Raw genomic sequence first — 56198 nt, 5'->3', positions numbered from 1 at the left:
AGCAGGTCGCCACTGCTGAATTTGGCCTTCACCCAGGTGGCGAAGGCGTCGCCATGGAGCTTGCGCGCCAGGTCTTCCAGATCCAGCAGGGTGTAATAGTCGACGGCGTTGGGATCGTTCTCCGGGGCGACGCCCAGTTCGCGATAGAGGGCGGCTTCACGGCGCCGCACCAGCTTTTTCAGCTCGGTCTTGTAGCCGTCGCTTTCGTCCATCAGGGCGAACAGGGCGAACAGCACCATCTGCACCTGCTGCGGCGTGGAGAGCCCGGCCGTGTGGTTGAGCGCCACGGTGCGGCTGTCGGCGACGAGCCGATCGAGGAATTTGAGGCCGCGCACGTCCGGCAGCAGGCTGCCATAGCGGCGATCCAGGGAGGCCTTGGTCGCCTCGGGCAGTTCGGCCAGGGCCTGGTCGAAGATGCTGTCCTTGTGCGCGCCTATCACCCCCAGGCGCCAGCCGGTGGCACCGAAATACTTGGAGAAGGAATACACCAGCAGGGTGTTGCGCGGGCAGGTGGCGAACAGCGAACGGAAGTCGTCGGCGAAGGTGCCGTAGACATCGTCGGTGAGGATGAAGAGGTCTGGACGCGCCTCGGCGACGAGGCGGGCGACGGTGGCCAGGCTGCGGTCATCCATCTTCACCGAGGCCGGATTGCTGGGGTTGATGCAGAAGAAGATCTTGATCGTCGGATCGCGCAGCTTGTCGAGTTCGCTGTCCGGATACTGCCAGTTCGCCTGGGGATCGGCGTGGATGTGCACCTGCTCCAGCCCGAATTCTTCCAGCTCCGGGATCTCGATGTAGGGGGTGAAGGCCGGCATGCCGATGGCCACCTTGTCGCCCCGCTTGACCAGGCCGTTCTGCTGCAGCGAATGGAAGATGTAGGTCATGGCGGCCGTGCCACCCTCCACGGCGAAGAGGTCGACCGAGCCGGCGGGCACGTAGCCGCCGATCATCTCCTTGACGATGTAGTGGCTGACCACCTGCTCGGAGATCTTGAGCATGCGCGGCGGCACCGGGTAGTTGGCGCCGAGGATGCCTTCCACCATCTCGTGGAGAAAGGCCGAGGCCGACAGGCCCAGCTGGTCGCGCACATAGCTCAGGCTCTTGGCCAGGAACAGCACGCCGGGCTGGTCGCGGTGTTCGGCGGTATAGCGCTCGAAGCGCGCCTCGATGCCATCGATCTGCGGCAGGCCGCCGACCCCGTGAGGCATGTAGGAATAGGACAGTTCCGCCTCGCTGGTGGCGAACAGGCCGAGGCGAAAGAAGGCCCGCCGCGGCAGGGTGGCCAGGAAGTTGGGATTGCCGCGACCGGCGTTGAGCATCAGGCGGTTCTCGCTGCCCGAGGCGAGCTTGATCAGTTCGTCCTTGAGTTCGAACGGACTCAGTTTGGCGTACTGGGCGTAATCGTCTTGAACTTCGCTCATGACTTGTTTCCTTCGGTTAGGCGAAGGCCACGACCAGTGGCCCGAGCAGGGTGAGAAACACGTTGGCCAGGGCGTAGGTGACCGCGAAGGGCACCGTGGGGATCGAGTTGCCGGCCTTGTCCAGCACCTCGCCGAAGGCGGGGTTGGCACTGCGCGCTCCGGCGACGGCCCCAGCGAACAGCGCCAGGTTGCGGTAGCGCAGCACATAGCGACCGACCAGGATGGTGATGACGATGGGCACCACGCAGACCATCACCCCGATGAGGAAGATGGAGAGGCCCTGGGTGGCGATGGTCTCCACCGCCTGGCGTCCGGACTGCAGTCCCACCACCGCCACGAAGCCGGCCAGGCCAAGGTCGCGCAACAGGGTCGAGGCCGGCAACGGCAGGTTGCCGCGGGTCAGGTGGCGACTGCGATACCAGCCAAAGACCAGGCCGGCGATCAGCGCCCCGCCGCCGCTGCCCAGGGTCAGGGGGATGGCGCCCAGGCGGATCACGACCAGGCCGATGAGCAGCCCGACGGCCAGACCGAAGCCATGGAAGACGAAGTCGGTCTTGTCGCTGGGAACGATGATGGAGCCGACCTGCTGGGCGACTCTCTGGATGTCGTCCGGGGTGCCATAGAGGGTGACCAGGTCGCCTGCCTCGATGACGGTATCGGGCTCCAGCGCCAGGGGCCGCCCGGCGCGTTTCACGCCAACCACGTAGACGCCGTGGCGCAGGGCCTGGCTGGCGGCCTGGCGGATCTCGGCCACGCGGCGACCGACGAAGGTCGGGTTGTCGAGGCTGACATCGCGCTGCACCACCACCACGTCCATGTCGGGCGAGGACTGCAACTCGGCGCCCAGGCGCCCGGCGATGGCCACCACCCCGGCGCGCCGCCCCACCACCAGCACCACGTCGCCAGCTTCCAGCACCGTCGTCGGGGTCACCCCGACCAGGGCGCCGCCGCGCTTGATGCGCTCGATGGTGAGGGCCGCCTGGGGATCGCTCTGGTCGCTGACCTCCAGCTGTGCCACGGTCTGGCCGGCCGCCTGGTCGATGCGATAGAGCCGTCCCACCAGCGGCGGGATGGCGGGCAATTCCCCCGGGCCATAGACCTTGGCCCCGGCCAGCAACTCGGCCTCGGCCTGGGTCGCATCGTCGCGGATGCTGCGCCGCATGAACCAGGGCAGCACATTGACGCAGAGGATGATGGCGCCAAAGGAGCCGAAGATGTAGGTCACCGCATAGCCCACGGCGACGTTGCCCTGCAGTGTCTGGATCTGCTCCAGCGGCAAGTCGAGCTTGGCGATGGCGGCGCTGGCGGTGCCGATGATGGCGGACTGGGTCATGGAGCCGGCGGCGATCCCCGCGGCGATGCCCTTGTCGAGGCCGAACAGGCGGGCGCAGGCGATTACGGTCAGCAGGCCGCTGAGCGCCATCACCGCGGCCAGGACGATCTCGCGCAACGATTGCCGACCCAGGGAGCGAAAGAACTGCGGTCCGCTCTCGAAGCCTACGGCGTAGATGAAGAGCGCGAAGAGCACCGACTTGATGCCGTTGTCGATGCTGATGCCGATCTGGCTGATGACCACCGCCACCAGCAGCGAGCCGGCGACCCCACCCAGCTGGAACTTGCCGAACTGGATGCTGCCGACCCAGTAACCGATGGCCAGGGACAGGAACAGGGCCAGTTCCGGTGCCTGATTCAAGATCTGCCGCAGGTATTCCATGGGAGCCGCCTTCGACCAGGGATTCGAGAGCGGAACGAAGTGAAGGGGGTCCGGGCTGGCCTTCGAACGGCCCGGCGAGCCACGGCTCCACCTGCTACGCCACCTTGCCCTGCAGGAAACTCCTGACAGCGAGGGCGCCCCGCCGAAGTTAGTCTGGTCATATGAAGACCTATGTCGGCATGGCCCAAAGAACCCAAGCACAGCATTCTAGAGCTGTCAAAAGCGCAGCCACCGCGAATCGGCGCCGCGAAGACAGACTTCGCGGGCGTGAAATCCGCTCCCCATGGCGGGGCTCGGCAGGCCACCGGCAGCCCGCCGACACTGGCCTGGCAGGAAGGTCGAGCGCGCCAGCGCCTGGCGTTCTTCGGGTGGAATTCACCTGGCACCCGTACCTGCCATTCATCGGGTACTTCGGCGCGGTTCGTCCGGGTTTCGGCTGATCCTTTCGCCTCCGGCCGCGCCCCTTGGCCGCGTCACCGGCTAGAGCTTCATGCCCACCGCGAGCCGGTTGAAGGCGTTCATCAGCGCCACGGCAAAGGTCAGGTCGGCGATTTCCGCGTCGCTGAACTGCGCCTTGAGCGGTTCGTAAGCCACATCGGGCGCGCCCTTCTCGGCGACGGCGGTCAGGGTTTCGGCCCATTCCAAGGCCGCGCGCTCGCGGGCGTCGAACAGCTCGCTGATGCGCCAGCCGGCCAGGCGATCCAGCTTGGCCTGGCTGACGCCCTGCCCACGCAGGGTCTCGGCGTGCTTGCCCAGGCAGAAGGCGCAGCCGTTGATCTGGGAGATGCGCAGGTAGATCAGCTCCACCAGCTTTAGGCCGAGGGCGCTCTGCGCCAGGGCCTGGCCTGTGGCGATCAGACCCTGATAGGCGGCGGGCGAGAGGGTGGAAAACGGCAGTCGTAGTTGGCTCATGGCTTACTCCAGGGTCGTGGTCACAGGGTGGGCGAGATGGCGGAAGGGCACCTCGCGGGAGAGTTGTTCACGGGCGCTAGCCAGGGTGTCGGCCACCTCAGCCGGGTCGCCGACCAGGCCCTCCAGATAGCTGAAGTGCAGGTCGAACAGCCCGAGCGTGCCCAGGGCATGGCGCACGTAGGAGGTCAGGAAATCCGGCTGCCGTGCGCGTGGCCCGCGGTGATGACCGCCCGAACTGACCAGCAGATAGACCGGCCGGTCGGCCAGCAGCCCGCGCTTGCCCTCGGCGGTGGACTCGAAGGTGCGGCCGATGCGCAGCACGAAGTCCAGCCACAGCTTGAGCGCCGCCGGCAGGGTGAAGTTGTGCAACGGCGTATTGATCAGCAGCAGGTCACTGGCCTCCAGCTCGCCGATGAGGGCTTCGGACAGGGCGAATACCGGCGCCTCCGGGGGCGTACGCCGGGTCAGGGCCTCGGCATAGTCGGCGCTCAGCGGTGGCGGCGGCGCGGTAGCCAGATCCCGCTCCAGTACCTGCAGGCGGGGATAGCCCTGGCGCAGGGCAGCCAGGAGTTCGCCGGCCAGCCGATGCCCTTGGGAGGCGGCCGGGCGCGGACTGGCGTTGAGGTAGAGGACGGTCTTCATGCCGGCACCTCTCCGCTCAGGCGCTCGGCGAAATGCAGGCCACGGGCGAGCAGGCCCTGACGGAAATAGAAGCGCTGGGCCAGGGGCATATGCAGCCCGGTATCCAGGATCAGATGGGAGCAGCCGCGCTCCAGGGCCTCGCTACGGACCGCTGCCAGCAGGCGGGCCCCCAGGCCATCGCGCTGGCGAGCCGGCGCCACCACCAGATCGTCCACATAGAGGAAACGACCGTAGAGCAGATTTTCCAGCTCGCGGTAACCGGCGAGGCCGACCACCTCGCCCTCCGCCAGGGCGGCCAGCAGCCGATAACCCTGGGCCGCCTGGCGCTGAAGTTGCGCCTGGTAGCGCTCGGCGTCGGCGAGATGGGGGCGCAGAACCTGCATCAGCGGCAGACTGGCCTGGCACAGGGGATGATCGGGCGGCAGTGGCTGGAAGGTCAGGGCCATGGTGAGGGTCTCCACGAAAGATGCCGCCACTCTAGGCCGCCAATGGCCTAGGCTATAGAGCCAAGAAAGCTACAAACGACCAGGCCATGACCCTGAACGGCGCCCTCGACAGCCGCCTTGCCCTGCCGCTCTATCGCCAGCTCTACCAGCGCTTTCGCCAGGCGCTGGACGAGGGCCGGCTGCGGCCCGGTGACCGGGTCCCGGCGGTGCGCGCCCTGGCGGCGGAGTTGAACGTGGCCCGAGGCACGGTGGAAATGGCCTACCAGCAGCTGATCGCCGAAGGCTTTCTACTGCCGCGCGGTCCGGCCGGGACCATCGTCTCGCCGCAGTGGAGTCGCCCGACCGCTCCACCAGCGGCCGTACCCTCCGTGCCGACCGCCTCGGCAACCCATGCCGGCGGCGCGCCGTTGCCGCTGCAGCTGGGTCTGCCGGCGCTGGACGCCTTCCCGCGCAAGCTCTGGACGCGCCTGGCCGCGCGGCAACTGCGCAGCCAGGGACTGGAGGGTCTGGTCTATCCCGATGCCCGGGGTCACGCCGGTTTGCGCGCCGCCCTCGCCACCTACCTCGGCCTGTCCCGCGGGATCGCCTGTCGTCCGGAGCAGGTGTTCGTCTGCGCGGGCTATCGCGCCTGCCTGGATCTGATCGTGCAGACGCTGCTGGCGCCGGGTGCTGCCTGCTGGTTCGAGGAGCCCGGCTATTTCATCGCCCGCCGGGCATTGCAGGACGCCGGCCTGGAACTGGTGCCGGTTCCGGTGGACGCGGCGGGACTGGATGTCGCCGCTGGCCTCGCCCGGGCACCGACCGCCCGTTGCGCCCTGGTCACCCCCAGTCACCAGAGCCCGCTGGGCGTGTCTCTCGCCCTGCCCCGGCGGCTGGCACTGCTGGACTGGGCGGGGCGGCAGAACGCCTGGATCATCGAGGACGACTACGACAGCGAATACCGCTATCAGGGCAAGCCGCTGCCCGCGCTCAAGAGTCTGGATGATGGGGGACGGGTGCTCTACACCGGTACCTTCAGCAAGGTGCTGTTTCCCGGCCTGCGCCTCGCCTACCTGGTGGTGCCGCCCGCCCAGGTCGCCGCCTTCAGTCGCAGCGCCGATCGGTTGCACAACCACGCTCCCCTGCTGCTGCAGGGCACGGTGGCGAGCTTTCTCGAAGAAGGGCATTTCGCCCGCCATCTCAATCGCATGCGCAGCCTCTATCGGCAGCGCCGCCTGTGGCTGGCCGAGGCGCTGACGAGCGCGCTGGGCGACGCGATGCGGATCGACCTGCAGGCCGGCGGCCTGCACCTGCTGGCACGCCTGACCCAGGGCGACGATCGCCGCTGGGCGGAGGCCGCCCAGGCCGACGGCCTGGCGGTCCAGGCCCTGTCTCGCTGGTATCTGGAGACGCCCAGTGCCCAGGGCCTGCTGCTGGGCTTCACCAATGTCGCCAGCGCGGCGGAAGCCGTAGCCCTGGCCCGGCGGCTGGCTCAGCTGGCGCCCTGACCGCTCGCTGTTCGTCTCGGCCCTTCGCCCGTCCCGTCATCAGGGGCTGCCCCGAAGCGCAAAAATGTTTATTGCGTCACATAAAACTTTTTCAGGTGTGACCGCTCAAAGACCAGGCTCGGAGGCTCTAGCCTGCCACTCTTGATCGGAAATCCAGCCTTTTTTGGCACCCGTTCCGCAAGGAGCGGCACGAGCGGAGTCACCCGCGATACCTGCACTACCAGGAGCCACGCTTCCCTGCCGTCCACGCAAGACACGGATCAGTCGCGTTTCCCTCCGCTCGTTCGCTGTACTCCCAAAACGTTGCCCCCTGGGCGTGAGTCGACAACCTGGCGCGTGAGGCCTTCCCATGCTGCAACAGCTGACCATCGCGAACAAACTCAGACTCGGCTTCGGTGCCATTCTGGTCATCATCCTGGCGCTGATCCTGGCGGCCCGGCAGGGCTTCAACCAGGTCAATCTGGCGGTTCAGCAGAACATTCATTCCTACCACGTCCTGCAGGATTCGGACGCGGCCCTGCTGGCGCTGGTCAACATGGAAACCGGCATGCGCGGTTTCGCCCTGACCGGCAAGGAAGAGTTTCTCGAACCCCTGAACAGGGGTGAGCAGCGCTTCGCCGAGCAGTTGCAGGAGCTGACTCAGCTCACTCGCGACAACCCCGCCCAGCAGGCCGACCTGGCCCAGCTGGGCCAGGCCAAGCAGCAGTGGAATAGCGAGTCCGTCCAGCAGATCCTGGCGTTGCGCCGGCAGGTCAATGCCGGTACCCAGCCGCTGGATGCCCTGACCGCCCGCATCGCCACCGCCCAGGACAAGGGCAGGATGGATGGCATGCGCGAGTTGCTGGCGCAGATCAAGACCCGTGAGAACGCCTTGCTGGACAGCCGGACCCAGTCGATGGCCGACGCCAAGCAGCAGGCCATGGCGATCCTCATCAGTGGTGGCATCCTCGCCGCCCTGCTGGCGCTGGGCATCGCCTGGTCGCTGACCCGTACCATCGTTGGGCGGCTCAACCAGACCGTCGCCATCGCCCGCACCATCGCCGCCGGCCAGCTGGATTCGCCGATTCCCACTGGCGGACGCGACGAACTGGGCCAGCTGCTGACCGCCTTCGGCCAGATGCAGGACAAGCTGCGCGGCATGATCCAGGGGATCAAGCAGGGCACCGACCAGTTGGTGGCCGCCTCCCACAGCATCTCGGCCAATTCCCAGCAGCTGTCCGCCGCTGCCCAGGAACAGTCCAGCGCCGCCTCCAGCATGGCGGCTACCGTGGAAGAGCTGACCGTGAGCATCAACCACGTTTCCGACAACGCCGGGGAAGCCCACGACCTCTCCAGCCAGTCGGGCCGACTGGCCCAGGACGGTGGCCAGACCATCCAGGCCTCGGTGGACAGCATGAGATCCATCGCCGGCACGGTGCAGTCCTCGGCCGCCCGCATCGGCGAACTGGGCGAGCATTCCGAGCGGGTCTCCTCCATCGTCAGCGTGATCAAGGGCATCGCCGACCAGACCAACCTGCTGGCGCTGAATGCCGCCATCGAGGCGGCGCGGGCCGGCGAACAGGGACGCGGTTTCGCCGTGGTGGCCGACGAGGTGCGCCAGCTGGCGCAACGCACCACCAATTCCACCCAGGAGATCGCCGCCATGATCGAGAAGATCCAGGCGGCGACCCAGGCCGCCATGAGCGACATGGAAGTGGGCGTGCGCCAGGTCAACGGCGGGGTCGACCTGGCCAACCAGGCGGGTGAGGCGGTGGTCAGTATCAACACCGCCTCGGACAAGGTGGTGCGGGTGGTCAACCAGATCTCCCTGGCCCTGCGCGAGCAGACCGCCGCCAGCCACGACGTCGCCCGTACCGTGGAGCGCCTGGCGCAGATGGCCCAGCAGAACAGCGAAGCCATCGGCGAGACGGTGCAGACCGCAGTGTCCCTCGACGCCCTGGCCAACGACCTGAATCGCCAGATCGGGCAGTTCCGCTGCTAGCGCCAGAGGCGGGGCGTTCGCGCGAGAACCTTGAGCAGCCTCCCCCGGCGTCTGGCCGGGAGAGGCCCACCGAAACACCCTGCAACATTTGCCAGGCGCAACGGTCACAAAGGCGTCTCCCTCAAGGCCTGCGCCCTGCATGAAAACCCCGCGTCCCGTCGATCGTCTGCCCCGCCTCAACCAGCTGCGCAATCTGAAAATGGCTCGCTCCGCCCACGCCTACGTCCGCGGCAGCACGGTGCAGTTCTACGAGTGGCTGCACAGCCAGCCCGGCCGCAACCTGCCCAATGGGCCGGCGGTATGGATCTGTGGCGACTGCCATGCCGGCAACCTGGGCCCCACCGGCGATCTGCACGGCTCCACCGACGTCAACATCCGCGACCTGGATCAGACCGTGGTCGGCAATCCGGCCCATGACCTGGTGCGCCTGGCGCTGTCGCTGGCCACGGCGGCGCGCGGCTCCGACCTGCCGGGGGTGACCACGGCGCGGATGCTCGAAGAGATGATGCGCGGCTACGAGGTGGCCTTCGAAGACGATCTCGAGCGCGAGGTCCCGCGCCCCGCTCAGGTCAAGGCCGGGATGCGCAGCGCGGTGCAGCGTACCTGGAAGCACCTGGCCAGGGAGCGCATGGAAAACACCCGCCCCAAGCTGCCGCTGGGCAAGCACTTCTGGCAGCTGAGCAAGGACGAGCGCAAGGCCATCGCCGAGTTGTGCGAGACGCCCGGGATCCATGCCCTGGTGACCTCGCTCAAGGGCCGCAGCCACGACAGCCGCGTCGAACTGCTCGACAGCGCCTACTGGGTCAAGGGCTGCAGCTCCCTGGGGCTGCGGCGCTACGCCGTGCTGCTGGGCGTGGACGACGGCGACGACCAGGACTACTGCCTGATCGACGTCAAGCAGGCGGTGGCCGCCGCCGCTCCGCGCGTGGCCCATGCCACCATGCCCCGCGACAACGGCAAGCGCGTGGTGGAAGGCGCCCGCCAGCTCTCCCCGGCCCTGGGCAATCGCATGCTGGCGGTGCGCATGCTCGACCACTCCTTCTTCATCCGCGAATTGCTGCCCCAGGATCTCAAGCTGGAGCTGGACGAACTCAGTGCCCGCGAAGCCATGAGCGCCGCCGCCTACCTGGCCCGCGTGGTCGGACGCGCCCACGCCCGGCAGATGGACCTGGCCACCCGCGTCGAGTGGATGAGCGACCTGCAACGCAACCGCACCCGCACCCTGGATGCCCCCTCCTGGCTATGGAGCAGCGTGGTGCAACTGGTAGGCGCCCACGAAATGGGTTACCTCGCCCACTGCCGCGCCTATGCGCTGGAGCATGCGCAGGACTGATCAGGTAGGGGCCAAATCTCCAGACTGGCACGTCACGTGGCCACTTGCGGAGCACGACTTGCGGTCCTTGTACCGTAAGCGATCCAAGAGAGTGGTAGTGAGACCTCTGGCAATCGCTACCACTCTTCCCCTCCTTTTGCCCGTCCTGCCAGTTTCTACGGCAGACAATGTCATGCCGCACTTAAACTTCCATTTTTTACAAGGAGGTTTCAGTGAAAAGGACGGTCATTCTCTTCGCTGCTTTGCTTAGCGGCTGCAGCATAAAACAGCAGGTGGCTCCGGCCGAGCTGTCCGGGGCGAGCTCTTCTGAGATCTGTACTATCCCTGCGGCAGGGCTAAGATCGGGCTTCAATACGACCTATGTCGATGCCCTGGAACGGAAAGGATTCAAGGTCAGGCCACTACCTGCTGGTTCGAACCCCGCCGAGTGCGACCTTTCCACCACCTATACCGGAACGTGGGGTTGGGATCTGGCGCTGTACATGAAGTTCGCGGATATCCGCGTGTTTCAGAATGGACGTCAAATTGGCCAGGCTATATACGACTCACGCTGGGGCTCGGGTCGACCGGACAAGTTCATCAACGCCGAAAACAAAATCAACCAGCTTGCAAACGAGTTGTTTCCCCGCGGTGCCGGCGAGCTCGTCCGCAAGTACCAGGCACCCGCTTCCATATCGGCGCCTAGCCTCTCGTCCAAGGAGGCCCGGATCCAGGCTCTTCAAGGTCAAGGGTTGTCTTATGAGGAATACTCGAGACGTTATCGGGAAATCATGGCCCAGTGATACTTCGTACTTTGTCATTGCTCATTCAGAAGGGCACCTTGAGTAGATGTCGGGCGGGCCGAAGGTAGTAACCATGAAACGCTGCTTTCGCTCGCCCATTCCCGCGCTCTTCGATGTCGCACGTTATCTGGACGCTGCGGTATCCGCACACCACGCGGGCTATGCAATGGACGCAGCAAGATTGTTCACGCTCGCTGACTGTCAGCTTTCGCGGCAATGGCTGGAGTCCATCTGGGGCCGAGCCAGCCCCTACGTGACGGTGACCAAGTTGCCGCCCTTACCTATCACGATGCCTGTCAAAGCCAGGATGCCCACCAACGCCCAGATCCGCAGCCTTCATGCGCGCGACGGCTTTCATTGCCGTTTCTGTGGACTACCCGTGATTCGCGCGGAAATTCGGAAGAAGGCGGTCGCGCTGTATCCCGAGGCCGTCAGCTGGGGCAGGACCAATGCCTCCCAGCATGCGGGCTTCCAGGCGTTATGGGCTCAGTACGATCATGTCGTGCCCCATTCCGCAGGCGGTACCAACGAGCTGGATAACCTAATCGTGACCTGTGCCGCCTGCAACTTCGGCAAGATGTCCTATCGTCTGGAGGAAATTGGCCTGCTGGACCCCAGAGAGTTTCCCATCGTGGTCAGCCATTGGGACGGACTGGAGCGATTCGAGGCTTTCCCGGACCATAAATTCGAGCTGAACGGAGACTCTTACTAACTCGCAAGGTCCGATTCTGCACGTTCCTGAACAAGGCTGTACTTCGCCCATGCCCTCCTCCCCCCGTCCCGGTTTCGTCTCCGTCCGCGGTGCCCGCGAGCACAATCTGAAGAACGTCGACGTGGACATCCCTCGCGATGCCTTGGTGGTCTTTACCGGGGTGTCCGGCTCGGGCAAGTCGTCGCTGGCCTTCGGCACCCTCTACGCCGAGGCCCAGCGCCGCTACTTCGAATCCGTGGCGCCCTATGCGCGGCGACTGATCGACCAGGTCGGGGTACCCCAGGTGGAAGCCATCGAGGGTCTGCCGCCGGCGGTGGCCCTGCAGCAGCAGCGCGGCCAGCCCAGCAGTCGCTCGTCCATGGGCAGCGTGACCGGACTGTCCAGTCTGGTGCGGATGCTCTACTCCCGCGCCGGGCGCTATCCCGCCGACCAGCCGATGCTCTATGCCGAGGACTTCTCGCCCAACACGCCCCAGGGCGCCTGCCCCAAGTGTCACGGCCTGGGCCGGGTCTACGAGGTGACCGAGGCCTCCATGGTGCCGGACCCCGCGCTGACCATCCGCCAGCGCGCCATCGCCGCCTGGCCCACCGCCTGGGGCGGGCAGAATCTGAGGGATATCCTGGTCACCCTGGGCTATGACGTCGACATCCCCTGGCGCGACCTGCCGCAGAAGCAGCGCGACTGGATCCTCTTCACCGAGGAACAACCCACGGTGCCGGTCTATGCCGGCCTCACCCCCGAGCAGACCCGCGCCGCGCTCAAGCGCAAGGCCGAGCCCAGCTACCAGGGCACCTATACCGGTGCACGGCGCCATGTGCTGCACACCTTCGCCAATTCCCAGAGTGCCAAGATGAAGCAGCGCGCGGCGCGCTTCATGATCGGCCAGACCTGCCCGCTGTGCCATGGCAAGCGGCTGACCCGGGCGGCGCTCTCGGTGACCTTTGCCGGCCTGGACATCGGCGAGCTGTCGCGGCTGCCGCTGGACGATCTCACCGTACTGCTGCGCCGGGTCGCGGCCGGCGATTTCGACGAGGCCAAGGATGCCCGCGTGCTGGACACCAAGACCGGCCAGCAGGATCGCGCCCGGCGCAAGGCCGCCGGTGGCAGCGACCACGCCGGCGCGCCGGACGTGCGCCGCACCCCCGATCTGTCCCCGGAGAAACGCCTGGCCGCCCAGCGCATGGCCAGCGAATTGCTGGAGCGCTTGCAGACCCTGACCCGCCTGGGCCTCGGCTACCTGGCGCTGGAGCGCAGCACCACCACCCTCTCTTCCGGCGAGTTGCAGCGGCTGCGCCTGGCGACCCAGCTGGTGTCCCAGCTGTTCGGCGTGGTCTATGTGCTGGACGAACCCTCCGCCGGTCTGCATCCGGCCGATGGCGAATCCCTGCTGGAAGCCCTCGACGGCCTCAAGGCCCAGGGCAACTCGCTGTTCGTGGTGGAGCACGACCTGGCCACCATGAAGCGTGCCGACTGGTTGGTGGATGTCGGACCAGCGGCTGGCGAAGGCGGTGGCCGGGTGCTCTACAGCGGTCCGCCCGCCGGTCTCGCCGAGATCGAGGAATCGGTGACGGCGCGCTATCTGTTCGCCGCGCCGCAACGCGAGACCCGGCCACCGCGCGAGCCCCAGGGCTGGCTGCGGCTGGCCGGGGTCACCCGCAACAATCTGCAGAGCCTGGACGCTGCCTTTCCGCTGGGCTGCCTGACCGCAGTGACCGGTGTCTCCGGTTCGGGCAAATCCAGCCTGGTCAGCCAGGCGCTGCTGGAACTGGTGGGCGCCGAGCTGGGCCAGCGCGCCGCCGAGGACAGTGACGAGGCAACGGAGCTGGAGGGCGATGCCCTGCCCGCCACCACCGGCCAGGTGGTCGAGGGTCTCGGCGGCATCCGCCGGCTGGTGCCGGTGGACCAGAAGCCCATCGGCCGCACCCCGCGCTCCAACCTGGCCACCTACACCGGCCTGTTCGACGGGGTGCGCAAGCTGTTCGCCGCCACCCCTGAGGCCCGGGAAAGAGGCTTCGACGCCGGACGCTTCTCCTTCAACGTCGCCAAGGGCCGCTGCCCCACCTGCGAGGGCGAAGGCTTCGTCAGCGTCGAGCTGCTGTTCATGCCCAGCGTCTATGCCGCCTGCCCCACCTGCCAGGGCGCCCGCTACAACCCCGAGACCCTGGAGGTGCGCTGGCAGGGCAAGACCATCGCCGAGGTGCTGGGCCTGACGGTGGACGAGGCCCTGGCCTTCTTTGCCGAGGAAGCCCCGGTGGCGCGAGCGCTGCGGGTACTGGCCGACATCGGCCTGGGCTATCTGCGCCTGGGCCAGCCGGCCACCGAACTCTCCGGCGGCGAGGCCCAGCGCATCAAGCTGGCCACGGAGTTGCAGCGCACCAGCCGTGGCACCACCCTCTATGTGCTGGACGAACCCACCACCGGCCTGCACCCGGCCGACGTGGAGCGCCTGATGCGCCAGCTGCACGGCCTGGTCGACGAAGGCAATACCGTGGTGCTGGTGGAGCACAACCTGCAGGTGGTGGCCGGCAGCGACTGGCTGATCGACATCGGCCCCGGCGCCGGCACGGCCGGTGGTCGCATCGTCGCCAGCGGCACGCCCCGCGCGGTGGCGGACGATCCCGCCAGCCCCACGGCGCCCTATCTGCGCCCCCTGTTCGACTAGCTGGCCAGCGGTGCCAGGCTGCGGCGACAGGCCGCCAGCACCAGCAGGGAAGCCACCGCCGCCAGGGCACCGAACTGGAAGGTGGCGGCGGAACCGAGGAAGTGCCAGAGCGCGCCGGCGATGCTGCTGGCCAGCAACAGGGCGATGCCACTGACCAGGTTGAACAGGCCGAAGGCGGTGCCGCGCAACTCGGCCGGGGCGGTGCGGGCGACCATGGCGGCAAGCAGCCCCTGGGTCATGCCCATGTGCAGGCCCCAGAGCACGATGCCCAGCGCCAGACCGGTCCAGCCGCTGCTGAAGGCCAAGGCCAGGTCCGCCAGGATCAGCAGCATCAGCCCCCAGGCCAGCAGCGCGCGGTGGCTGACCCGGTCGGACAACGCCCCAAGCGGATAGGCCGACAGCGAGAACACTAGGTGCATGCCCACCATCACCAGCGGCACCAGCGCCAGGGGTACGCCCACCTGCTCAGCCTTGAGCACCAGGAAGGCTTCGCTGAAACGCGCCAGGGTGAAGACGCCGCCGAGCAGCGCCACCTGCCAGAAGGCCGCCGACAGCTTGCGCAGCTGGCTGCGCGTCAGCGGATTGGTGCGCGCCTGGACGATGGCCGCCCTGGGTTCGTCCAGGCCGAAAACCAGCAGGGCCACGGCGATGAAGGCCGGGATCACCGCCACCCAGAACACCGCGCGGAAATCGTTGGTCCAGAGCAGCATCAGCCCCACCGCCAGCAGCGGGCCGAGAAAGGCGCCGAAGGTGTCCAGCGACTGGCGCAGGCCATAGGCGGCGCCACCGATCTCCGGCGGCGTCACATCGGCCACCAGGGCGTCGCGCGGCGCGCCGCGGATACCCTTGCCGATGCGATCCATGAAGCGCGCGCCGAATACCAGGCCGGCCCCGCTGGCCAGGGCGAACAGTGGCTTGCTCAGGGCGCCCAGGCCATAGCCCAGCACCGCCAGGTCCTTGCGCTTGCCCAGGTAGTCGCTGAGTACGCCGGAAAAGATCTTGGTGATGAGCGCGGTCGCCTCGGCCACCCCTTCGAGAATGCCGATATAGAGCACGCTCAGGCCCAGGCCGGTGGCCAGGAACAGCGGCAGCAGGCTGTGGATCATCTCCGAAGAGATGTCCATGAACATGCTCACTCCACCCAGAATCCAGACCCCTGGGGTATCCGTCGCCAGCTCGCCGTCATCGTCACGCCCCTGTCCCCCTCGATCCCGTCCATCCCTGCCTGGCGGCAGGCAAACCGGTCGAAACTAGCATGACGATTGCCTGAGGCTCTACGGACGTGACATCCCCCGTTACACTGGGCGCCGCTCCTTTCCTCGAGGCCACCCCATGAAAACCCTGCTAGTCATCGGCATCGGCGCCGGCGACCCCGACTACCTCACCCTCCAGGCCATCGCCGCCCTCAATCGCGCCAGTACCTTCTTCCTGTTCGACAAGGGCACGGAAAAGGACAGCCTGATCCACCTGCGCGAAACCATCTGCGCCCGCCACATCCGTCAGGCGGACTATCGCTTCGTCACCGCGCCCATCCCCGAGCGTCGCCGCGAAGGCGACTACCGCCAGGCGGTGGACGACCTCAACGCCGCCAAGCAGGCGCTGATGGTGGAGATGATCGAGCAGGAACTGGCGGACGATGAATGCGGCGCCTTTCTGGTCTGGGGCGATCCGGCGCTGTACGACAGCACCCTGCGCATCCTGGCGGCGATCAAGCGCGAAGGCCGGCTGGACTTCGACTACGAGGTGATCCCCGGCATCTCCAGCGTCCAGGCCCTGGCCGCGCGCCACCGGGTGCCGCTCAATCGCATCGGCCAGGCCCTGGAGATCACCCCGGGCCGGCGCCTGGAGCGCTTCCCCGCGCACCTGGACAGCCTGGTGGTGATGCTCGATTCCCACGAAGCCTATCGCCGCCTGGACGAACCCGGCCTGTATATCTACTGGGGTGCCTATGTGGGTACGGCGGACGAGCTCCTCATCGCCGGTCCGCTGCAGGAGGTGGCCGAGGAGATCCACCGGGTGCGCAGCGCCGCGCGTGAAGAGCACGGCTGGATCATGGACACCTATCTGCTCTGTCGGGGGCCGGCGGACGCCTGAGAGTTGTCCAGGCGTCGATCCAGGTGAAGGGTCTGCCAGGGCAAGACCGTCTCCCGCGCGACGACCTGAAACCCCTGGTCGAGCCAGAAGGCCTCGGCCCCGGGCAGAAAGGGATGGGTGTGCAGGTAGAGGCGCTCGACCGCGTCGCGCCGTGCCTGGGCCAGTAGCGCCGCGAACAACCGCCGCGCCAGGCCCTGGCGCCGCTGCCGGGGCACCACGAACAGTCGTACCACTTCGACCACCCTTTCACCGGGATAGGCCAGCTGGGGAAAGCGTCGGTCGTAGGGTCGATAGGCGATGCTGCCGATCGGCTCTCCGGCGGCGCCCCGGGCGAGCAGCAGGCAGCCACGATCCGCACCATAGTGGTCGGCGAAGCGCTGTAGATCCCGCGGTACGGCGTTCGCCTCGACTCGGCTACCGAACAACTCGCGATAGCTCGCCAGCAGAAAGCCCAGCGTCTCGTCATCCGCCACGGTGAGCCGTTCGAGGGTGATGGGTGGCGCTTCGCTCATGGTCCTGTTCGTCTCTCCAGCAGCGGCAGGGCCGCGACATTTCGGCGCAGGTTCGCGCCGGCCGGGCTGTGCGTGGCCCGCGACGATGATACAGTCCCCCGCCATGATAACCGTCCGTTCCCCGCGCGCCTCGCTCGCCTGGATGCTGCTCGCCTGCATCCTGCTGAACGGACTCGTCTGCGCCCTGGGCCATGGCCAGATGCTGGCGCGACTTACCTTGCCGGTCTCGCCTCCGCTGGCCCAGGGGCACGAGCATCACCACGGCCTGCACGCCCAGACCGCCCAGGACGACATGGCCGGCATGCATGCGGGCCTGCCGGGCGGCAGCGTGACCACCCTTTCCCCCACGGGTGACTGCGTCTTCGCCGCCACCCTCTTCCTCGCCACGCTGGCCGCCGTCGTGCTGCAGTGGCTGCTGCGTCCCGGCGATCCTCATCGTCCTCGCTATCAGAGCGCCCTGCCGCCGCCACCGCGCGCACGGCGCTCCACGCTGCATCCCCAGGCGCCCTGACACCCCGGCGACGAAAGACGGCTGTCCTACTCTCTCGTAATCCTGCGCGTGGTCCCTTGCTGGCCGCGCGTCGCTTCGTGGTGAACGCTATGACTTCGCACCCCTCCACTCCGGCCACCAAGACGCCGGGGCCGCTGCTGCAGCTATTGGCGCGGCTGCATTTCCTTATCGGCCTGTTCGTCGGTCCCTTCCTGCTGGTGGCCGCCGCCAGCGGCCTGATCTATGCCCTCACGCCGCAACTCGAGGCCCACCTCTATGCCGAGGCCCTGCACACCCCCAGCCGCGGCAAGCCCCTGCCGTTGGCCGAACAGATCCATATCGCCCAGGCCGCGGTAGGCCCCACCCTGACCCTGGGCGCGGTGCGCCCGGCGCCGGCCGAGGGCGACACCACCCGGGTGATGTTCAACGATCCGGCGCTGGGCGAGTCCACCCACCGGGCGCTGTTCATCGATCCGGTCACCGGCGCCATCCGCGGCGATCTGGCGGTCTATGGCACCAGCGGCATCCTGCCGCTGCGCACCACCATCGACCAGTTCCACCGCAGCCTGCTGCTGGGCGAACCCGGTCGCCTCTACAGCGAACTGGCCGCCTCCTGGCTCTGGGTCGCGGCCCTCGGCGGCCTGACCCTGTGGCTGGTGCGCCGCCACCAGCGCCGCCCGGCCCGCGGCCTGCGCGGCCTGCATGCCAGCACCGGGGTCTGGCTGCTGGGTGGCCTGCTGTTCCTCTCCGCCACCGGTCTGACCTGGTCGCGCTTCGCCGGCGACAACATCGGCGTGCTGCGCGCCCACTACGGCTGGTCCACGCCGGGCGTGAAAACCGCCCTGGGCACCGCACCCGCGCCGGCCATGGCCCATGACGAGCACGCCGATCACCATGGCGCCATGCACATGGCCAAGGCACCGGCTCTGGATCCGGCCACCTTCGACGGGGTGCTGGCCAGCGCCCGCGCCGCCGGCATCGACGCCGGCAAGCTGGAGATCCGTCCGGGGCGCAGCGCCGACAAGGCCTGGACGGTGAGCGAGATCGACCGCCGCTGGCCGACCCAGGTGGACGCCGTCGCCGTCGACCCGACCAGCTTCAAGGTGGTCGATCAGGTGCGTTTCGCCCAGTACTCGCTGCCGGCCAAGCTGACCCGCTGGGGCATCGATGCCCACATGGGCGTGCTGTTCGGCCTGGCCAACCAGCTGGTGCTGGCGGTCGTCGCCCTGGGCCTGCTGGTGATGACCGTCTGGGGCTATCTGCTCTGGTGGCGCCGCCGCCCCAGCCGCGATCCGGCGCAACCCGGCCTGATCGCCCTCTGGCGCCAGCTGTCGCCCCTGTCGCGTCTGCTGGTCCCGGCGACGGCCCTGCTGCTCGGCCTGTGCCTGCCGGTGCTGGGCGGCAGCCTGCTGCTGTTCCTGGTGGTGGACGCCCTGCTGGGCCTGCGCGGCCCGGCGCTGCGCACGGAGGCCGGTTCGGCCTGAGGTGGGGATGGGTGGTTGTTGGCCTTCGCCCTGACCCAGCCGTAGCGTGGAAAACCGCGCAGCGTTTTCCACCTGTGCCCACCCCGAACGCGTGGACAAGGCTGCGCCGTTGTCCACCCTACCCGCACGTAGCCACCCGCCCACACCAAACCACCCCCTCTCCCTACGGGAGAGGGCTGGGGTGAGGGCCCGCCCTACACCCATCGTCACGCCAGGAACCGCCTCACAGACCATCCATCGGCACACCCTATCCGACGCTGGCGCACCCCAGCGAGACGCTTATAGTTATCGCAATCCCCATCCTCCAAGGATCTGCCATGCCTCGCCTGTTGCACGTGATAGGTTCGCCCCGCCAGGATCGCTCCGCCTCGCTGGAAGTCGCCACTGCCTTCATCCAGGCCTGGCAAGGCAAACACCCCGATGCCGAGGTCGATACCCTCGACGTCTGGCAGTGCGACCTGCCGGAATTCGACGGTCCCATCCTCGACGCCAAGTACGCCGGCATCCAGGGCGAGTCCCTCAGCAGCGAGCAGGAGCATGCCTGGAAGGTGGCCAAGGCACTGGCACAGCGCTTCAAGGCCGCCGATGTACTGGTATTCGGCGTGCCCTGCTGGAATTTCGGCATCCCCTACAAGCTCAAGCAGCTGTTCGACGTGGTCAGCCAGAAGGACCTGCTGTTCACCTTCGACGACCGCGGCCTCAACGGCCTGCTCGGCGGTCGCCAGGCGCTGGTGATCGCGGCCCGCGGCGCGGCCCTGGATCGTCAGGAGCACCAGGAATCCTATCTGCGCACCTGGTGCGAGATGGTCGGCATTGATCGGATGCACACCGTGGTGGTGGAAAAGACCCTGTTCGGGCCGGAAGTCGACCAGGCGTCGCGCGACCAGGCCAAACAGGACGCCGTGGCCCTGGTGAGCAAGCTCTAATCCCTGACTGCAGGGGCCACCCTCACCCCAACCCTCTCCCCAAGGGAGAGGGGGCAGAGCGGCGCGGGCGAACAGTCGCGTAGGTTGGGTTGAACGCCGCGAAGCCCAACAGCGATGCCGCTCCTCTCACCCCCACCCCTCTCCCCAAGGGAGAGGGGGCAGAGCGACGCGGGCGAACAGTCGCGTAGGTTGGGTTGAGCGCCGCGAAGCCCTACCCCCCTCCCCGCGCCAGGTCCCTCAGCGATGCCGGGTGGTCGAGCTCAGCTTGTACCTGTCGCCCGGATGCAGCAACCGCACATAGCTGACCAGGTGCTCGTCCGACCAGGTGCGGCGGATCATCGACAGGCAGGCCGCGCCCTCGGCGATGTCCAGCCAGCGTGCGGTCTGGGCGGTGGCCAGCACCGCCTCGACGATATGTTCCACATCGCTGATCGGACAGCTGGCCACCAGCACCTCGTTGGGCGTCTGGCGGCTGAAGTCGCTTTCCAGGTAATGCGGCACCCAGCGCGGATTGACGTAACGATCCTCCAGCTGGATGGGCAGGCCGTTCTCGCGGTGCACCAGGATGCTGTGAAACACCTGGCTGCCGATCCGCAGGCCCAGACGCAGGGCCACCTCGTCGTCGGCGGCGATGGCCTCGCTGCGCAGCACCTCGTTGGAATAGACATGCCCGCGGGCGCGCACCTCGGCGGCGATATTCATCACCTCGTGCAGCGAGGACTCGGCCTTGCGCTCGATGACAAAGGTCCCGAGCCCCGCCTGGCGCGTCAGGTAGCCCTGCTGCACCAGGCGGGTAATGGCCTTGTTGGCGGTCATGCGGCTGACCGCGAAATCCCGCGCCAGCTGCTCCTCGGTGGGAATCTGGTGATGCACCGGGTAGGCACCACCCTGGATGCGTTCGAGCAGAAAGTCCTCGATCACCTTGTAGCGCGGGGGTGTCGTGCTGCTCACGCGAACTCCAGGTCGGAAAATGGACAGCCGATGATAACGCGCGGTCCGGCGTTCTGGCTGCCGGACCGCGTCCGCCTCAGAGACTGGGCAGCAGCCGCGGCGTGACCAGCCCGTTCAGGCAACCGCTGGCCAGTAGCGCGCTGGCCGCCTCGATGTCCGGGGCGAAGAAGCGGTCTTCCTGGTAGTAGGGCACCCTCTCGCGCAAGAGGCTGCGCGCCCTTTCCAGGCGTTCCGAACTCTTCAGGCCATGCCGGAAGTCCAGGCCCTGGCAGGCACCCAGCCACTCGATGGCGAGGATGCCGCGCACGTTCTCGGCCATGGCCCACAGTCGCTTGCCGGCATTGGGCGCCATGGACACATGGTCTTCCTGGTTGGCCGAGGTGGGCAGGCTGTCGACGCTGGCCGGATGGGCCAGGGCCTTGTTGTCGCTGGCCAGGGCCGCGGCGGTGACCTGGGCGATCATGAAGCCGGAATTGACCCCGCCGTTCTCCACCAGGAAGGGCGGCAGCTGGGACATGTGCCGATCCATCATCAGCGAGATGCGCCGCTCCGACAGGGCGCCGATCTCGGCCAGGGCCAGGGCCAGGTTGTCAGCGGCCATGGCCACCGGCTCGGCGTGGAAGTTGCCGCCGGAGATGACGTCGCCCTCTTCCGCGAACACCAGCGGGTTGTCGGACACGGCGTTGGCTTCCACCTCCAGCACCTCGGCGGCCTGGCGCAACTGGGTCAGGCAGGCGCCCATCACCTGGGGCTGGCAGCGCAGCGAATAGGGATCCTGGACCTTGTCGCAATTGGCATGGGAGCGGGACACCTCGCTGCTGTCAGTGAGCAGCTCGCGATAGGCCGCGGCCACGTCGATCTGGCCACGCTGGCCCCGCGCGGCATGGATACGCGCATCGAAGGGCGCCCGAGAACCGAGCATGGCCTCGACGCTCAGGCCGCCGCAGACCGTGGCCGCGGCGAACAGGTCTTCACCCTCGAACAGCCCGCGCAAGGCGTAGGCGGTGGACACCTGGGTGCCATTGAGCAGCGCCAGGCCCTCCTTGGCCGCCAGGGTCATGGGTTCGAGGCCCGCGACCGCCAGCGCCTCGCGGGCCGGCAGCCACTGGCCCTGGTAGCGCGCCTTGCTCTCGCCGATCAGCACCAGCGACATGTGCGCCAGCGGCGCCAGGTCACCCGAGGCCCCCACAGAGCCCTTGAGCGGGATGTGCGGATAGACCTCGGCATTGATCAGGGCGATCAGCGCCTCGATGACCTGGCGGCGAATGGCGGAGAAACCGCGAGCCAGGCTGTTGACCTTGAGCAGCATGATCAGCCGCACCAGGTCATCATCCAGCGCCTCGCCCACGCCGGCGGCGTGGGACAGCACCAGGGAGCGCTGCAGCTTTTCCAGATCCGCCGGCGCGATCCGCGTCGAGGCCAGCAGGCCGAAGCCGGTGTTGATGCCATAGGCGGTCCGGCCTTCGGCCAGGATGCTTTCCACGCAGGCCACGCTGGCGTCGATGGCGGCATAAGCGGCGGGATCCAGCTCCATGCGTAGCGGCTGCAGATAGGCCTGGCGCAGCTGGGCCAGATCGAGGGTGCCGGGTTTCAGGATAAGGGTGTGCATCGATCAGACTCCTTTGCCGATCATGGGCAGATTCAGGCCCTGCTCGCGGGCGCAGTCGATGGCGATGTCATAGCCGGCGTCGGCGTGGCGCATCACCCCGGTGGCCGGGTCATTGTGCAGCACTCGGGCGATACGGGCGGCGGCGGCGTCGGTGCCGTCGCAGACGATGACCATCCCGGAATGCTGGGAGAAGCCCATCCCTACCCCGCCGCCGTGGTGCAGCGAGACCCAGGTGGCGCCGCTGGCGGTGTTGAGCAGGGCGTTCAGCAGTGGCCAGTCGGAGACGGCATCGGAGCCGTCCTGCATGGCCTCGGTCTCGCGGTTGGGGCTGGATACCGAGCCGCTGTCCAGGTGATCACGCCCGATGACGATGGGCGCCTTGAGTTCGCCGCTGCGCACCATCTCGTTGAAGGCCAGCCCCAGCTTGGCACGCAAGCCCAGGCCGACCCAGCAGATGCGCGCCGGCAAGCCCTGGAAGGCGATGCGCTCGCGGGCCATGTCCAGCCAGCGGTGCAGGTGGGCGTCATCGGGGATCAGTTCCTTGACCTTGGCGTCGGTGCGATGGATGTCCTCGGCATCGCCCGACAGCGCGGCCCAGCGGAACGGACCGATGCCGCGGCAGAACAGCGGACGGATATAGGCCGGCACGAAACCCGGGAAGGCGAAGGCATCGGCGACGCCGGCTTCCTGGGCCATCTGGCGGATGTTGTTGCCGTAGTCGAAGGTGGGGACGCCCATCTGCTGGAAGTCGAGCATGGCCTGGACGTGCACTGCCATCGACTGCTTGGCCGCGGCGACCACGGCAGCCGGATCGGTCTGGGCGCGATCACGATACTGCTCCCAGCTCCAACCGGCCGGCAGGTAGCCATTGAGCGGATCGTGGGCGCTGGTCTGGTCGGTGACCATATCCGGGCGCACGCCGCGGCGGACCAGTTCCGGCAGGATTTCGGCGGCGTTGCCCAGCAGGGCGACGGACACCGCGGCACCGGCGGCGGTGTGCCGGGCGATGCGTGCCAGGGCGTCGTCCAGGTCGCTGGCCTGTTCGTCCACATAGCGGGTCTTGAGGCGGAAATCGATACGGCTCTGCTGGCACTCGATGTTCAGCGAACAGGCGCCGGCCAGGGTCGCGGCCAGGGGCTGGGCGCCGCCCATGCCGCCGAGGCCGGCGGTCAGCACCCAGCGACCACGCAGGTCACCCTGGTAGTGCTGGCGCCCGGCCTCGACAAAGGTCTCGTAGGTGCCCTGGACGATGCCCTGGCTGCCGATATAGATCCAGCTGCCGGCGGTCATCTGGCCGTACATGGCCAGGCCCTTGGCATCCAGTTCGTTGAAGTGCTCCCAGCTGGCCCAGTGCGGCACCAGGTTGGAGTTGGCGATCAGCACCCGCGGGGCGTCGGCGTGGGTCTTGAACACCCCGACCGGCTTGCCCGATTGCACCAGCAGGGTTTCGTCGTCACCCAGCGCCTTGAGGCTCTCGACGATCCTGTCGTAACACTCCCAGTTGCGCGCCGCACGGCCGATGCCGCCGTAGACCACCAGCTCCTGGGGGTTTTCCGCGACCTCGGGATCGAGATTGTTCATCAGCATGCGCAGCGGCGCCTCGGTCAGCCAGCTCTTGGCATTGAGCTGGGTGCCGCGGGGGGCGCGAATCTCACCTTCACGAAAGCGGGTCATGGGGTCTTCCTCTCTTGTTGTTCGCGGCAGGCCCTAGAGGTCCAGTGCCAGGGTATGGATCAGCCGCGCCGCGACCCGGGCCGTGCGGCCGTCCTGGTCGAGCGCGGGATTGAGTTCGGCCACGTCGGCCAGGCGCAACTTGCCGCTGGCCTTGAGCCGACGGATCAGCGGTTCCAACAGGGCGAGGCTGACGCCATGGGCGGCAGGCGCGCTGACCCCGGGCGCCTCGCCCGCGGGCAGCACATCCAGGTCGAAGGTGAGATAGAGGGCATCGCAGCCGGCGGCGAAGGCGTCCAGCTCGGCGCCGATGCGCTCCAGGCTGCCCTCGCGAATCTCGTGGTCTTCGCGGATCAACACATCCAGCTCGGCGGCATGCCTGAGCAGGGTGCGGGTATTAGCGGCCAGGCTCAGGCCCAGGCAGGCATAGCGAAAGGGCCAGTCGTGGCGGGCACAATGAGCGGCGATCTGGGCGAAGGGCGTACCTGAGGTGGGTCCCCGCGTCGGATCGCGCAGGTCCAGGTGGGCATCGAAATTGACGATACCGATGCGCGGCTTGGGCAGCGTCTTGGCCAGGTGCAGCGCCAGGCCCGACCAGCTGGCCCAGGCCACCTCGTGACCGCCGCCCAGCACCAGCGGCAGATGACCGCCGTCCAGCAGACCGCGCACGGCCCCGGCCAGGCGCGTCTGAGCGCCTTCCAGATCACAATCGGCGCAGCGGATATCACCGGCATCATAGGCTGGGCCCTGACGCTGCCAGGCCACGTTGGCCAGGGCCCGCCGCAGGGCGACGGGACCCTCGGCAGCGCCGGTGCGACCCTGGTTGCGCCGCACTCCCTCGTCGCAGGCGAAACCCAGCAGCGCCATACCCGGCGCGCTGTCCACGGCCAGCGGCTGGATGCACTGGTGCCAGCGCAAGGCGTCGGCTTCCGGATCGGTACGACCGGTCCAGCATTCCAGGGTCTGGCGATCAGCGAACATGCTGCACCTCCCCGGCGAAGACGCGCTGACGCAGGCGCCCCGGACGCACCTCATAGGCCAGCTCGGCCGGCTGACCGACGTCCCACAGGCAGAGATCCGCCGGGGCACCCACCTGGATACGGCCAAGCTCCGGACGCCCCAGGGCCTGGGCCGCATGGGCGGTCATGCCGGCCAGGGCTTCGCGGGGGGTCAGGCGAAACAGGGTGCAGCCCAGGTTCGCGATCAGGGTCGGCAGATAGAGCGGCGAGGTGCCGGGGTTGGCGTCACTGGCCAGGGCCATGGGCACCCCGTACCGACGGAGCAATTCCACCGGCGGATGCTGGTTTTCGCTCAGCATCAGGAAGGCACCGGGCAAGAGCACGGCGACGGTACCGGCGGCGGCCAGGGCACGCACCCCGGCTTCGTCGAGATACTCCACGTGATCCGCCGACAGCGCGCCCAGCCGAGCGGCCAGAGCGCTGCCACCCAGGTTGGACAGCTGCTCGGCATGGGCCTTGATCGGCAGACCGTGCTCGCGCGCCGCCAGGAATACCCGCTCACACTGGGCCGGCGAAAAGGCGATGCCCTCGCAGAAGACGTCCACCGCATCGGCCAGGCCCTCGGCCACCGCGGCCGGGATCATCTCCCGACAGACCAGATCGACGTAGCCCTCGGCATCGCCCTGGAATTCCGGGGGTACGGCATGGGCGCCCAGCAGCGTGGTGATCACCCGTACCGGCAGCGCCTCACCCAGACGCCGAGCGACCCGCAATAGCTTGAGTTCGTCGGCCACGGTCAGGCCATAGCCGGACTTGATCTCCACGGTGGTGACGCCCTCGTCGATCAGCGCCTGCAAGCGCGGTCGGGCAACGACGAAGAGCTCCGCCTCGCTGGCCGCCCGCGTCGCGCGCACCGTGCCGAGGATGCCACCACCGGCCCGGGCGATCTCGGCATAGCTCGTCCCTTCCAGCCGCTGCTCGAATTCCCCGGCACGCTGGCCGGCATGGACCAGATGGGTATGGCAATCCACCAGCCCGGGCGTCAGCACCCCGCCCTCCCTGGCCAGTTCGGCCCCCTCGCCCTGCGCGGCCTGGAAGTCGGCTTCCGGCCAGAGTCCGACAATGCGGCCAGCCTCCACCCTCACGGCCATGGGCGTGGGCCAGGTCTGGAGGCCATCGAACAGGGTGACATGGCGCCAGAGCAGCGCTTGGGTAGCGACGGACATGGTGACCTCTCCGGTTAATGTATATACATTTAATCTAGAGTAGATCCCTCGTCAAGCATATGGAGTTGCTCCCTACCTGTGGCGCACGCAGAATGCTGATAGCGATGCTACGGAAGCTCAGCACCAGAGAAAGGCGATACTCATTTTGTATAGACAATAAGAAATAGCGGAGACGCAAGAGTGGTCGCCCGTTGCCACGACCCAGCGAAGGCCGGCCTAACTAGGGTTCTATCTTGAAAATAACCACGGTCAGCGTCGCCTCTACTTCTACAAGCAGGTGCGACAGCTGATGGCGATCTTGCCCGGACTGATAGAGCTGCCTGCTCGAACACCCCCTCTCCCCGCGGGAGAGGGTTGGGGTGAGGGCGAACTTAGCCACGCAGTCCCAGTGGAAAAGGCTGCGCCGTTTTCCACGCTACAGCACTGCAGGTAGGCGTTTCGGAGACAGAGCTGAACGCCTGCTCGAACACCCCTTCTCCCCGGCGGGAGAGGGCTGGGATGAGGCAACCCTCGCCACGCAGTCCCGGTGGAAAAGGCTGCGCCGTTTTCCACGCTACAGCACTGTAGGTAGGCGTTTCGGAGATAGCGCTGAACGCCTGCTCGGACTCCCCCTCTCCCCGCGGGAGAGGGCTGGGGTGAGGGCAACACTCGCCACGCAGTCCCGGTGGAAAAGGCTGCGCCGTTTTCCACGCTACAGCGCTGGAGGCAGGTGTTTCATAGCTGGAATGCTTGCCAAGCCAAGCACGCTACAGCGGCGTCACCGTCACCTCGACCACCGGATCGTGGTCGCCGCCGCCGAGGATCACCCCGCGTAGCGGCGAGACGTCGGTGAAGTCGCGGCCCCAGGCCAGGGTGATGTGCTCCAGATCCGGCAGGACATCGTTGGTGGGATCGAAGTCGACCCAGCCCAGCAGCGGGCAATGCACGCTGACCCAGGCGTGGGAGGCGTCGGCACCGATCAGCCGCGGCTTGCCCGGCGGCGGCCGGGTCAGCAGATAGCCACTGACATAGCGCGCCACCAGCCCCAGGGCGCGCAGGCAGGCCAGCATCAGGTGGGCGAAGTCCTGGCAGACGCCATGGCGATGCTCCAGCACCTCGCGCAGCGGCGTCGCCACCTGGGTGGCGGTGGCGTCGAAGCGGAATTCGCGGTGGATCTTTTCCATCAGCGCCCGGCAGCCCAGCAGCAGGGGGCGGCCCACTGGGAAGCAGTCCTCGGCGAAGCGGGCGAAGATGCCATCCACGGGCACCGCCGGGGATTCGAAGCGGAAGTGATGGACGTCCAGCGGCACCCGGGCGGCGGGATAGCGCAGGCCATCGCGCACCTGTTCCCAGGGGGGCGAATCCGCCAGCCCGAGACCGGCGCGGGAGTCCACTTCCACCTCCAGCTCGGTACCGACATAGAGTTCGTCGTGGGGCCGCTCGAAGGACAGCCGGGTCAGCGGATTGCCGAAGGCGTCCCAGGCGTCCTGGCGCTGGGTCGGCTGCGGCAGGATCACCAGTTGCCGGGACAGGCAGCGCTGCCAGGCGCAGTCGCGTGGCAACAGGTGCAGCAGCTGCTGCGACAGCGATACCGGCGCCTCGTAGCGATAGTGGGTGTCGTGCTGGATGCGATAGCGAACCTGATTCATCACATGGATACCGTGCGCTGACTGACGGCGTCGACATGGGCGAAGCAGCGATAGATGACCCGTTCGGACAGCTGGCTGCTGGCCTCGGCGATCTGTCGCAGCAGGCGCGCCAGGCCCTGCTGCACCTCGACCCGGCCGGCGTCGCCGAACAGGGTGTTCTCCAGGGTGCCGAGGTCGAAGCGGCGCAGGCGGTCGTAGGTATCGTGCAATGCCGGATCGCGGGGCAGGCCGTAATAGCGCTCCAGGTGCTCCACCGCGTTGATCAGCGCATGCAGCTGGAAGCGGATCGAATAGGGGTTGTGCTCGTGCAGCATCAGCAGGTCCAGCACCGGGATCAGCTGGGGCGCCGCCTGGTAGCGCGAACGATAGGTGATGATGCTGTTGCCCAGCTCCAGCAGCCATTCCAGGCCCGCCGCATCCCAAGTGGCGCCGCCTTCGAGGAAGTGCGCCAGGCTGCCGGCGAGGAATTGCACCCGTTCGATGCGCCGGCCGATCATCAGAAAGCGCCAGCTCTCGTCGTGGGTCATGTCGTCGAAGGTGAAGCCGGCCACCGCAGCCAGCGCCATCACCAGGCGGTTGAGACTCTGCAGCGCCTCGCCCGGCTCGCTGCCGACCTGACCCAGGCCATGGGCCTCGCGCTCCACCTCGCGGATGGCACGCCAGTTCTCCGGCGACAGCCGGCCGCGGACCTGGGCCGCGGCCCAGTGCAGCCGTTGCAGATTGGCGCCCAGGCCGCTGGGAAAGTCGCCCGGCCCCAGGGCGGCATGCAGCTGCTCCGCCAACCGGCCACCCGCGGGCAGCAATTCCAGGGCCGTGGCCAGATCGATGGCCGACTGCACCGCCGGCCCGCCGTCGTCGGCGTCCAGGTAGCGACTCAGGACGATCCGCAGCAGGCGCGCGGCATCCTCGCAGCGCTCGCTGTAGCGACCGTACCAGAACAGATTCTCGGCGGTGCGCGAGGGCAGGAAGGGGTCCTTGCGCACCAGGTCGCGCACCCCCAGCACCCGCGCCCCGGGTACCTCGGCGGCGCCGCGACTGCCGCCCAGCACCCAGGTGTCCTTGCTCGACCCGCCGCGCTGCATGGACACCACCGCGGCGCCTTCATGAGCGACCCGGGTCAGCCCACCGGGCATCACCCAGTAGCCGTCTTCGCTGGCCACCGCATAGACGCGCATGCCGATGGCCCGCGACTGCAGACTGCTGCCCTGCCAGACCGGCGCCTGGGACAGCTGGATGCGTTCCTGGGCCACATAGGCGTGGGGCGTGGCCAGGATGCGCGCGCGCAGTTCGGCCAGCCCCGCGGCATCCAGGGCCTTGCCGAACACCGGCTCGAAGCCCTGGGCCGGATAGGCCGGCTTGATCACCAGCTCCGCCAGCCTCGCCAGGGCCGCTTCGCGCACCGGCGTCTCCCCGCACCACCAGGTGGCGACGGAAGGCAGTGCCAGGGTCTCGCCCAGCAGGGCCTGGCAGACCCCAGGCAGAAAGCCCAGCAGGCCGGGCGACTCCAGCAAGCCGCTGCCCAGGGCATTGGCCATGATGACATTGCCCTGGCGCACCGCTTCCAGCAGACCGGGTACGCCCAGCGCCGAATCGGTGCGCAATTCCAGCGGATCGCAGAAGTCGTCGTCCAGCCGGCGGAACACCGCATGGACGCGCCTCAGCCCGCTCAGGGTCTTGAGATAGAGGCAGGCGTCGCGCACCGTGAGGTCCTGGCCTTCCACCAGCGGAAAGCCCAGTTGCCGCGCCTGGTAGAGGTGCTCGAAGTAGGTCTCGTTGTAGCGCCCCGGCGTCAGCAGCACCGCCAGCGGCGCCTCCTCGCCGGTGTCCAGGCCCGTGCTCAGGGTGCGCTGCAGCGCCTGGAAGTAGCCATTGAGCGGCTGGACCTGCAGATCGCGGTGCAACTCGGGAAAGGCCCGCGCCACGATGTGGCGATTCTCCAGGGCATAGCCGGCGCCGGACGGCGCCTGGGTGCGATCGGCCAGCACCCACCAGCGGCCATCAGGCGCCCGCGCCAGATCCACCGCATAGACGTGCAGCCAGGTATCGCCCGGCGGACGCAACCCCTGGCAGGCCCAGAGAAAGTTGTTGTGCCCGAACACCAGCTCCGGCGGCAGCAGCCGCTCGTGCAGCAGGCGCTGTTCGCCATAGAGATCGCCCAGCACCCGATTCAGCAAGCGCGCCCGCTGCGCCACGCCGGCGGCCAGGGGCGCCCACTCCTCCGCCGAGATCAGCTGGGGCAGCAGGTCCAGCGCCCAGGGCCGATCGCTGCCCTTGGGATCGGCGTAGACGTTGTAGGTCACGCCGTTTTCCTGGATCTGCCGGGCGATCAGGGCCTGGCGCTGATCGAGCTGGGCGGGTCGCAGCCCGGCCAGGTGCCCGTAGAAGCGCCGCCAGGGCGGCCGCACGCCGCCCCGCGGACTCCAGAGTTCGTGGTAGCTGCCGGTCATGTCGCTGGCATTGCGGGAAGCGTTCGGGGGCATGGTCAAGGGACGGCTGACAGGGTACGGAAGCGGATTCGGACGGCGCGCAGCGGCGGGGGCGCCGCAACGCCCGCGCCCGTCTCGATGGTCACTAGGGTAGTGGTGTGGCTCGGGATGCGCCACCGCAAACACGGGCCACCGCGGCCAGCGGAGCGTCAGCGGGTGCCGGGACCGATCCCAGAGCCCTCGCCGGTCGTCCCAGGCGACGAACAACCTGGAACTCCAGGGTCTGGCCGCTCTACTAATTCGCTAGCAAGACGCCAGCGCTCCGCCGGCGTCCGACGCGGCCGCTCTCGCCAGGTATCAGCCCCCATGCGCAATTTTCTCGGAAGCTACAGTTCCAATCGTCAGCAACGCAACGCCCTGCGCGCCCTGCCCGTCCAGCGCAAGGTCGCCAACTGCACCTGCGGCCAGGCCATCTTCTTTCCCAACAGCGAATGCCTGGCCTGTGGCAACGCCCTGGGCTACGCCCCGGACCAGGGTACGCCGACGGCGCTGCTGCCGGGCGAAGGCGGTCTCTGGCAGTTGCCCGAGGCCGGCAGCGGCCTCTATCGCCGTTGCGCCAACCTGGACACGCCGGCCGCCTGCAACTGGCTGGTGCCGGCCGATTCCGGCAACGAATTCTGCGTCGCCTGCCAGCTCAATCACACCATTCCGGATCTGTCCTTCGAGGGCAACGGCGAGCGCTGGCGCAAGCTGGAGCTGGCCAAGCGGCAACTGGTCGCCCAGCTGCTGGGCCTGGGGCTGCAGGTGATCCCCCAGACCGTGGATGCCGAGCACGGACTCGCCTTCGACTTCCTCGCCCCCGACGCCACCGGCACCCCCACCACCGGGCATGCCAATGGCCTCATCACCCTGAACATCCTCGAAGCGGACGATGCCCACCGGGAAAAGGTCCGCGCCGACATGCACGAACCCTATCGCACCCTGCTCGGCCATTTCCGCCACGAGGTCGGGCATTACTACTTCGATCGTCTGGTCGCCGGGACCGACTGGGAAGAGCCCTTCCGCGCCCTCTTCGGCGACGAGCGCGCCGACTATGGCGAAGCCCTGCAGCGCCACTATGAACAGGGCGCACCGGCCGGCTGGGAAAGCCAGTACGTCAGCGCCTACGCCACCATGCACCCCTGGGAGGACTGGGCGGAGACCTGGGCGCACTACCTGCACATGATGGATACCCTGGCCACCGCCGCCAGCCTGGGCATGAACGCCGGCAGCCTGCAGCTGGACTTCCAGCCCTTTACCCGCGAGGCGCTGTACGAGGCGGAAGACCGCAGCGACGACGAATTCCTCGGCTTCGCCAATGCCTGGATCGAACTGGCGGCCATGCTCAACGAATTGTCCCGCAGCATGGGCCAGCCGGACTTCTATCCCTTCGCCCTGCCCGCCCCGGTGATCGCCAAGCTGCACTTCATCCACAAGGTCATCCATTCGGCCCAGCCCAGCCTGCTGGAACGGGGCCTCGCCGCGGACGACACGGCAGCCGGCGCCACCCTGGGCGCGACCCTGTGATCCTCGTCCTGCTCAGCCGAGCAGGACGATGCCCCAGACCACGGCGATGATGATCATGGCCACGAACTGCGCGGCACTGCCAAGGTCCTTGGCGTTCTTCGACAGTTCGTGCCAGTCCAGGGAAATGCGATCCACCACCGCCTCGATGGCGGCGTTGAACAATTCGACCACCAGCGACAGCAGGCAGACCGCCACCAGCAGCGCCCGCTCGCCGCGACTCACGTCCAGCCAGAAGGCCAGGGGCACCAGCACCACGTTGAGCAGCACCAGCGAACGAAAGGCCGCTTCCTGGCGAAAGGCCGTGCGCAGGCCGGCCAGGGAATAGCCGGTGGCGTTGATGACCCGGCGCAGACCGGTCTTGCCTTTGTAGGGAGAGATCACGAAAAAAGCTCCATCCAGCAGGGGCGAACCGCCGCCGCGCGTGGACGGCAGGTGCGGAAAATTGGAAAGCGGGCAGTCACGCCCACGCCGGGCGCCGCTGCCAGCGGACATCAGCCGGACGTGCTCTCCAGCTGCTGCAGCAGCAGGGCCGCCTGGGTGCGGGTGCGGACGCCGAGTTTACGAAAGATGGCCGTGGCATGGGCCTTGACCGTGGCTTCGGAGACATTCAGCTCGAAGGCGATCTGCTTGTTGAGCAGCCCCTCGCAGAGCATGGTGAGCACCCGGAATTGCTGCGGCGTGAGACTGGCGAGGCCGGCACTGGCGGCCTTGGCCTCCTCGCTCAGGGCGGCGGCGCCTTCCACCTGCGGTGGCCACCAGGTATCGCCATCCAGCACCTGACTGACCGCCTGTTGCAGGGTGCTCAGATCGCTGGACTTGGGAATGAAGCCACTGGCGCCAAATTCCCGGGCGCGCTGCACCACCGCCGGTTCTTCCTGGGCCGAGATCATCACCACCGGCACCTGGGGATACTGGCCGCGCAAGAGGACCAGTCCGGAAAAGCCATAGGCGCCGGGCATGTTGAGATCGAGCAGGACCAGATCCCAGTCGGTGCGCTCGGCCAGGCAGGCCTGGAGTTCGGCGATGTCGGCCACCTCGGTGAGCCGCGCCTGGGCACCCAGACCCAGGGTCAGGGCCTGCTGCAGCGCGCTGCGAAACAGCGGATGATCGTCGGCGATCAGGATCTGGTAGGCAGCCGCCATGGTGTAGCTTTCCTTGTTGTCGTGAGCGCCCCCATCGACCAGGAAGCTGGCGCACGGGCTGCACGCAAGCATGCCGAACGGCGCGGACGGGAGCAAGGCCGGGTGGCTCGCCGACGGTAGGCAAGGCCCTGCGGTTTGCGGCACAGTTGCCGTTTTGCCCAAGAGATGCCCCATGCCCAGCGCCGCCCTGCGTGCCGATCTGCTCATGCTGCTCACCGCCCTCATCTGGGGCAGCGCCTTCGTCGCCCAGACCGGCGGCATGGAGCACATCGGTCCCTTTCTCTACACCGGCCTGAGATTCGCCCTGGGCGCCCTGACCCTGGTCCCGCTGCTGCTGTTCCTGCGCCGCCGCGGCCGCCAGCAGCGCCTGACCCGCGACACCCTCAAGGGCGGCCTGCTGATGGGCCTGGTGCTGACCCTGGGCATCAATCTGCAGCAGGTGGGGCTGCTGTTCACCAGCGTGACCAACTCCGGCTTCATCACCGGTCTCTATGTCATCGTGGTGCCGCTGCTGGGGCTGCTGCTCGGCCAGCGCAGCCACCTGGGCACCTGGATCGGCGCCAGCCTGGCGGTGGTGGGCATGGGGCTGCTGAGCATCGGCGACAACTTCCAGGTGGCCTCGGGCGATCTGCTGCAACTGGCCGGCGCGCTGGCCTGGGGTGTCCATGTCCTGCTGGTGGGTCACTATTCCAGTCGCCATGACGCCACGGTGCTGTCGATCCTGCAATTCGGCGTCTGCGCCGTGCTCAGCCTCGCGCTGGCGCTGGCCTTCGAGCCGATCCAGTCGGCCGGGGTCGTCCTGGCCCTGCCCGAGCTGCTCTATGGCGGGGTGATTGCCGCCGGCATCGGCTACACCTTGCAGGTCTTCGCCCAACGCGGCGCCATCGCCTCCCATGCGGCGGTGATCTTTTCCCTGGAGGCGGTGTTCGCCGCCTTCTTTGGTGCCTGGCTGCTGGGCGAGGCCCTCAGCGGTCGTGGCTATCTGGGTTGCGTCCTGATGTTCGCCGGCATGCTCGCCGCCCAGCTCTGGCCGCGCCAGGCGCCGGTCGAGGTCAAGCCGGTCAACTAGCGCGCAGGGTCTTCAGTTGCTGGCTGGCCGGGCTGTCCGCCGCCAGCGGCAGGTGATGCTTGGCATCCAGGTAGCGCTCGCTGAAGACATCCAGATAGGCCTCCAGCAGGCGTCCGGCCGGTGCCTCACCGGCCAGTTCCAGGCACAGGGCGGCGACCTCGGCGGTGCACAGGTGCTCGCCGCGGGTGGAGCGCCGCAACCGGTAGCGCGACAGCGCATTGGGCTGAAAGCTCAGCACCGGCAGGTGGTCCAGATAGGGACTCTTGCGAAACATCTTGCGCGCCTCGGTCCAGGTGGCATCCAGCAGCACGAACAGCGGGCGCTGACCGGGGGCCAGCGGCAGGCTCTCGACTACCCGCTCGGGCGCGGCGTATTCGCCGGGAAACACCAGCAGCGGCTGCCACTCGGGCTGCGCGAGCAATTCCGGCAGCGCCGGATCCACCGCCGTGCGACTCCAGCCGAAGGCGTGGGTATCGGCCACCACATCGGCGATCAGCCAGCCGGTGTTACTCGGCTTGAGCGGCTCGACGTCGTGCATCAGCAGGCACATGCCGGCCTGGGTCTGGCGCAGGGGACGCAGGTCGCAGAGGCAGTGGCTGGGCGCCAGGCGGCAATTCGGGCAGCGCGCCATGCGCGAGCCACGGGCGATGAAGGGCTTGATGCTGCGCGCCAGGCGCTCCTGGCGCAGACGGGCCACGGCATGCAGAGGGGTGTCGCTGATCGGGGTCATGCCGGGCTCGCGGGCAAAAGCGCAGTTTACCAGAGCGATCGGGATGCCCGCGGCGGCCAGGCAGGTTACCCTGCGCAGACGCCTTGCGAACCCCCGCCCGCGACCACGGTCGAAACGGGCTCCTCTACGCTGGAGAACACGATGCCTCGTTTTGCTTTGCTCGCCCTGACCCTCGCCCTGCCCTTCACCGTCCAGGCGGCCGAGTCGCTCAAGGACCACGAGCTCAACCAGATGCTGCGCAAGGTGGCCACCGAAAGCAGCCAGGGCACGCCCCGCGCCATCAACGAGGACATCCTCGACCGCGGCTACACCGTGCAAGGCAAGCAGCTGATCAACAACCTCAGCGTCCGCCCGGCCCATGCCGCCCGCATGCGCGAGAATCCGGCCACGGTGCGGGTGCAGCTCGCCGAGAGCGTCTGCCAGAACAACGGCTATCGCCAGTTGCTGGCCCGCGGCGCCACCCTGGTCTATGACTTCACCGAATACCAGACCAACAAGCCGGTCATGGTCGAGCGCTTCCAGGCCGCCGACTGCGGCCTGGGCAAGTAAGCGGAGACCGCGGCCATGACCGAGGACAGCGACGACAGCTACCTGGCCCGCCATGTGGAGCCTAGCGCCGCCGACCTCGGTCAGCGCATCGACGAATTGCTGGCGCATGCCCTGCCGGGCGGCAGCCCCAATCTCGGCCTCTACCGCGAGATGCTGGTGACGGTGGTGCGCATGGCGCAGACCAATCCGGCGCGCTGGGACGCCAAGATCATGCTGCAGACGCTCAAGGAGCTGGAGCAGGCCTTCCGCACCCTGGAGCGCTTTCGCCGGCGGCGCAAGGTCACGGTGTTCGGCTCGGCGCGGACCCGCATCGATCACGGCCTCTATACCCTCGCCCGCGAGCTGGGCAGCGCCCTAGCCCGCCGCGACATGATGGTCATCACCGGCGGTGGCGCCGGCATCATGGGCGCCGCCCACGAGGGCGCGGGGCCCGAAGCCAGTCTCGGCTTCAACATCACCCTGCCCTTCGAACAGCGCGCCAATCCGACCATCGAAGGCACGGATCACCTGCTGTCCTTTCACTTCTTCTATGTGCGCAAGCTGTTCTTTTTGAAGGAGGCGGATGCCCTGGTGCTCTGCCCCGGCGGCTTCGGCACCCTGGATGAGACCTTCGAGGTGCTCACCCTGATCCAGACCGGCAAGAGCCCCCTGGTGCCGCTGGTCCTGCTGGACACCCCCGACGGCCATTTCTGGGACGACACCCTGGCCTATCTGCAGCGCAACCTGCTGGAAGAAGGCTACATCCTCCCCGCCGATCTCAAGCTGGTGCGCCTGGTGCGTTCGCCGGAAGCCGCCGCGGCCGAGATCGAGCACTTCTACGGCAACTACCACTCCACCCGCCGGCGTGACGGCCTGCTGCATATCCGTCTCAAGCACGCCGTGACCCCTGCCTGCCTGGAGCAGCTGGCCACGGATTTCGCCGACCTCTGCCGGACCCCGGGCTTCACCCAGCTGGCCCCGGGTGAAGGCGAGGCCGACGAAGCGGAATTCGCCCACCTGACGCGCCTCACCTTCGACTTCCACGGCCGTCACTATGGCCGTCTGCGCGAACTGGTGGACGAACTCAATCGACCAGAGCATTGGGCAGCCACGTAGGTTGGGTTGAGCAAAGCGAAGCCCAACGAATCCAGGCTCTAGGGCCCCTGTTGGGCTTCGACGATGGAGCCGTCTCAACCCAACCTACGAGGTTGGCGTTGAGCGCAGCGAAGCCCAACGATCCTCAACACCAGACCCGAGGTCGGGCTGCAATGTGCTCACCGCGAACCTGCGCGATCGAGGTTGATCGTTGCCATCGCGGCCATGGGCCGCTCCTACAGACGCTGAGTTGACGGTAGGAGCGGCCCATGGCCGCGATGGCTCTGACCGCGATCCCTTTCTGGCAAGCGCACGGGAAATGGCGCCGCCTTTTCCACTCGGCATCACCGCGAAGCGCCCTCACCCCAACCCTCTCCCTGAGGGAGAGGGGTTAGCCGTGCGAGCGTTCGTTTTCCGCAATTAGTCACTCACCGTGGGCGGGATGGATCTACAAGCTGGGTTGAGCACAGCGAAGTCCAGCCCCCCGGGCAGTCCCCATTACCGCCGGCTCAGCACCCGGTTGATCCCGTCCATGGCATAACCTCGGTAGGCCAGGAAGCGGCCCTGCTTGGCGCGCTCCTTGGCGTCGGCCGGCGGTGTACCGAACTTCCGGCGCCACACCTCTTCCAGCTGCGCCTGCCAGTCCACATCCGCTTCGCGCAGGGCCGTTTCCACCTGCTCTCTTTTCAGGCCACGCTGGCCCAGTTCTTCGCGGATCCGCATGGGGCCGTAACCGGAACGGGCACGGCTGGCGATATAGCTCTCCAGATAGCGACTTTCGTCGAGCAGGCCATCCTCGGCCAGGCGATCCAGCACCGGACCGAGCAGGCTTTCCTCGGCCCCGCGCCGCCGCAGTTTGCGCGACAGCTCTTCACGGCCATGCTCGCGACGCGCCAGGAGGTCCATGGCGGCGAAACGGATGGCAGCGGTGGTATCCAGTGGATTGCCCAAGGGTGATCCTCCTTATGCGAAAACCCCCGCACGGGGCGGGGGTCGTCTAGAGCACTGGCCGGCGATCAGAAATCGACGTCAGCGTCTTCTTCAGCGGCCACTTCGGCCTTCTGATTGGTCGGCTGGCTCAGCAGCTTCTCGCGGATCGCCTTGTCCACGGCGCCCTTGATCTCGGGGTTGTCTTCCAGGAACTTGGCGGCGTTGCCCTTGCCCTGGCCGATCTTGCTGCCCTGGTAGCTGTACCAGGCGCCCGACTTCTCGATCAGACCCAGTTGCACGCCCAGATCGATGATCTCGCCGTTCAGATAGATACCCTTGCCGTAGAGGATCTGGAACTCGGCCTGGCGGAACGGCGGTGCCACCTTGTTCTTGACCACCTTGACGCGGGTTTCGCTACCGATCACCTCGTCGCCTTCCTTCACTGCGCCGATGCGGCGGATGTCGAGACGGACCGAGGAGTAGAACTTCAGGGCGTTACCGCCGGTGGTGGTCTCGGGGTTGCCGAACATCACACCGATCTTCATGCGGATCTGGTTGATGAAGATGACCAGACAGTTGGCGTTCTTGATGTTGCCGGTGATCTTGCGCAGCGCCTGGGACATCAGACGCGCCTGCAGACCCACGTGCATGTCACCCATCTCGCCTTCGATCTCGGCCTTGGGCACCAGGGCGGCCACGGAGTCGACGATGATGACGTCGACCGCGTTGGAGCGCACCAGCATGTCGGTGATTTCCAGAGCCTGTTCGCCGGTATCCGGCTGGGACACCAGCAGGTCGTCGACGTTGACGCCCAGCTTGCCAGCATAGTCCGGGTCCAGCGCGTGCTCGGCGTCGACGAAGGCGCAGGTGGCGCCCTGCTTCTGAGCCTGGGCGATGACCGACAGGGTCAGGGTGGTCTTGCCTGAGGACTCGGGACCGTAGATTTCGACGATACGGCCCTTGGGCAGACCGCCGATGCCGAGGGCGATGTCGAGACCCAGGGAGCCGGTGGAAATCGCCGGAATGGCCTGGCGATCGTGATCGCCCATGCGCATCACGGTGCCCTTGCCGAATTGCTTTTCAATCTGTCCCAAGGCCGCGGCCAGGGCACGCTTTTTGTTGTCGTCCATTAGATTCCTCTCGGAGAAAGAAGGGCCAGACGGCCGTGGATACCTGTATAAGTGAACAGTATTAAACCATAGTCGCCCCCCGGTTGCTACACCTGAGGGCCTTTTTCCTCGGTCAGAAACGCCAATAAAACCTCCAGCGCGCGGACCTGGGTCTGCTGGCGGACGGCGGCGCGATCGCCGGCAAAGACCTGCCGTTCAGTGCGCAATTTCTCGCCGTCGCGCCAGGCCAGCCAGACGGTGCCGACCGGCTTGCCCGGCACCGCGCCACCCGGCCCGGCGATCCCGCTCACCGCCACGGCGAAGCGCGCCCCGGCGCGCTGTTGCGCACCCAGCGCCATGGCCGTCACCACCTCTTCGCTGACCGCTCCGACCTGCTCGAACAGGGCCTCGGGCACGTCCAGCTGCAGGGTCTTCTGGCGGTTGGAATAGGTAACGAAGCCGGCCTCGAACCAGGCGGAGCTGCCGGCGATGCGGGTAATGGCTTCGGCGATACCGCCACCGGTGCAGGATTCGGCGGTGGTGACCTGGGCGCCGGCCGCCTGCAGGGCTTCACCGAGGCGTTGGGCCAGGCTGTCGAGGAGGTCCATCGAGAGCTTCCTGTGCAAAGAGACTTAGAAGGTGACCGCGGCAAGCGAGTGGCTGCGGCGACCACTGGTCGGCCTGCACCTTAGACCGGCTTGCCGCCGTGCGTGAGAAAAGATTTACTGAAACCGGTTTCAGGCACCTACAAAAATCTAACAGCGGTACGCCATGAACGATGTCTACCTCCCCGGTCCGCGCGCCACCCGTGCGACCATCGCCGAAGTGGCCGCCGCCGCCGGCGTGTCCAAGGCCAGCGTGTCCCGCTACATCAGCGGTGATCGCCGCCTGCTGTCCGACTCCCTCGCCGCGCGCATCGAGCAGGCCGTGGTCGCCCTCGATTTCCAGCCCAACCAGATGGCCCGCGGCCTCAAGCGCGGTCGCAGTCGCCTGATCGGCATGCTGGTGGCCGACCTGCTCAACCCCTACTCCACCGCGGTCATGCATGGCGTCGAAACCGCCTGCCGCCAGCAGGGCTATTCGCTGCTGATCTGCAATACGGATCAGGACGCCCGCCAGGAGCGCCAGCAACTGGCCGCGCTGCAGTCCTACAGCATCGAAGGCCTGATCGTGAACACCTTCGGCCAGCACGCCGCCGACCTGCGCCAGCTGGGCAGCCGTCTGCCGCTGGTGCTGCTGGACCGCGAACTGCCCGGCGTCGAGGCCGATCTGGTCGGCCTCGATAACCACCAGGCCATCGCCACCGGGGTCGCCCACCTGCAACGCCAGGGCTATCGCGACCTGCTGCTGGTCAGCGAACCCCTGGACGGCACCAGCTCCCGTCGCCAGCGCCTGACGGCCTTCGACACGGCACTGGCCGAACACCCCGGCTGCCGTGGTACCCATTGCGCCCAGGCTGACGATGCCCTGGCGCTGCAGACCGCCCTCGCCACCTTCCTCGCCGCTCCCGGTCCCGGTCCCAAGGCGCTGCTCACCGCCAACGGCGTGGCGACACTGGCCACCACCCTGGCGCTGCAGGCCCTGGGCGAGCCCCTGTTCGAGCGCTTCGGTCTGTTGGCCCTGGATGATCTGGATTGGTTTCCCCTGGTGGGCGGCGGTATCAGCGCCCTGGCCCAACCGACCCATGCCCTGGGCGTGGCCGCCTTCGAGCGCCTGCAGCGGCGTATCGACGGCGATCGCAGCGCTCCGGTGCAGCAGACCTTCGGCGCGGAGTTGCGTATCCGCCAGTCGACTCGCGCCAGAACCTAGGGGCACCTTTCGTCTTTTTGCCCGTCTTTCTTTGAAACCGGTTTCAGGAGAACAACAATGCCACCGGAGATCGCCATCACCACCTCGGCCTTTGGCGCCGACGGGGTCCGAGCCCAGGGTCAGGCCGCCTGGCTCGATCTGATCGCCGCTGCGGGAGCCTCCCATGTGGAGATCCGCGCCGAACTCTTTACCGAGGCCTCCGACTTCGCGGCCCTGGGCGCCGCCATCCGGGCCGCCGGCCTGGGCTGCGTCTATTCCGTCCCCCTGGAGCTCTGGCCCGAGACCGACGCCGCGCTCTCGCCGCGCCTCCCCGCCGCCCTCGCCGAGGCCCGCCTGCTGGGCGCCGACACGCTCAAGGTGTCCCTCGGGCACTATCGCGCCGCAGCCGATCTGGCGGCGCTCGCCCCCCTGCTGACCGACGCGGGCCCTCAACTGCTGGTGGAAAACGACCAGACCGCCCAGGGTGGTCGGATCGAACCGCTGCGCGCCTTCATCCAAGCGGCGCGGGCAGCGCAGCTGCCGGTGGGACTGACCTTCGATGTCGGCAACTGGCGCTGGCAGGACGAAGACCCGCTGCAGGCCGCCCGCCTGCTCGGCCCGGACGTCCGTTACCTGCATTGCAAGGCGGTGCGCCGGCGTGCCGGCGGCCTGCATGCTGTGCCGCCGGAGGCCGCGGACCTGCTGGCCTGGCAGGGGCTGATGACGCACTTCCCCAGCGGCCTGCGGCGGGCCATCGAATTTCCCCTGATGGGTGCGGATCTGCTGGCCGAGACCCGTCGCCAGGTGGCGGCGTTGCGCACCCTGGATGCTCAAGTTCAGGAGGCGCGCCGGCATGGCTGACATCGACATCCTCGCCTTTGGCGAAACCATGACCATGTTCGTCGCCGAGACACCGGGCGAGCTGGCCACGGTCGGCCAGTTCGGCAAGCGCATCGCCGGCGCCGACAACAACGTGGCCATCGGCCTGAGCCGCCTGGGCTTCAAGGTCACCTGGCTGTCGCGGGTCGGCGATGACTCCTTTGGCCGCTTCGTGCGCGCCAGCCTCGAAGCCGAGGGGCTGGACTGCCGCCGCCTCAGGATCGATCCCCGGCACCCCACCGGCTTTCAGCTCAAGTCTCGCGCCACCGATGGCAGCGATCCGGTGGTCGAGTACTTCCGCCGCGGCTCGGCGGCCAGCCACCTCAACATCGAGGAAGACTTCGACCCCAGCCTGCTCCAGGCGCGTCACCTGCATGCCACCGGTATCCCGCCAGCGCTGTCGCCCAGCGCCCGCGCCTTCAGCCGGCACCTGCTGCAGGCCATGCGCGACGCCGGCCGCAGCATCTCCTTCGATCCCAATCTGCGGCCGTCGCTGTGGGACAGCGAAGACCAGATGCGCCGTGAACTCAACGACCTCGCCGCCCTGGCCGACTGGGTGCTGCCCGGCCTGGCCGAGGGCCGCCTGCTGACCGGCTACGACACCCCGGCGGACATCGCCGCCTTCTACCTCGACCGTGGCGCCAAGGCCGTGGCCATCAAGCTCGGCCCCGAGGGCGGCTACTGGCGCACGCCCGACGCCGAGGGCGAGGTCCCCGGTGTGCCCGTGGCCGAAGTGGTCGACACCGTCGGCGCCGGCGATGGCTTCGCCACCGGCTTCGTAAGCGCCCTGCTCGACGGTCTCGACGTCGCTACCGCCGTCGCCCGTGGCAACTGGATCGGCGCCCGCGCCGTGCAGGTGGTCGGCGACATGGAAGGACTGCCCTACCGTCACGAACTACCCTGATCTACACCCCTACAAGAACAATCAAGCAGGTGACCCCATGAACGCCTCTTCTCTCGCTCCACGCCGCTGGTGGTATCTGATGCCGGTGGTCTTCATCACCTACAGCCTGGCCTATCTCGATCGGGCCAACTACGGCTTCGCCGCCGCCTCGGGCATGGCCGACGACCTGGGCATCACCCCGGCGATGTCGTCGCTGCTCGGCGCCCTGTTCTTTCTCGGCTATTTCTTCTTCCAGGTGCCTGGCGCCATCTACGCCGAGAAGCGCAGCGTCAAGCGGCTGATCTTCTGGAGCCTGATCGGCTGGGGCGGCCTGGCGACCCTGACCGGCATGGTGCCCAACGTCACCCTGCTGATCGCCATCCGCTTCCTGCTCGGTGTGGTGGAAGCCGCGGTGATGCCGGCGATGCTGGTCTATCTCTGCCACTGGTTCACCAAGCGCGAGCGCTCCCGGGCCAACACCTTCCTGATCCTCGGCAATCCGGTGACCATCCTCTGGATGTCGGTGGTCTCGGGTTATCTGATCCATGCCCTGGACTGGCGCTGGATGTTCATCATCGAAGGCCTGCCGGCGGTGATCTGGGCCTTTATCTGGTGGCGGATCGCCGACGAGCGCCCCAAGGACGCCAAGTGGCTCGATCAGGCCGAGAAGGCCCGCCTGGAAGAAGCCCTGAAGGCCGAGCAGCAGGGCATGAAGCCGGTCAAGAACTACGCCGAAGCCTTCCGCTCGCCCAAGGTCATCCTGCTGTCGCTGCAGTACTTCTGCTGGAGCATTGGCGTCTATGGCTTCGTCATCTGGCTGCCCTCGATCCTGCGCAAGGGTGCCCAACTGGACATCGTCCAGGCCGGCTGGCTGTCCTCGCTGCCCTACCTCGCCGCCGTGCTGGCCATGGTCGGGGTGTCCTGGGCCTCGGATCGCCTGCAGAATCGCAAGCTGTTCGTCTGGCCGCCGCTGCTGATCGCCGCCCTGGCCTTCCTCGGCTCCTTCGCCCTCGGCACCCAGCACTTCTGGTGGTCCTATGCCCTGCTGGTGGTGGCCGGTGCCTGCATGTACGCCCCCTATGGCCCCTTCTTCGCCATCGTCCCGGAAATCCTCCCCGGCAACGTCGCCGGTGGCGCCATGGCGCTGATCAACAGCATGGGTGCCCTGGGCTCCTTTGCCGGCTCCTACCTGGTGGGCTATCTCAATGGCGTGACCGGCGGTCCCGGGGCGTCCTTCGGCTTCATGGGTGGCGCCCTGCTGGTGGCCGTGGTCCTGACCCTGCTGCTGCGCCAGGAGCCGGTCGCCCGCGCCGCGGCGCTCAAGCCCGCCACCAGTCACTAGAGGAAACGCTGTCCATGAAAAAGAAGGTGATCCACTACAAGGCCCTGTCCCCGGCGCTCACCGCGCGCCTGGAAGAGGCCTTCGACCTGGAATACGTCGACGTCAAGGCGCCGGGCGGCGAAGCCCGGCTGCGCGAGCGTCTGCCCGAGGCCCAGGGCCTGCTCGGCTCCAGCTTCAAGCTGACGCCCGAGTTGCTGGACCTGGCGCCCCGGCTGGAAGCCATCGCCAGCGTCTCGGTCGGCTTCGACAGCTATGACCTGCCCTATCTGCAGCGGCGCGGCATCCTGCTCTGCAACACCCCGGATGTCCTGACCGAAAGCGTGGCCGACGCCGCCTTCGCCCTGCTGCTCGCCACCGCGCGGCGCATCGTCGAGCTGGCCGACTGGGTGCGCGCCGGCCAGTGGCAAGCCAGTCTGGGCGAGGCGCACTTCGGTTGCGACGTCCATGGCAAGACCCTGGGGCTGGTGGGCATGGGCCGCATCGGCCAGGCCATCGCTCGCCGCGCCCACCTGGGTTTCGGCATGCAGGTCAACTACACCGCCCACGCCGCCAAGCCCGAGGTGGACGAGCGCTTCGGCGCGCGCTTCCTGCCGCTGCCCGAGTTGCTGGCGAGCTGCGACTTCCTCTGCGTCACCGTGCCCCTGAGCGAGGAGACCCATCACCTGCTGGGCGCCGCCGAGCTCGCGCGGCTACCGGCCCACGCCATCCTGATCAACGTCTCGCGCGGACCGGTGATCGACGAGGCCGCGTTGATCACGGCCTTGCAGGAAGGCCGCCTGCGCGGCGCCGGCCTGGATGTCTTCGATCAGGAACCCGTGGCAGCGGACTCGCCCCTGCTGCAACTGCCCAACGTGGTGCCTACGCCGCACCTGGGCTCGGCGACCCGGGAGACGCGTGAAGCCATGGCCCACTGCGCGGTGGACAATCTGCTGGCCGCCCTGGGCGGTCAACGACCGGCGAATCTGGTGAATCCCGAGGTCTGGCAGCGGCGCGAGTGAGCCTTGGCCGTCATTTGTGGTCAGACAAGTATCATCCCCACGGAGAATGCCCCATGACCGCCTTCGACGATCCCCAAGCCTTCGTCAACCGCGTGCGCGAGCAGGCCGCCGATGCCGAGCGCAGCGGCGACATCCCGCGCCTGCTGCAGCTGGTCAACGAACTGGCCACCGCCTTCGAGCGCCAGGCCCGCAGCACGGCGGCGGACAATGCCGAGGTAGCGCGTGCCGTCGAGGAATTCGAGCGGCACGAGGGCACCTGATCGGCCTGCCGCTCGTGCAGCCTTTCGCTACCGTGACGGACCCGCGTCCCGAGGTCTAGCGCCAGTGCCCATCGCCCCTTACATCCTGCTCGGCCGGTTGCTCAAGCTGGCCCCGCGGGACGCCCCTGCCCCCTTGCGCTATCTGGGCGCGACCCTGCTCATCGCCGTCGCGGCCGGCATTCGCCTGAGCCTGGGGATCGACAGCCTGCCCTATCTGCTGTTCATTCCCTTCATCATGGCCGGGGCCTTCTGGTTCGGCCTCGGTCCCGGGATCTTCGCCACCCTGCTGTCGGTACTGCTGGCCGAGACCCTCTTCGTCAAGGCCCCGGCCTATTTCGCGTTGTTCTCCGAACGCTGGGTGTCCCATGCGCTGTTCGTGCTGGTCAACGTCATCATGGCCATGGTCTGCGCGGCCCAGCGCCGCAGCCTGGAGTCCCTCCATCGCTTCGCCGGCAATCTCGGCGAAGAAGTGGCCCTGCGCACCCGGCAGCGGGACCTGATCTGGCAGGCCAGCCCCGACCTGCTCTGCACGGCCACCCTCGAAGGCCAGCTGCTGGACCTCAATCCGGCCTGGACCAGCACCCTGGGCTGGAGCGCAGAGCAACTGCGCCACGAACCCTTCATGGCCTTCGTCCACGTCGAGGATCGCGCCCGCACCGAGGCGGCGCTGGAACGCCTGACGCTTGGCGAACCCGTGTTCGGCTTCGAGAATCGCTATCGGCATCGCGAAGGCGGCTATCGCTGGCTGTCGTGGAATTCGGTCTTCCAGGATGGCCTCATCTATTCCGCGGTACGCGAGGTGACGGCCATCCGCGAGCAGCAGGAAGCCCTGCGCCAGACCGAGGAACAGTTGCGCCAGAGTCAGAAGATGGAGGCCGTGGGCCAGCTGACCGGCGGCATCGCCCATGACTTCAACAACCTGCTGACCGGCGTGATCGGCAGTCTCGACATGCTCAGCCTGAGACTCGCCCAGGGCCGCTACACCGATCTCGAACGCTATGCCACGGGCGCCAAGGGCGCCGCCGAACGCGCCGCGGCCCTGACTCACCGCCTGCTCGCCTTTTCCCGCCGCCAGGCGCTGGACCCCACCGCCACCCAGACCAACGCCCTGGTGCTGGGCATGGAAGAACTGATCCGCCGCTCGGTCGGTCCCCAGGTCGAGATCCACATCGAACTGGCCGAGGCGTTGAATCCCACCCTGTGCGATCCCCACCAGCTGGAGAACGCCCTGCTCAACCTGTGCATCAACGCTCGGGATGCCATGCCCGAGGGTGGGACGCTGCGCATCGTCACCGCCAATCGCCGGCTCAACGACGCCCAGGCTGCCGCCCTGGAATTGCCGCCTGGCGACTATGTGACCCTGGCGGTGCTCGATACCGGTACCGGCATGCCGCCCGAGGTTCTGGCGCGCGCCTTCGATCCCTTCTTCACCACCAAGCCGGTGGGCATGGGCACCGGCCTCGGTCTGTCGATGATCTATGGCTTCGCCAAACAGTCCGGCGGCGTCGCCCATATCGTCTCGGCACCCGAGCGGGGCACCACCGTCACCCTCTATCTGCCGCGCCTGGTGGACGCCCCGCCGCCGTCGATCGAGACGCTGCGCACCTCACCAATGCGCTATCCCACTGGCATGACGGTACTGGTGGTGGACGACGAACCCCTGGTGCGGACGCTCGTGGACGAGGCCCTGCGCGAACACCGTATCCGCACCCTGGAGGCGACCGATGCCGCCACCGCCCTGCAGGTGCTGGAATCGGATACGCCGCTGGACCTGCTGATCGCCGATGTCGGCCTGCCAGGCGGGCTGAGCGGCTGCCAGCTCGCCGCCCTGGCCCGTGAACGCCGCCCCGGCCTGATGACCCTGCTGATCACCGGCTACGCCGAGGCGGACCTGCCCGGTCAGCCCCTGCCGGTCCCCGGCGTCGAGGTGCTGGCCAAGCCCTTTACCCTGGAAAGGCTCATGACCCAGATCGATCTGCTGCTGGCTGCCCGCGAACAACGGCCGCAGGCCTGATGCCGCTGCCCTGAGCCGAGCGGGGCCGACAAACGCCGCCAGTTGATGGACAATACGCGGCTATCCACAGGCAACCGGATCGAAACACCCGCATGAGCGACCTCTCCGCGCACACGCCCATGATGCAGCAGTACCTCAAGATCAAGCATCAGCATCCCGAACAGCTGCTGTTCTATCGCATGGGCGATTTCTACGAGCTGTTCTATGACGACGCCCGGCGTGCCGCCAAGTTGCTCGACATCACCCTGACCGCCCGTGGCGCCTCGGCCGGCAAGTCCATCCCCATGGCCGGCATCCCCTTCCATTCCGCCGAAGGCTACCTGGCCAAGCTGGTCAAGCTCGGCGAATCCGTGGTGATCTGCGAGCAGATCGGCGACCCGGCCACCAGCAAGGGCCCGGTGGAACGCCAGGTGGTGCGCATCATCACCCCCGGCACCGTCAGCGACGAGGCGCTGCTCGACGAGCGCCGCGACAACCTGCTGACCGCGGTGCTGGGCGACGAACGCCTGTTCGGCCTGGCCGTGCTGGACATCGCCAGTGGTCGCTTCACCGTCCAGGAACTGGCCGGCTGGGAAACCCTGCTGGCGGAGCTGGACCGTCTCAATCCCGCCGAGCTGCTGATCCCCGACGACTGGCCCGCCGGCCTGCCCGCCGAGAAGCGCCGCGGCGTACGTCGCCGGGCGCCCTGGGATTTCGACTGCGATTCGGCGCTCAAGAGCCTCTGCCAGCAATTCGGCACCGGTGACCTCAAGGGCTTCGGTTGCGACAAGCTGGGCCTGGCCCTCGGCGCCGCCGGCTGCCTGCTGGCCTATGCCAAGGAAACCCAGCGCACCGCCCTGCCACACCTGCGCAGCCTCCGCCACGAGCGCCTGGACGACACCGTCATCCTCGACGGCGCCAGCCGCCGCAACCTGGAACTGGACGTCAACCTGGCCGGCGGTCGCGATAACACCCTGCAATCGGTGGTGGACCGCTGTCAGACCGCCATGGGCAGTCGCCTGCTGACCCGCTGGCTGAATCGCCCGTTGCGCAATCGCGCCATCATCGAAGCCCGCCAGGACGCCATCACCTGCCTGCTGGAAGGCTATCGCTTCGAGTCGCTGCAACCGCAGCTCAAGGACATCGGCGACCTGGAACGCATCCTCGCCCGCATCGGCCTGCGCAACGCCCGTCCGCGGGATCTCGCCCGCCTGCGCGATGCCCTGGCCGCGTTGCCAATGCTGCAGGAGGGGCTGACGCAGATGATCGCCCCGCACCTGCTCGACCTGGCCCGGAGCATCCAGACCTATCCGGAGCTGGCCGCTACCCTGGCCCGCGCCATCATCGACAATCCGCCCGCGGTGATCCGCGATGGCGGCGTCATCAAGCGCGGCTACGACAGCGAGCTGGACGAGTTGCAGACCCTGAGCGAGAACGCCGGCCAGTTCCTCATGGACCTGGAGGCCCGGGAAAAGGCCCGCACCGGCCTGCAGGGCCTCAAGGTCGGCTACAACCGCGTCCACGGCTACTTCATCGAGATCCCCAGCCGCCAGGCCGAATCGGCCCCGGCCGACTACATCCGCCGCCAGACCCTCAAGGGCGCCGAGCGCTTCATCACCCCGGAGCTTAAGGCCTTCGAAGACAAGGCGCTGTCGGCCCAGAGTCGCGCCCTGGCGCGGGAAAAGGCGCTCTACGAAGCCCTGCTCGACGAGCTCATCGGCCACCTGGCGCCGTTGCAGGACAGCGCCGCCGCCCTGGCCGAACTGGACGTCCTGGCCAACTTCGCCGAGCGCGCTCTCAACCTGGACCTGAACAAGCCGCGCTTCGTCGAGGAGCCCTGCCTGAAGATCGGCCAGGGGCGCCACCCGGTGGTGGAACAGGTGCTGGAAACGCCCTTTGTCGCCAACGACGTCACCCTGGACAACGACACCCGCATGCTGGTGATCACCGGTCCGAACATGGGCGGCAAGTCCACCTACATGCGCCAGACCGCGCTGATCGTGCTCCTGGCCCATGTCGGCAGCTTCGTCCCGGCGGCCAGTTGCGAGCTGTCGCTGGTGGATCGCATCTTTACCCGCATCGGTTCCAGCGACGACCTGGCCGGCGGCCGTTCCACCTTCATGGTGGAGATGAGCGAGACCGCCAACATCCTGCACAACGCCAGCGAACACAGCCTGGTGCTGATGGACGAGGTCGGTCGCGGTACCAGCACCTTCGACGGCCTGTCGCTGGCCTGGGCCGCCGCCGAGCAACTGGCGCGACTGCGCGCCTGGACGCTGTTCGCCACCCACTACTTCGAGCTGACCGTGCTGCCGGACGGCCAGCCGAGCGTGGCCAACGTCCACCTCAACGCCACCGAGCACAATGACCGCATCGTCTTCCTGCACCATGTGCTGCCCGGCCCGGCCAGCCAGAGCTACGGCCTGGCCGTGGCGCAGTTGGCCGGAGTTCCGGAAGACGTCATCCTGCGCGCGCGCGAGCATCTCGCCCGCCTGGAAGCGGCCAGTTTCAACGGTGAGGTAGGTACGCCGCTGCCGGTGAGCGCGCCAGCCAAGGATCGTCCGCTACAGGCCGATCTGTTCGCCAGCGCCGCCCATCCTCTCATCGAGGAACTGGAACGCCTGCAGCCGGACGACATCACACCCAGACGGGCCCTGGAGCTTATCTACGAATGGAAAAAGCGTATCTGAGTTAACGGATACGAGGGTTCCGGCAATGCTGCTAGAATCCGCCGCCTTAGCCTGAGGAGAACGAGCAGATGACCTTCGTCGTCACTGACAACTGCATCAAATGCAAATATACCGACTGCGTGGAAGTCTGCCCGGTGGACTGCTTCTACGAAGGCCCCAACTTCCTGGTGATCCACCCGGACGAGTGCATCGACTGCGCCCTGTGCGAACCCGAATGCCCGGCCCAGGCGATCTTCTCGGAAGACGAGGTGCCGGCCGGCCAGGAAGCCTTCATCGAACTCAACAGTGAACTGGCCAACATCTGGCCGAACATCACCGAGAAGAAGGACGCCCTGCCTGACGCCGCCGAGTGGGATGGCAAGCCCAACAAGCTCCCCCAGCTCGAACGCTAGGCCTTGCCTGGAATTTCCAGGCAATAAAAAAGGGGGCGGATCGCTCCGCCCCCTTCGTCCCTGTCCCTGTAATCCTGCCACCGTCCTGGTGAACCTCGTCCTGAGGTGGTCCTGATCCGCATCCTGCCGATCCGTGTCGTCCCAGACACAGCGCCGATAGTACGCTTCTCCCGCAGGCTGGCAATCTGCCATAGCGCACCTTTCGATCTCGCCTCGCGCTTCGACCGGAAACAGAAAAACGTTATGTAGCAGGCACTTGGCGTCTTCCCGCGCTGATCAAGCGATGCTTTCTGGCAGCTCCAAGCGATACAGGCTTACGCAGCCTGTAAGCCCTGGCTTACAAGAACACGCAGAAAAAAGCCCGGAAAAATCCGGGCTCCGTTTGGCTGACATTCAGCTAGGCGCGATCAGAACAGCGAATCACTGGACAGGCCGTTGCGTTCGAAGATTTCCCGCAACCGCTTGAGCGCCTCGACCTGGATCTGCCGGACCCGCTCGCGGGTAAGGCCTATCTCCTGCCCTACCTCTTCCAGGGTGCAGGCTTCGTGACCGCGCAGCCCGAAGCGCCGGATCACCACTTCGCGCTGCTTTTCCGGCAACTCCAGCAGCCACTGGTCGATGCTCTGGTTGAGATCCGAATCCTGCAGCAGTTCGCAGGGATCGGTGGGACGGTCATCGGTCAGGGTATCGAGCAGGGTCTTGTCGGAGTCGGGGCCGAGGACCATGTCCACCGAGCTGATCCGCTCGTTGAGGCCCATCACCCGCTTCACGTCTGCCACCGGCTTTTCCAGCAGAGCGGCAATTTCCTCGGGGGAAGGCTCGTGATCGAGCTTCTGGGTCAGCTCCCGCGCGGCGCGCAGGTGCAGATTGAGCTCCTTGACCACATGGATTGGCAGGCGAATGGTGCGGGTCTGATTCATGATCGCCCGCTCGATGGTCTGCCGGATCCACCAGGTGGCATAGGTGGAGAATCTGAAGCCCCGCTCTGGATCGAATTTCTCCACCGCGCGGATGAGGCCCAGGTTGCCCTCTTCGATCAGATCGAGCAGCGACAGGCCACGGTTGATGTAGCGCCGGGCGATCTTGACCACCAGACGCAGGTTGCTTTCGATCATGCGCTTGCGACCGGCGGGATCGCCGCGCTGCGCGAGACGGGCGAAATGCACCTCTTCTGCCGGTGACAGCAGTGGCGAGAAGCCGATTTCGTTGAGATAGAGCTGAGTGGCGTCGAGTGCACGGCCATAGTCGGCCAGCTTGGCACCGCGCAGGACCTGGTTGCCGCGCCCGGACAGGGCCTTGGTCATGGCGGTATCGGCGGATTCCTCACCGAAGGGATTGGAATCGAGAAGCAGGACATCGTCGCCGAGATCGTACTCGGTTTCTTGTTTGTTCTGGATCATCTTGAGTAACCCTTGCTCGTCTGTGCTTCGAGCCAGGGCGTATCGATACGTTGCCGATGCGCCATGACTCGCCCCCAAAGAGCTGCGGGATCGAGTCGGCGCCTAGCGAATCAGCGATTGGGCAAAAACTGCAAGGGATCCACCGGCTTGCCCTGACGGCGAATCTCGAAATGGAGCTTGACGCGGTCGGTCCCGGTCGAACCCATCTCGGCAATCGTCTGCCCTATCTTGACACGCTCACCTTCCCGAACCAGCAACCTACGATTGTGACCGTAGGCACTGACGTAGGTTTCGCTGTGTTTGACGATAACCAGTTCACCATAACCCCGTAGACCATTTCCCGCATAGACCACGGTGCCATCGGCGGCGGCCATCACGGGCTGACCTTCCTGGCCGGCGATGTCTATTCCCTTGTTTAGGCTGCTGCTGGCCGAGAAGCGACTGATCAACGTACCTTTCGTCGGCCAGGCCCAACCGGCGGCGGATTGGGGGACGTCACGGGTCGGCGTCTGGGCAGGTGTCACCGGCGTCGGTGGCGGTGCCGCAGGCAGATTCGGGGTCACCACCGGGGTGGCGGCGGTGGGACTGGAGGTCACGGGCGGCGGAATGGGTACCGGGGTCGCCACCGGATTGCCGGGTGCCGGCGCGGAAGCGACAGGGGTGGCCGAGCCCGTGGCCGGCCGGCGAATGATGCGACTGGAACCCGTGGCGCTGCCGCCATTGCCGAAGCGGATCACCTGGCCGACATGGATGACATAGGGCGCGGCGAGGCCGTTCTGGGCCGCCAGGGCGCGCCATTCCCAGCCGTTGCGCGAGGCGATGGAAAACAGGGTGTCTCCGCGCTTGACGCGATACTGGCCGGAGGTGACCTGGGGCACGCTGCTGCGGCCATCACCGCGGTCGACCACCGGCGCTCGCGAGCCGTTGCTCGAACAACCCGTCAGCAGCAGGGCCACGAGCAACGTCGCCAGCCAGCTTGAACGCCCTCGTCCTGGAAATCCTTGCGCTCGGGCCTTCACCCGTTCCTCCCGCAGAGTCTGATCATCTACCGTCCGGCCATCCTGCCGGCCTCAAGCGGCCGCTGCCGTCAGGCAGCCTTGGAGCGCGGTACCGGGGTAACGTTCCCTGTCTCTCACTGGGCCAGAGGTCCGTTGAGCAGGGGCACGAAACGGACGGCGTTGAGTTCGTGGCGGACGAAGCCTTCGGCCTCGCGCACGATCAGCAGGAGCTTCTGCTCCTCGTCGACGCCTACCGGGATCACCAGGCGACCGCCAGGGGCCAGCTGGTCGAGCAGCGCCTGCGGCACTTCCCGCGCGGCGGCGGTGACGATGATGCCGTTGTAGGGTGCCAGTGCCGGCCAGCCTTCCCAGCCATCGCCCCAGCGGAACACCACGTTGCGCAGGTTGAGTTCGAGCAGACGCTCCTTGGCCCGATCCTGCAGCGACTGGATACGCTCCACGGAAAACACCCGCTCCACGGTCTGCGCCAGGATGGCGGTCTGGTAGCCGGAACCAGTGCCGATCTCCATGACCTTGTCCAGCGGCCCGCCGGCGAGCAGCAGCTCGGTCATGCGCGCCACCATGAACGGCTGGGAGATGGTCTGGTTGTGACCGATGGGCAACGCCGTGTCTTCGTAGGCGCGATGGGCCAGGGCCTCGTCGACGAACAGGTGACGCGGCGTACGGCGGATCACCTCCAGCACCTGGGCGTTGGACAGCCCCTCTTCGTAGAGGCGCTGGATGAGCCGCTCCCGGGTGCGCTGGGAGGTCATGCCGATGCCGTGTCTTTGCATATGCTCTTGCCCCTGAGTCATGCCAGCAGCTCCGTCAGCGCCGACAGGCCGGCGAAGCCCTCGCGGAAGGTGCGATCGAACTGCAGCGGCGTCACCGAGACATAGCCTTCCAGCACGGCGTGGAAGTCGGTACCCGGTCCGCCATCCACCGCATCGCCGGAAACCGAGATCCAGTAACCGGCCTTGCCGCGCGGATTGATCTCGCGTACCGGCGGCTTGGCCTGGGCCCGGTGCCCCAGGCGGGTCAGCTGCAGGCCCTTGATCTGCTCGAGCGGCAGATCCGGGATGTTGACGTTGAGCACGGTGCGCGGCGGCAGATCGAAGCGTTCGTGCAGGGCCACGATGCGGGCGGCGATCTCGGCCGCCACCGCCATGTTGTCGGCACTGCGCGACACCAGCGAGAAGGCCAGCGCCGGACGATCGAGGAACCGTCCTTCCATGGCCGCGGCCACGGTGCCGGAATAGAGGACGTCGTCGCCCAGGTTGGCACCCAGGTTGATGCCGGCCACCACCATGTCCGGCGTCTCTTCCAGCAGGCCATTGAGGCCGAGGTGAACGCAATCGGTAGGCGTGCCGTTGACGCCCAGGTAGCCATTGGGCAGGCGCTGCGGATGCAGGGGGCGGTCCAGCGTCAGGGCACTGCTCACACCGCTCATGTCATAGAGCGGCGCGACTACCTGGCACTCGTAGTCCGCACGGGCGGAGAGCGCGGCATGCAGCGCGGCGATACCGGGGGCCAGCACCCCATCGTCGTTGGCGATCAGAAGTCGCATGGATGTTCCGTCTGCCCTGCCTCGCCAAGCGTTACCAGCTCGCGAACCACTGCGGTGGCGAAACAGCCGGCCGGCAGGACGAATTCGAGTTGCAGAATGTCAGGAGCGGGATAATGCCACGTCAGGCCGCCGATGGGGAGGCGCAGGATGCGCCGTTCATGCGAGAGGCCGGCACCGGCCAGCCAGGCGGGCAGCTCTCCGGCGGCCTCTGCGACCTGCCGCTCCAGGTCTGCGGCCGGCCCCTGCACCGGCGACTCGCCGGCGCCCCACAGGGGGCCGGTGGGGTGCAGATCGAGCGCCGCCAGGCGCGGATCGGTCAGATCGGCGGCGGTGGCCGGAAAGTGGCTGCGGCTGTCGGTGAAGGCCAGCAGATCGCCCTCCTGCGCCCGCTTCCAGGAGCCATCGGCGATGCGCCCGGCCAGCACCTGATTGAACAGCCAGCTGCGCGCGGCGGACAGGGTGCGCGAGCGCCGATTGCGCTGCTCGGGCAGGCGCTGCTCGCGGGCGCACTGCTGAGCGTCCGCCAGGTTGCCACCCTGATAGCCGAAGCGCTGCGGACCGAAATAATTGGGCACGCCAGCGGCGGCGATGGCCTGCAGCCGCGCCTCCAGCGCCACCGGATCGGCCTGGAGCCCAGTCAGCCGCAGGCGGAAGCCGTTGGCGGCATGGGCGCCGCGCTGCAGCTTGCGGCGGTGGCGACCCTGCTGGAGGATCACCAGCGTCTCGTCGCAGGCGGCCGCGAGATCCGGGTCGGCCTTGCCGGGCAGGTGCAGGCTGAACCACTGGCGGGTCAGGGCCTGGCGATCCTTGAGACCGGCATAGCTGATCGCCCGCTGCGGCACCCCGGCGGCGCGCGCCAGGCGGCGCACCGCTTCCTCGGTGTTGAGGCCGCGCTTCTCGACCCACAGCCAGAGGTGCTCGCCATCACCGCTGAGCGGGATGTCCAGCACCTCGTCCACCTGGAAGTCCTCGGCACTGGCCTTGAGGATCGCCTGGCCGCAGGGCTCGCCATGGGCGCGCGGCCCGAGCAGCTGGTCTTCGGTCATAGCGGCAGCAGGAGGGCCACGGCGTGTACGGCGATGCCCTCTTCGCGCCCGACGAAACCCAGGCGTTCGGTGGTGGTGGCCTTGACGTTGACCTGACCCAGCTCGACCTGCAGATCCTCGGCGATGGCCTGGCGCATGGCTTCGATGTGCGGCGCCATCTTGGGCGCCTGGGCGGCGATGGTGCCGTCGACGTTACCGACCTGCCAGCCCTGCTCGCGGACCAGGCCGACCACATGACGCAGCAGCACCCGACTGTCGGCGCCCTTGAAGCGCGGATCGGTATCGGGGAAATGCTTGCCGATGTCGCCCAGGGCGGCCGCGCCCAGCAGGGCATCGGCCAGGGCATGCAGCAGCACGTCGCCATCGGAGTGGGCGACCAGGCCATGGTGGTGGGGAATACGAATGCCACCGAGGGTAATGAAGTCGCCCTCGCCAAAGGCGTGAACGTCGAAACCGTGACCTATGCGCATGAAGAGAGACGCCCTTGAGACTGACAGGGCGTCGATTCTACCGGCTGGGGACAGCTCCCGTCGCCCTCAGGGGGCCGTGAGCGCCGCCGCGTGATGCCGCAGATGATCGTCGATGAAGCTGGCGACGAAGAAATAGCTGTGGTCATACCCCGGTTGCAGACGCAGTTCCAGCGGATGCCCCACGGCTTCCGCCGCGCGCTGCAGCGCCTGGGGCTTGAGCTGTTCGGCGAGGAAGCTGTCCTGCTCGCCCTGGTCGATCAGCAGCGGCAGGCGCTCCTCGGCCTTGGCCAGCAGTGCACAGGCGTCCCACTCGGCCCAGGTGCTGCGGTCCTCGCCCAGGTAGTTGGAGAACGCCTTGTGCCCCCAGGGACAATCCAGCGGATTGACGATGGGGGAAAAGGCCGACACCGAGCGATAACGACCGGGATGCCGCAAGGCGCAGATCAGGGCACCGTGGCCGCCCATGGAGTGACCGCTGACGCCACGACGATCCGAGACCGGGAAGTTGGCCTCGATCAACGCCGGCAATTCTTCCACCACATAGTCGTGCATGCGGTAGTGCCGAGCCCAGGGCTGCTGGGTGGCGTTGACGTAGAAACCCGCCCCCAGACCGAAATCCCAGGCTTTTTCGGGGTCGTCCGGCACCCCTTCGCCGCGCGGACTGGTGTCCGGCGCCACCAGCACCAGGCCCAGCTCGGCGGCCAGGCGCTGGGCACCGGCCTTCTGCATGAAGTTCTCGTCGGTGCAGGTCAGCCCCGACAGCCAGTAGAGCACCGGCAGGTCGCTGCGCGCCTCCGCCTGGGGCGGCAGGTAGACGGCGAAGGTCATGTCGCAGTCGAGACTGCGGGCGCGATGGCGATAGCGCTTGTGCCAGCCGCCGAAACTCTTGTTGCTGGAGAGCAGTTCGAGACTCATGGTCATCTCCCGGACAGGGGGCGCCCCTGGGCGCCCGCCTGGCGATCAGTAGTGGACGACGGTGCGGATGCTCTTGCCTTCGTGCATCAGCTCGAAGGCCTCGTTGATCTGCTCCAGGCCCATGGTGTGGGTGATGAAGGTGTCCAGCGGGATCTCGCCGCTCTGCGCCTTGCGCACATAGCCGGGCAGCTCGCTGCGGCCCTTGACGCCGCCGAAGGCGCTGCCGCGCCAGACGCGACCGGTCACCAGCTGGAACGGGCGGGTGCTGATTTCCTGGCCGGCCCCGGCCACCCCGATGATCACCGACTCGCCCCAGCCCTTGTGGCAGCACTCCAGGGCC

Annotated in this window: 51 protein-coding genes (2 of these 51 cut by a window edge); 23 read left to right on the top strand and 28 right to left on the bottom strand. The window is 67.4% G+C overall.

Annotation, left to right across the window (positions count from 1 at the left end; all coding sequences use genetic code 11):
- The 5 genes from DBY63_RS04010 to DBY63_RS03990 all read right to left on the bottom strand — a co-directional run.
- Positions 1-1421 carry the 5' portion of a bifunctional aspartate transaminase/aspartate 4-decarboxylase gene (locus DBY63_RS04010; RefSeq protein WP_027597023.1) on the bottom strand. Its footprint begins 199 nt before the window's first position, so only the first 1421 of its 1620 coding nucleotides appear in the window; the start codon lies at positions 1419-1421; the stop codon falls past the left edge of the window.
- Positions 1422-1437: 16 nt separating this feature from the next.
- Positions 1438-3135 (bottom strand): aspartate-alanine antiporter, encoded by a 1698-nt coding sequence (gene aspT, locus DBY63_RS04005; RefSeq protein WP_108581314.1) that lies wholly within the window; start codon positions 3133-3135, stop codon positions 1438-1440.
- Positions 3136-3615: 480 nt separating this feature from the next.
- Positions 3616-4047, bottom strand: coding sequence for a carboxymuconolactone decarboxylase family protein (locus DBY63_RS04000; RefSeq protein ID WP_108581313.1), 432 nt, complete (start codon positions 4045-4047; stop codon positions 3616-3618).
- 3 nt (positions 4048-4050) lie between these two features.
- The gene (locus DBY63_RS03995) at positions 4051-4689 is read right to left on the bottom strand and encodes an NAD(P)H-dependent oxidoreductase (protein ID WP_108581312.1); all 639 of its coding nucleotides are present in this window, start codon (positions 4687-4689) and stop codon (positions 4051-4053) included.
- Complete coding sequence (locus DBY63_RS03990) at positions 4686-5135, bottom strand: GNAT family N-acetyltransferase (protein ID WP_042135982.1); 450 nt, start codon at positions 5133-5135, stop codon at positions 4686-4688. Before DBY63_RS03990 ends, DBY63_RS03995 begins: the two co-directional genes overlap by 4 nt.
- Before the next feature lie 86 nt (positions 5136-5221).
- On the opposite strand from DBY63_RS03990, the gene DBY63_RS03985 reads away from it, so the two are divergent.
- The 6 genes from DBY63_RS03985 to DBY63_RS03960 all read left to right on the top strand — a co-directional run bounded on the left by DBY63_RS03985 (position 5222) and on the right by DBY63_RS03960 (position 14092).
- Complete coding sequence (locus tag DBY63_RS03985; RefSeq protein WP_108581311.1) at positions 5222-6622, top strand: PLP-dependent aminotransferase family protein; 1401 nt, start codon at positions 5222-5224, stop codon at positions 6620-6622.
- A gap of 349 nt (positions 6623-6971) precedes the next feature.
- Positions 6972-8603, top strand: a complete 1632-nt coding sequence (locus tag DBY63_RS03980; protein ID WP_108581310.1) for a methyl-accepting chemotaxis protein — start codon at positions 6972-6974, stop codon at positions 8601-8603.
- 139 nt (positions 8604-8742) lie between these two features.
- The gene (locus tag DBY63_RS03975; protein WP_027602615.1) at positions 8743-9936 is read left to right on the top strand and encodes a DUF2252 family protein; all 1194 of its coding nucleotides are present in this window, start codon (positions 8743-8745) and stop codon (positions 9934-9936) included.
- 212 nt (positions 9937-10148) lie between these two features.
- Positions 10149-10718, top strand: coding sequence for an Sbal_3080 family lipoprotein (locus DBY63_RS03970; protein WP_007159355.1), 570 nt, complete (start codon positions 10149-10151; stop codon positions 10716-10718).
- A gap of 73 nt (positions 10719-10791) precedes the next feature.
- Positions 10792-11430, top strand: coding sequence for an HNH endonuclease (locus tag DBY63_RS03965; protein ID WP_231500971.1), 639 nt, complete (start codon positions 10792-10794; stop codon positions 11428-11430).
- Between the two features lie 49 nt (positions 11431-11479).
- The gene (locus DBY63_RS03960; protein ID WP_108581309.1) at positions 11480-14092 is read left to right on the top strand and encodes an excinuclease ABC subunit UvrA; all 2613 of its coding nucleotides are present in this window, start codon (positions 11480-11482) and stop codon (positions 14090-14092) included.
- Here the strand turns inward: DBY63_RS03960 and DBY63_RS03955 are convergent.
- Entirely contained in the window at positions 14089-15216 is a 1128-nt protein-coding gene (locus DBY63_RS03955; protein ID WP_349254541.1) for an MFS transporter, read from the bottom strand. The two genes, DBY63_RS03960 and DBY63_RS03955, sit on opposite strands and share 4 nt — an antisense overlap.
- A gap of 208 nt (positions 15217-15424) precedes the next feature.
- Between DBY63_RS03955 and cobF the strand changes: the two genes are divergently transcribed.
- The gene (cobF, locus tag DBY63_RS03950; protein WP_044341518.1) at positions 15425-16186 is read left to right on the top strand and encodes a precorrin-6A synthase (deacetylating); all 762 of its coding nucleotides are present in this window, start codon (positions 15425-15427) and stop codon (positions 16184-16186) included.
- On the opposite strand, the gene DBY63_RS03945 is transcribed toward cobF, so the two are convergent.
- The gene (locus DBY63_RS03945) at positions 16153-16698 is read right to left on the bottom strand and encodes a GNAT family N-acetyltransferase (protein WP_108581307.1); all 546 of its coding nucleotides are present in this window, start codon (positions 16696-16698) and stop codon (positions 16153-16155) included. The genes cobF and DBY63_RS03945 overlap by 34 nt on opposite strands.
- A gap of 103 nt (positions 16699-16801) precedes the next feature.
- Here DBY63_RS03945 and DBY63_RS03940 point away from each other — a divergent pair, with 103 nt between their 5' ends.
- From DBY63_RS03940 to DBY63_RS03930, 3 genes are all read left to right on the top strand, one after another.
- The gene (locus DBY63_RS03940) at positions 16802-17209 is read left to right on the top strand and encodes a hypothetical protein (protein WP_042136000.1); all 408 of its coding nucleotides are present in this window, start codon (positions 16802-16804) and stop codon (positions 17207-17209) included.
- A gap of 89 nt (positions 17210-17298) precedes the next feature.
- The gene (locus DBY63_RS03935; RefSeq protein ID WP_108581306.1) at positions 17299-18672 is read left to right on the top strand and encodes a PepSY-associated TM helix domain-containing protein; all 1374 of its coding nucleotides are present in this window, start codon (positions 17299-17301) and stop codon (positions 18670-18672) included.
- Between the two features lie 317 nt (positions 18673-18989).
- Complete coding sequence (locus tag DBY63_RS03930; RefSeq protein WP_108581305.1) at positions 18990-19598, top strand: NAD(P)H-dependent oxidoreductase; 609 nt, start codon at positions 18990-18992, stop codon at positions 19596-19598.
- Between the two features lie 237 nt (positions 19599-19835).
- Here DBY63_RS03930 and hutC read toward each other — a convergent pair whose 3' ends face one another.
- From hutC to DBY63_RS03895, 7 genes are all read right to left on the bottom strand, one after another.
- Positions 19836-20549, bottom strand: coding sequence for a histidine utilization repressor (gene hutC / locus DBY63_RS03925; RefSeq protein WP_007159364.1), 714 nt, complete (start codon positions 20547-20549; stop codon positions 19836-19838).
- A gap of 76 nt (positions 20550-20625) precedes the next feature.
- Positions 20626-22158: a histidine ammonia-lyase gene (gene hutH, locus DBY63_RS03920; protein ID WP_108581304.1), complete on the bottom strand. Its 1533-nt coding sequence runs from the start codon at positions 22156-22158 to the stop codon at positions 20626-20628.
- A 3-nt stretch (positions 22159-22161) separates the two neighbouring features.
- Positions 22162-23832 carry a urocanate hydratase gene (gene hutU, locus DBY63_RS03915; protein ID WP_108581303.1) on the bottom strand — a complete coding sequence of 557 codons (1671 nt, stop codon included), beginning with the start codon at positions 23830-23832 and terminating at the stop codon, positions 22162-22164.
- Positions 23833-23865: 33 nt separating this feature from the next.
- Positions 23866-24810: a formimidoylglutamase gene (gene hutG / locus DBY63_RS03910; RefSeq protein WP_108581302.1), complete on the bottom strand. Its 945-nt coding sequence runs from the start codon at positions 24808-24810 to the stop codon at positions 23866-23868.
- Positions 24800-26014: an imidazolonepropionase gene (hutI, locus tag DBY63_RS03905; protein WP_108581301.1), complete on the bottom strand. Its 1215-nt coding sequence runs from the start codon at positions 26012-26014 to the stop codon at positions 24800-24802. The genes hutG and hutI overlap by 11 nt, the downstream gene beginning before the upstream one ends.
- A gap of 746 nt (positions 26015-26760) precedes the next feature.
- A complete protein-coding gene (locus tag DBY63_RS03900) occupies positions 26761-27642 on the bottom strand; it encodes a transglutaminase family protein (RefSeq protein ID WP_077171881.1) in 882 nt (293 codons plus the stop codon).
- Positions 27642-30122, bottom strand: a complete 2481-nt coding sequence (locus tag DBY63_RS03895; RefSeq protein ID WP_108581300.1) for a circularly permuted type 2 ATP-grasp protein — start codon at positions 30120-30122, stop codon at positions 27642-27644. Before DBY63_RS03895 ends, DBY63_RS03900 begins: the two co-directional genes overlap by 1 nt.
- A gap of 312 nt (positions 30123-30434) precedes the next feature.
- Between DBY63_RS03895 and DBY63_RS03890 the strand changes: the two genes are divergently transcribed.
- Positions 30435-31634 carry a putative zinc-binding peptidase gene (locus tag DBY63_RS03890; protein WP_074583772.1) on the top strand — a complete coding sequence of 400 codons (1200 nt, stop codon included), beginning with the start codon at positions 30435-30437 and terminating at the stop codon, positions 31632-31634.
- Between the two features lie 12 nt (positions 31635-31646).
- Here DBY63_RS03890 and DBY63_RS03885 read toward each other — a convergent pair whose 3' ends face one another.
- Positions 31647-32015: a diacylglycerol kinase gene (locus tag DBY63_RS03885; RefSeq protein WP_007159374.1), complete on the bottom strand. Its 369-nt coding sequence runs from the start codon at positions 32013-32015 to the stop codon at positions 31647-31649.
- Positions 32016-32125: 110 nt separating this feature from the next.
- A complete protein-coding gene (erdR, locus tag DBY63_RS03880; protein WP_007159375.1) occupies positions 32126-32776 on the bottom strand; it encodes a response regulator transcription factor ErdR in 651 nt (216 codons plus the stop codon).
- A gap of 172 nt (positions 32777-32948) precedes the next feature.
- Between erdR and DBY63_RS03875 the strand changes: the two genes are divergently transcribed.
- Positions 32949-33845: a DMT family transporter gene (locus DBY63_RS03875; RefSeq protein WP_027602598.1), complete on the top strand. Its 897-nt coding sequence runs from the start codon at positions 32949-32951 to the stop codon at positions 33843-33845.
- Here the strand turns inward: DBY63_RS03875 and DBY63_RS03870 are convergent.
- Positions 33838-34575, bottom strand: coding sequence for a tRNA-uridine aminocarboxypropyltransferase (locus DBY63_RS03870; protein WP_007159377.1), 738 nt, complete (start codon positions 34573-34575; stop codon positions 33838-33840). The genes DBY63_RS03875 and DBY63_RS03870 overlap by 8 nt on opposite strands.
- 141 nt (positions 34576-34716) lie before the next feature.
- Between DBY63_RS03870 and DBY63_RS03865 the strand changes: the two genes are divergently transcribed.
- Complete coding sequence (locus DBY63_RS03865) at positions 34717-35124, top strand: quorum-sensing-regulated virulence factor family protein (protein ID WP_027597050.1); 408 nt, start codon at positions 34717-34719, stop codon at positions 35122-35124.
- Between the two features lie 15 nt (positions 35125-35139).
- On the top strand, positions 35140-36219 hold the full coding sequence (locus DBY63_RS03860) for a TIGR00730 family Rossman fold protein (protein ID WP_108581299.1): 1080 nt from the start codon (positions 35140-35142) through the stop codon (positions 36217-36219).
- A gap of 477 nt (positions 36220-36696) precedes the next feature.
- On the opposite strand, the gene recX is transcribed toward DBY63_RS03860, so the two are convergent.
- The 3 genes from recX to DBY63_RS03845 all read right to left on the bottom strand — a co-directional run bounded on the left by recX (position 36697) and on the right by DBY63_RS03845 (position 38845).
- Positions 36697-37149 (bottom strand): recombination regulator RecX, encoded by a 453-nt coding sequence (gene recX, locus DBY63_RS03855; protein ID WP_007159380.1) that lies wholly within the window; start codon positions 37147-37149, stop codon positions 36697-36699.
- Between the two features lie 65 nt (positions 37150-37214).
- Entirely contained in the window at positions 37215-38258 is a 1044-nt protein-coding gene (gene recA / locus DBY63_RS03850) for a recombinase RecA (protein WP_007159381.1), read from the bottom strand.
- A gap of 86 nt (positions 38259-38344) precedes the next feature.
- The gene (locus DBY63_RS03845; RefSeq protein ID WP_027597052.1) at positions 38345-38845 is read right to left on the bottom strand and encodes a CinA family protein; all 501 of its coding nucleotides are present in this window, start codon (positions 38843-38845) and stop codon (positions 38345-38347) included.
- Between the two features lie 163 nt (positions 38846-39008).
- On the opposite strand from DBY63_RS03845, the gene DBY63_RS03840 reads away from it, so the two are divergent.
- The 9 genes from DBY63_RS03840 to fdxA all read left to right on the top strand — a co-directional run bounded on the left by DBY63_RS03840 (position 39009) and on the right by fdxA (position 49462).
- Positions 39009-40046, top strand: coding sequence for a substrate-binding domain-containing protein (locus tag DBY63_RS03840; RefSeq protein WP_027597053.1), 1038 nt, complete (start codon positions 39009-39011; stop codon positions 40044-40046).
- 57 nt (positions 40047-40103) lie between these two features.
- Complete coding sequence (locus tag DBY63_RS03835; RefSeq protein WP_108581298.1) at positions 40104-40886, top strand: TIM barrel protein; 783 nt, start codon at positions 40104-40106, stop codon at positions 40884-40886.
- Positions 40879-41808: a sugar kinase gene (locus DBY63_RS03830; protein WP_027597055.1), complete on the top strand. Its 930-nt coding sequence runs from the start codon at positions 40879-40881 to the stop codon at positions 41806-41808. The genes DBY63_RS03835 and DBY63_RS03830 overlap by 8 nt, the downstream gene beginning before the upstream one ends.
- A 37-nt stretch (positions 41809-41845) precedes the next feature.
- Complete coding sequence (locus DBY63_RS03825; protein WP_074583776.1) at positions 41846-43129, top strand: MFS transporter; 1284 nt, start codon at positions 41846-41848, stop codon at positions 43127-43129.
- A gap of 14 nt (positions 43130-43143) precedes the next feature.
- The gene (locus DBY63_RS03820; RefSeq protein ID WP_108581297.1) at positions 43144-44127 is read left to right on the top strand and encodes a D-glycerate dehydrogenase; all 984 of its coding nucleotides are present in this window, start codon (positions 43144-43146) and stop codon (positions 44125-44127) included.
- 53 nt (positions 44128-44180) lie between these two features.
- Positions 44181-44387 carry a hypothetical protein gene (locus DBY63_RS03815; protein WP_007159388.1) on the top strand — a complete coding sequence of 69 codons (207 nt, stop codon included), beginning with the start codon at positions 44181-44183 and terminating at the stop codon, positions 44385-44387.
- Between the two features lie 64 nt (positions 44388-44451).
- A complete protein-coding gene (locus DBY63_RS03810; RefSeq protein ID WP_108581296.1) occupies positions 44452-46401 on the top strand; it encodes an ATP-binding protein in 1950 nt (649 codons plus the stop codon).
- A 92-nt stretch (positions 46402-46493) separates the two neighbouring features.
- Positions 46494-49070, top strand: a complete 2577-nt coding sequence (mutS, locus tag DBY63_RS03805; RefSeq protein ID WP_108581295.1) for a DNA mismatch repair protein MutS — start codon at positions 46494-46496, stop codon at positions 49068-49070.
- Positions 49071-49138: 68 nt separating this feature from the next.
- The gene (gene fdxA / locus DBY63_RS03800) at positions 49139-49462 is read left to right on the top strand and encodes a ferredoxin FdxA (RefSeq protein ID WP_007159459.1); all 324 of its coding nucleotides are present in this window, start codon (positions 49139-49141) and stop codon (positions 49460-49462) included.
- Between the two features lie 407 nt (positions 49463-49869).
- Here the strand turns inward: fdxA and rpoS are convergent, their stop codons facing one another.
- The 8 genes from rpoS to DBY63_RS03760 all read right to left on the bottom strand — a co-directional run.
- Entirely contained in the window at positions 49870-50862 is a 993-nt protein-coding gene (gene rpoS, locus DBY63_RS03795; protein ID WP_007159460.1) for an RNA polymerase sigma factor RpoS, read from the bottom strand.
- 110 nt (positions 50863-50972) lie between these two features.
- Entirely contained in the window at positions 50973-51824 is an 852-nt protein-coding gene (locus tag DBY63_RS03790) for a peptidoglycan DD-metalloendopeptidase family protein (RefSeq protein WP_108581294.1), read from the bottom strand.
- Between the two features lie 170 nt (positions 51825-51994).
- Positions 51995-52633 carry a protein-L-isoaspartate(D-aspartate) O-methyltransferase gene (locus tag DBY63_RS03785; protein ID WP_007159462.1) on the bottom strand — a complete coding sequence of 213 codons (639 nt, stop codon included), beginning with the start codon at positions 52631-52633 and terminating at the stop codon, positions 51995-51997.
- Positions 52634-52671: 38 nt separating this feature from the next.
- On the bottom strand, positions 52672-53427 hold the full coding sequence (gene surE, locus DBY63_RS03780; protein WP_027597061.1) for a 5'/3'-nucleotidase SurE: 756 nt from the start codon (positions 53425-53427) through the stop codon (positions 52672-52674).
- Positions 53415-54473, bottom strand: coding sequence for a tRNA pseudouridine(13) synthase TruD (gene truD, locus DBY63_RS03775; RefSeq protein ID WP_044341500.1), 1059 nt, complete (start codon positions 54471-54473; stop codon positions 53415-53417). Before truD ends, surE begins: the two co-directional genes overlap by 13 nt.
- A complete protein-coding gene (gene ispF / locus DBY63_RS03770) occupies positions 54470-54943 on the bottom strand; it encodes a 2-C-methyl-D-erythritol 2,4-cyclodiphosphate synthase (protein ID WP_017639034.1) in 474 nt (157 codons plus the stop codon). The genes truD and ispF overlap by 4 nt, the downstream gene beginning before the upstream one ends.
- A 66-nt stretch (positions 54944-55009) precedes the next feature.
- Entirely contained in the window at positions 55010-55864 is an 855-nt protein-coding gene (gene fghA, locus DBY63_RS03765; protein WP_169886937.1) for an S-formylglutathione hydrolase, read from the bottom strand.
- Between the two features lie 39 nt (positions 55865-55903).
- Positions 55904-56198 carry the 3' portion of an S-(hydroxymethyl)glutathione dehydrogenase/class III alcohol dehydrogenase gene (locus tag DBY63_RS03760; protein ID WP_108581293.1) on the bottom strand. Its footprint extends 818 nt past the window's final position, so only the last 295 of its 1113 coding nucleotides appear in the window; its start codon lies beyond the right edge, outside the window — the gene reads right to left on this strand; the stop codon is at positions 55904-55906.

The organism is Pseudomonas sp. RIT411, assembly GCF_003057735.2.
Lineage (GTDB): Bacteria > Pseudomonadota > Gammaproteobacteria > Pseudomonadales > Pseudomonadaceae > Chryseomonas > Chryseomonas oryzihabitans.
Note: the sequence above shows the minus strand (reverse complement) of the source record. Positions and strands in the feature narration are given on the sequence as shown.

What these genes read in the sequence shown, in the direction of transcription:
- DBY63_RS03865 (WP_027597050.1), top strand. Translation starts at nt 34,717, where the DNA reads ATGCCTCGTTTTGCTTTGCTCGCCCTGACCCTCGCCCTGCCCTTCACC.
- DBY63_RS03840 (WP_027597053.1), top strand. Translation starts at nt 39,009, where the DNA reads ATGAACGATGTCTACCTCCCCGGTCCGCGCGCCACCCGTGCGACCATC.
- aspT (WP_108581314.1), bottom strand. Translation starts at nt 3,135, where the DNA reads ATGGAATACCTGCGGCAGATCTTGAATCAGGCACCGGAACTGGCCCTG.
- DBY63_RS03830 (WP_027597055.1), top strand. Translation starts at nt 40,879, where the DNA reads ATGGCTGACATCGACATCCTCGCCTTTGGCGAAACCATGACCATGTTC.
- hutI (WP_108581301.1), bottom strand. Translation starts at nt 26,014, where the DNA reads ATGTCCGTCGCTACCCAAGCGCTGCTCTGGCGCCATGTCACCCTGTTC.
- mutS (WP_108581295.1), top strand. Translation starts at nt 46,494, where the DNA reads ATGAGCGACCTCTCCGCGCACACGCCCATGATGCAGCAGTACCTCAAG.
- DBY63_RS03860 (WP_108581299.1), top strand. Translation starts at nt 35,140, where the DNA reads ATGACCGAGGACAGCGACGACAGCTACCTGGCCCGCCATGTGGAGCCT.
- DBY63_RS03930 (WP_108581305.1), top strand. Translation starts at nt 18,990, where the DNA reads ATGCCTCGCCTGTTGCACGTGATAGGTTCGCCCCGCCAGGATCGCTCC.
- DBY63_RS03825 (WP_074583776.1), top strand. Translation starts at nt 41,846, where the DNA reads ATGAACGCCTCTTCTCTCGCTCCACGCCGCTGGTGGTATCTGATGCCG.
- DBY63_RS03835 (WP_108581298.1), top strand. Translation starts at nt 40,104, where the DNA reads ATGCCACCGGAGATCGCCATCACCACCTCGGCCTTTGGCGCCGACGGG.
- DBY63_RS03985 (WP_108581311.1), top strand. Translation starts at nt 5,222, where the DNA reads ATGACCCTGAACGGCGCCCTCGACAGCCGCCTTGCCCTGCCGCTCTAT.
- DBY63_RS03995 (WP_108581312.1), bottom strand. Translation starts at nt 4,689, where the DNA reads ATGAAGACCGTCCTCTACCTCAACGCCAGTCCGCGCCCGGCCGCCTCC.
- DBY63_RS03965 (WP_231500971.1), top strand. Translation starts at nt 10,792, where the DNA reads ATGAAACGCTGCTTTCGCTCGCCCATTCCCGCGCTCTTCGATGTCGCA.
- DBY63_RS03955 (WP_349254541.1), bottom strand. Translation starts at nt 15,216, where the DNA reads ATGGACATCTCTTCGGAGATGATCCACAGCCTGCTGCCGCTGTTCCTG.
- DBY63_RS04000 (WP_108581313.1), bottom strand. Translation starts at nt 4,047, where the DNA reads ATGAGCCAACTACGACTGCCGTTTTCCACCCTCTCGCCCGCCGCCTAT.
- DBY63_RS03820 (WP_108581297.1), top strand. Translation starts at nt 43,144, where the DNA reads ATGAAAAAGAAGGTGATCCACTACAAGGCCCTGTCCCCGGCGCTCACC.
- surE (WP_027597061.1), bottom strand. Translation starts at nt 53,427, where the DNA reads ATGCGACTTCTGATCGCCAACGACGATGGGGTGCTGGCCCCCGGTATC.
- recA (WP_007159381.1), bottom strand. Translation starts at nt 38,258, where the DNA reads ATGGACGACAACAAAAAGCGTGCCCTGGCCGCGGCCTTGGGACAGATT.
- DBY63_RS03875 (WP_027602598.1), top strand. Translation starts at nt 32,949, where the DNA reads ATGCCCAGCGCCGCCCTGCGTGCCGATCTGCTCATGCTGCTCACCGCC.
- DBY63_RS03845 (WP_027597052.1), bottom strand. Translation starts at nt 38,845, where the DNA reads ATGGACCTCCTCGACAGCCTGGCCCAACGCCTCGGTGAAGCCCTGCAG.
- DBY63_RS03940 (WP_042136000.1), top strand. Translation starts at nt 16,802, where the DNA reads ATGATAACCGTCCGTTCCCCGCGCGCCTCGCTCGCCTGGATGCTGCTC.
- fdxA (WP_007159459.1), top strand. Translation starts at nt 49,139, where the DNA reads ATGACCTTCGTCGTCACTGACAACTGCATCAAATGCAAATATACCGAC.
- DBY63_RS03975 (WP_027602615.1), top strand. Translation starts at nt 8,743, where the DNA reads ATGAAAACCCCGCGTCCCGTCGATCGTCTGCCCCGCCTCAACCAGCTG.
- DBY63_RS03960 (WP_108581309.1), top strand. Translation starts at nt 11,480, where the DNA reads ATGCCCTCCTCCCCCCGTCCCGGTTTCGTCTCCGTCCGCGGTGCCCGC.
- hutG (WP_108581302.1), bottom strand. Translation starts at nt 24,810, where the DNA reads ATGTTCGCTGATCGCCAGACCCTGGAATGCTGGACCGGTCGTACCGAT.
- DBY63_RS03785 (WP_007159462.1), bottom strand. Translation starts at nt 52,633, where the DNA reads ATGACCTCCCAGCGCACCCGGGAGCGGCTCATCCAGCGCCTCTACGAA.
- DBY63_RS03945 (WP_108581307.1), bottom strand. Translation starts at nt 16,698, where the DNA reads ATGAGCGAAGCGCCACCCATCACCCTCGAACGGCTCACCGTGGCGGAT.
- erdR (WP_007159375.1), bottom strand. Translation starts at nt 32,776, where the DNA reads ATGGCGGCTGCCTACCAGATCCTGATCGCCGACGATCATCCGCTGTTT.
- DBY63_RS03990 (WP_042135982.1), bottom strand. Translation starts at nt 5,135, where the DNA reads ATGGCCCTGACCTTCCAGCCACTGCCGCCCGATCATCCCCTGTGCCAG.
- fghA (WP_169886937.1), bottom strand. Translation starts at nt 55,864, where the DNA reads ATGACCATGAGTCTCGAACTGCTCTCCAGCAACAAGAGTTTCGGCGGC.
- hutU (WP_108581303.1), bottom strand. Translation starts at nt 23,832, where the DNA reads ATGACCCGCTTTCGTGAAGGTGAGATTCGCGCCCCCCGCGGCACCCAG.
- DBY63_RS03900 (WP_077171881.1), bottom strand. Translation starts at nt 27,642, where the DNA reads ATGAATCAGGTTCGCTATCGCATCCAGCACGACACCCACTATCGCTAC.
- DBY63_RS03815 (WP_007159388.1), top strand. Translation starts at nt 44,181, where the DNA reads ATGACCGCCTTCGACGATCCCCAAGCCTTCGTCAACCGCGTGCGCGAG.
- DBY63_RS03980 (WP_108581310.1), top strand. Translation starts at nt 6,972, where the DNA reads ATGCTGCAACAGCTGACCATCGCGAACAAACTCAGACTCGGCTTCGGT.
- DBY63_RS03890 (WP_074583772.1), top strand. Translation starts at nt 30,435, where the DNA reads ATGCGCAATTTTCTCGGAAGCTACAGTTCCAATCGTCAGCAACGCAAC.
- DBY63_RS03870 (WP_007159377.1), bottom strand. Translation starts at nt 34,575, where the DNA reads ATGACCCCGATCAGCGACACCCCTCTGCATGCCGTGGCCCGTCTGCGC.
- DBY63_RS03935 (WP_108581306.1), top strand. Translation starts at nt 17,299, where the DNA reads ATGACTTCGCACCCCTCCACTCCGGCCACCAAGACGCCGGGGCCGCTG.
- ispF (WP_017639034.1), bottom strand. Translation starts at nt 54,943, where the DNA reads ATGCGCATAGGTCACGGTTTCGACGTTCACGCCTTTGGCGAGGGCGAC.
- DBY63_RS03895 (WP_108581300.1), bottom strand. Translation starts at nt 30,122, where the DNA reads ATGCCCCCGAACGCTTCCCGCAATGCCAGCGACATGACCGGCAGCTAC.
- truD (WP_044341500.1), bottom strand. Translation starts at nt 54,473, where the DNA reads ATGACCGAAGACCAGCTGCTCGGGCCGCGCGCCCATGGCGAGCCCTGC.
- rpoS (WP_007159460.1), bottom strand. Translation starts at nt 50,862, where the DNA reads ATGATCCAGAACAAACAAGAAACCGAGTACGATCTCGGCGACGATGTC.
- hutH (WP_108581304.1), bottom strand. Translation starts at nt 22,158, where the DNA reads ATGCACACCCTTATCCTGAAACCCGGCACCCTCGATCTGGCCCAGCTG.
- cobF (WP_044341518.1), top strand. Translation starts at nt 15,425, where the DNA reads ATGAAAACCCTGCTAGTCATCGGCATCGGCGCCGGCGACCCCGACTAC.